This window comes from Bacteroides sp. GD17 (assembly GCF_038448625.1).
Lineage (GTDB): Bacteria > Bacteroidota > Bacteroidia > Bacteroidales > Bacteroidaceae > Bacteroides.
In genome coordinates this window covers 115,343-173,013 of the sequence record NZ_JBCEZS010000007.1, presented here as the reverse complement: position 1 = coordinate 173,013, position 57,671 = coordinate 115,343, and the positions used below count along the sequence as shown (strand labels likewise).

Sequence of the window (57,671 nt, the reverse complement as noted above, 5' to 3'; positions counted from 1 at the left end):
TTTGATGCAGCTTTCGGAGGTGCCCGTCGTGATGAGGAGAAATCGCGTGCTAAGGAACGTATTTTTTCTTTCCGTGACAAGTTCCACCAATGGGACCCCAAGAACCAGCGTCCGGAGTTATGGGATATTTATAATGCCCGCGTTCATAAGGGAGAGAGCATTCGCGTGTTCCCGTTGAGCAATTGGACGGAATTGGATATCTGGCAATACATCCGCTTGGAGAATATTCCTATCGTGCCTTTGTACTTCGCCAAGGAGCGTCCTTGTGTAGAGATTGACGGAAATCTGATTATGGCTGATGACGATCGTTTGCCGGAACAATACCGCGATCAGATAAAGATGCGCATGGTGCGTTTTCGTACATTGGGCTGCTGGCCCTTGACCGGTGCTGTGGAGAGTAATGCCGATACCATCGAAAAGATTGTGGAAGAGATGATGACTACCACCAAGAGCGAACGTACTACCCGTGTCATCGACTTTGACCAAGATGCCAGTATGGAGCAGAAAAAGCGTGAAGGTTATTTCTAAAGCAACTAATCATAAAGAACGAAAGAAATGGATAATAAGTTAGATATAAAGGCTTTTCTGGATAAGGATGAACAAAAGGACTTATTGAGGCTGTTGACTGCCGGTTCGGTAGATGATGGGAAGTCAACTTTGATAGGGCGTTTGTTGTTCGACAGCAAGAAGCTGTATGAAGACCAGTTGGATGCATTGGAGCGCGACAGCAAACGTATGGGTAATGCGGGCGACCATATAGACTATGCGTTGTTGCTGGATGGATTGAAAGCCGAGCGTGAACAAGGCATTACTATTGACGTGGCCTACCGTTACTTCTCGACGAACAACCGTAAATTTATTATAGCCGATACTCCGGGACACGAGCAATACACCCGCAATATGATTACCGGAGGTTCCACTGCGAACCTCGCAATCATCCTGGTAGATGCCCGTATGGGTGTTATTACGCAGACGCGCCGGCATACTTTCCTGGTTTCACTGCTTGGAATCAAGCATGTGGTGCTTGCAGTGAATAAGATGGACTTGGTGGACTTCTCGGAAGAACGTTTCAACGAGATAGTCGGTGAATATAAGAAGTTTGTGGCACCCTTGAATATTCCTGATATAAACTGCATTCCTCTGTCTGCTCTGGATGGCGATAATGTAGTGGAGAAGTCGGAACGTACCCCTTGGTATAAGGGCATTTCATTGCTCGATTTTCTGGAGACTGTACATATCGATAATGACCATAATCTCAGAGACTTCCGTTTCCCGGTACAGTATGTGCTGCGTCCTAACCTTAATTTCCGCGGTTTTTGTGGTAAAGTAGCTTCCGGTGTTGTGCGTAAAGGGGATGAAGTGATGGCATTGCCCTCCGGCAAGAAATCTCATATCAAGAGTATTGTGACTTACGACGGAGAATTGGATTATGCTTTTCCGCCCCAGTCCGTAACGCTGACTTTGGAAGATGAAATTGATGTGTCGAGAGGGGAGATGCTGGTACACCCGGACAACTTGCCCATTATGGATCGTAATTTCGAAACCATGTTAGTATGGATGGATGAAGAACCGATGGACGTCAACAAGTCATTCTTCATCAAACAGACCACCAACCTGAGCCGTACGCGTATTGATAGCATCAAATATAAGGTGGATGTCAACACGATGGAACACCTTTCCGTGGAGAACGGGAAACTGACGAAGGAGACCCTGCCGATGCAGCTCAACCAGATAGCCCGTGTAGTACTGACTACTGCTAAAGAACTGTTCTTCGACCCGTATCAGAAGAATAAAGCCTGTGGCTCGTTCATTCTGATTGACCCGATAACTAACAATACCAGTGCGGTCGGTATGATTATAGATCGGGTAGAAGACAAGGATATGCATATTTCTGCGGATCTTCCCGTATTGGATTTACCGAAATTAGGCATTGCTCCCGAGCATTACGAAGCCGTGGAGAAAGCTGTGAAAGACTTGGAACGTCAAGGTATTGAAGTCATAATTAATAAATAGCAGTTGATTATTGATGATTACTTATACCGCTTATCGCGCAGCCTAATTGTCAATTGTCAATTATCAATTATCAATTAAAAATGGGTTTACTTGAATTCAATAAACTTCCGATAAACACCTTGGTAGGTGCTGATTGGAAAACTTTTAAAAGCATAACTGGAGGCCGTGAGATAGATGCTGCCTATAAAGGTAAATACCGGCTGACAAAAGCTGTTTGCCGCTTGCTCTCCACATTGGCTCCCTTGCAGGACAGACGCTACGAAAAGCTACTGGCAGATAAACCGCTGGAGCATGATCCGGTATTTATCCTGGGGCATTGGCGCAGCGGAACGACGTTTGTACACAATGTCTTTTCCTGTGACAGGCATTTCGGCTACAACACTACTTATCAAACTGTGTTTCCACACCTGATGATGTGGGGACAGCCGTTCTTCAAGAAGAATATGAGTTGGCTGATGCCGGATAAACGGCCTACGGATAATATGGAATTGGCTGTAGACCTTCCACAGGAGGAAGAGTTTGCCTTGGCAAATATGATGCCTTATACGTATTACAACTTCTGGTTTCTTCCGAAGTACCAGCAGGAGTATGCTGATAAGTATCTGCTATTTGATGACATAACGGAAGCTGAATTGAAAACATTTGAAGAAACATTTGTCAAGCTGATAAAGATTTCTCTTTGGAATACAAACGGCACTCAGTTCCTTAGCAAGAACCCGCCTCATACGGGACGTGTGAAGGAGCTTGTCAAGATGTTCCCGAATGCGAAGTTTATCTACCTGATGCGTAATCCTTATACGGTATTCGAGAGCACCCGCAGCTTCTTTACCAATACTATCCAGCCTCTGAAATTGCAGGATATCAGCAACGAAGAACTGGAAAAGAATATCCTCTCCATCTATACAAAGTTGTATCATAAGTATGAGGCGGATAAGGCAAGCATTCCCGCAGGAAATCTGATAGAGGTGAAGTTTGAAGATTTTGAGGCGGATGCAATGGCGATGACCGAACATATCTACAATGCCTTGTCAATCCCCGGCTTTGAGAAAGCTCATGCTGATATCGAGAAGTATGTAGGCGGAAAGAAAGGTTATAAAAAGAATAAATATAAGTACGATGACCGCACGGTACAACTGGTTCAGGATAACTGGAACTTTGCATTGGAGCAGTGGAAGTACGAAATTTAGTTGAACAAAAGAAATAAGGTTGATGATTCAAAAGAAAGTTTGTATGTTGGGAATGCTGTCTGCCATGCTCTGTTGCGGAGCAGTATCGGCGCAGCAGCACGAAGTAGAGATGATTCCTTTCGGAAATATGGATCAATGGATTGACCGTCAGATTAAGGAATCCGGTATTATCGGTGGTGCAATGAAGAATGTCTATGCCATCGGCCCTACTTCAACAATCCGGGAAAATAAGGAATATAAGAACATGGGAGGCTCTCCATGGGCAACATCCAATGTGATGGCGCGGGTAGCGGGTATTACTAAAACCAATACCTCCGTCTTCCCCGAGAAGAGGGGAGACGGATTCTGTGCCCGTATGGATACTCGTATGGAGAGCGTAAAGGTATTTGGAATTGTAGATATTACTGTGCTGGCCGCCGGTTCCATGTTCCTAGGTGAGGTGCACGAACCTATTAAAGGGACTAAGAATCCGCAGAAAATGCTGAATTCCGGAATTCCTTTTACCAAGAAACCCATCGCTGTGCAGTTTGATTATAAAGTGAAGATGTCCGACCGCGAGAAGCGTATTCGGGCAACAGGATTCAGCCGTATTACGGATGTGGAAGGGAAGGACTTTCCCGAAGTGAATTTATTCTTGCAGAAGCGCTGGGAAGATGAGAAAGGGAATATCTATGCCAAACGTGTGGGCACAATGGTGGTTCGCTACTATGCTACTACCGACTGGCACAATAATGCGACTTACTCCATCATGTATGGTGACATAACCGGAGATCCTGCATACAAGGCCCACATGATGCGTCTTCAGGTTGAAGAGCGTTATGCGGTAAATAGTAAAGGGGAGAGTGTTCCGGTGAGAGAAGTGGCTTGGGGAACCGAAGATGATGTTCCTACTCATCTGTTATTGCAATTCACCTCCAGCCATGGGGGAGCTTATATTGGTTCTCCCGGCAATTCGCTGTGGATTGATAATGTGAAGCTGATATATTGATTTTCACCTTTTTCCTATAAAAAATGCCTCGTGCTCAAATGATACACGAGGCATTTTCCTTATATTTCCCTAATACCTATTATTCCAGGATTACTACGCGGTTCAAGAAGTTCTTACCGAACATATTTGCAGTACCACCGAATCCAACGAGTTCGAGTTGGTCTTTATCAACGCCCTGAGCGATCAAAGCATCATAAACAGCCTGAGCACGTTTTTCAGACAACTTCTGGTTCCAGGAAGCACTACCGGTAGCTTTGTCAGCATAACCTGCAACTTTGTACTTCTTATCCGAATTAGCCTTCAGGATTTTAGCAGCCAGTTCGATGTTAACCTTGCCGTAATCGTCAATCTTGGCACTGCCGAGTTTGAAGAAGATGGCACGAGGACCGGCAACTTCAACTTCCTTAGTCACTTCCTTTACTTCAGGTTTCACGTTAGCCAATGCATTCTTGCAGTTAGCCAAGTCAGCCTGAGCTTGTGCCAGTTCGCTTCTGTATTTGTTGATTTCAGCATTGATAGCATCTTCATCAACTTTGGGACCGCAAGTTACAAACTTCTTACCACCGAAAGTGTAAGCTACACCCGCGGTTAGAGATATTGCACCGTCTGTGTGCGCAGAACTGTAGTTCCCGAAGATAGACGGAGACACTTCGCCTCTGGCTTCAATGTTGATGTCCAGATAACGGTTTACATTGAACTGTCCCATTAAACCGACAGAACCGTTAATCAAAGCATTCAATTTGCTTTGGTCACCGTAAGTCTTGGCAAAAGTCAAACCGGGACCGGCGAATACCGACAGTGTGAACACACGGCTGGGGTTATAACCGCCAATTGCATTGGAGAGATTGAACAAACCGTCGGCACGCAGTGTGAAGTAGTTTTTGTTCTTTACTTCATTGTACTGATTGGCAGGCATTCCATAATTGGAATACAATGTAGACCACATTCCGGCTACTTGTCCGCGAACACCCCAAACCGGGTTAAACAGTTTACCCACTGATATATGTATCAGCGGTGTGATGGCATGGCCCAAACCATAATCACTGTTGTCAGGGTTTACACAAACTTGGCCTCCTACACCAGCGCTGATAAAGATATTGTCTTTAAACTTCTCGCTGTAGTATTTCTCCTTTGTCTGTGCAGTTGCCGTCAAGGCGAAGCCTGCCAACATAATAGATAATATACTGAATTTATATTTCATTGTTTTATGTTTTTAATGATAAACTCTTGCTTCTTGCGTCTGTCTTTTATTTCAATCGGAACTGAAAACAAATTCCTCCGCTGAAATATTTCAACCGTTGCAATTCCACCTGCATGTGCAGATGTTTGAAAAGCAGGTAAGTGGCACCCAGTGCAACATCTTTTGAATCATATTCGGCTATAACCCTCAAATCGGGAGCAAAAGCCGGATTGTAACTGATGCCGGCGGCTATTCCATTTAGTTTGTACTCCTTTCTTTGGTTATATAGGTAGGAGAGGTGTATGCCGATCTCCTCTTTCCCTATAGCGATATGCTTGCTGGCGGCAATATAGAAACGGTTGTAATATCCGTTTCCTTCGGTCGAGCTGATTTTCCCGCCTCCGGAAGAGGTGAATGGATCGGATGCTCCCAAAACAACTGCCGGCATATATTTCCAGAACTGTCCTTCTTTCAAAGCCCGCAAGCGGAATGAAAAGTAACGGTCCTGATTGGTGAATCCGCTATAACCGTAAGGTTTCAGCCCTAAGGCTTCCGCCTTGAAAAGGGTACACGTATATGCCACTTCCAGCCATGGCATAATGGTTACATTCAAAAAATAATTGTACGTATGATAGTACCACGTAGGAGGAGTTATCTCCTTATTTAAAAAGTTACCGCCCAGCATTACCGTTTTGTCCCGTTGCATTTCTGCCGATGGGGCATGAAGCAAGCCGGTGGTTCCATACGTTAATTGAGCCGGAAGCAGAGAAGGTATGCAGGCAAAAAATAGTGCGATGCATAGTTGCTTCATTCTTGTTGTATACATTCTGATGCCTCCGGTTCAATGAGCACTTAGAAAAGATCCTCTTATTCGAAGTCGATGATACCACCACCGGCATTCAGATCCTGACCGTTGCCATGACCATGTGTATGACCGATTTCCAAGTCAGCTTCGATGGTTGTAGCAATAATCTTCTTCACTGTTACCGTGACATCGATTGTCTTCTTGTCTTTGGTGATTACCTGAACGGTGTAAGTCTTCATCTGTTGCTTTCTGGTCAGATTGAATCCTTTGACTTGCTTGTAAGGTGCAACAGTCAGTTGTACAGATACACTTTGGTTAGTATAGCTGCTGTTAGGCAGAATGTTAGCATTGTCAGCCTTGATCATCTTAGTAAGCAGCAGAGCTACATAGTTGGCTGTCTCCTTGTTCATGCTTGGTAAAGCAGCGGCAGCAGCTTCAGCCGGAGTCTTGCCTTCATAAGCAGTACCACCCAAATAATTGCCTTTTACAGTTACGCTGGCAGATGCAGAGCCGGTGAAGCAAGGTTTGTTAATGTATTCGGCTGCCAAGTCTGCACTGGCTCCGATTTTAACCTCAGAAACATAACCGAATCTGAACTTGGAGAAGTGATTAATCTTGCCCACAAATGCTTTGGAGCTCATGTCATACTCGGCATAGTTATTGGCATCTGCTTTCCAGGTATTGGTATTCTCGTTCAGATAAAGAACGCCGAGTACATAGTCCGGTTCTACGGTTACAGTAGTCGGAGCCTCGAACTTGATTTCGAGTGGTTTGGAGAATACTGCACCACTGGGCTGACCTTCATAAGTACGAACGGCAGCTGTAGTCTTTTCTGTCATGATATCGCGTTTCAAAGAAACGTTTTCAGCTTTTCCACCTACATAGTAAATCTGTGTTCCGGCAGGAATAGTTATCTGGTCTGCTACAGCTTTTGTCTCACCGGTTGTTTCACCAGTTTCTTCGTCGATAACAGCTTCAGTAGATACCAATTCTACCACAGCATCAGATTTAACTTCTACTGTCGGTATGTTTTCAAGCTCTTTCAAGTCGATACCTAATTCTTCTGCTACAGTTTCAAGACTTGAACTGATGTTGGCGTCTTTCAATGCATCTTCTACCGGAGTCGGCTTGGCGTCTTCCACAGGAACTTCCAATGTTTCGTCACCACCTACTTCTTGGTCAGGATCGGGAGGAGTAGTGGTATCTATCTTCATGGTGAAAGTACCCGTGTATTGCCATACGGCACCGCTTTCTTTCAGAGGAACCCACATGCTGATTGTCTGTTCTATATATCCGTTCTTGCTTACAGTGATATAGGCCATTGTTGTCGGCAATACGTACTTGGCAGGAATTTCTACACTGTAGATACCTTTGGCATCGCTGGTAGTCGTACCGCTAAAGCCTGTATTGGTAGTTACTTTGATGGTAGCATTGTTGATAGCAGCGTCTTTTTCATCTTTAAGCATACCTCCAATATAGTATTTAGCTTCTTGTTGTTGCTCTGCTTCAGTCTTCTGCATCAGTACAGTAGCAACCGTAACGGCAACTTGCTCGCCTTCACCTTCTTGTGCTGCAACCGGAGCAACATAGATGTTTGCATAGGCTTTGTTGTAACCTTCGGCAGTCAGTACAGCTGCATAATTACCCGGCTGTACATTCTCAACAGTAAAAGCGTTGCCGCTGACAGTTACATTGTCAAGACCTGCAATAACTACAGACTTCAAGGCTACAGCTGCACCCGATGTGTCGCTTGCGCTACCTTTGATGCTGTATTTTACAGTTTTGTATGTCGGGTCGTCATAACCCGGATACATGGCTGCATTTACAGTATAAACGGCAGTCTTGCCATTCTCGATGGTTTCTACATATACAGAACTTGTTACGGTTTTGTAATCTGCCTTAGAGATCGTAATGACGTTCATCCCGGCATCTACAGTCATCTCATACGTACCGTCTGCTCCGGTAGTTGTGTTATTGACTGTTGCTCCTGACAGAGGCTTTCCGGTAACAGCATCCGAAACGACGCCTGCAATCTTGTATACCGGCTTTTCGGTGCTTGGACCTTCTACATTGATCTCTTCTTTTTCATAGCAACTGGCAAACATGCCGCAGATTGCTATTAACATTAACGCTAACTTAGCGCTAAACCCAAATAAACTTTTCTTTTTCATCTCAATAAAATTAAAAATTTAACAATTCTGATTTAATAAAATATGGATTAAAACTATTTGATTGCATGATGTTGTCTCCCGGAGATGCACGATAAGTCTTGTAGCTGTATTGCTCATTTCCGGCATTGTATGCCATTCCCATGTTCCTGGATGGGGTGACGCGGGGTATATATCCTTTTCTTTTATATCTGTAAGGTGGAAGTGCTATTTGGAAGCGAAATCCTCCGTTAGCTTTGGCATCAGGACTTTTCATTGCGAAAAAACCGATGGAGGCATAGCGGAAGTGGCGGATGACATCGATTCGCACTCCCTTTTCTCCCAATAAGTATTGTTCACACTTCATGCTTGTTTCTATATTATATTGTGGCCAGTAGAAGCTGCCTCCCAACGACCATGTTAGTTTCATTTTTGTACCGTAATGGCAGGTAAACCCATCCCAATATGCTACTCCCGTATATCCTATCCGTGCTTCTATGCCGAAACGGTTGTCGCGGATAAGGCGATGCGTGAGCTTCAGATCCATGCCATAGCGTTCATTGCTAAAGTGTCCTATGGTAAATGTCCCCCATATATTATAAGGTAGGCGTATCATTTGCGAAATGCCTATAAAACCCGGATGTACCTTGTTATATAGGAATGGATATCCATCGTTGTAAACAGGCAATACCAATTGTGTTGTCAATCTCATGCCTTTCCATAGAGAAACCTCAATGGCCGGAGCCAGATTGAACAGTACTTGGTATATCTGTGTTATTACCAGATTCTTAAGAGATAATTCCGGATATACCACCACATCTACTTTAAACAAAGAACTATTCTTTCTCTTTACTTTTTTCACCTCTTTCCATGTCTCACCTAAATCGTAACTTACATTCCAATCTTGATGGCTTGGTTTTGATATTGTATCTACTTTATTATCAACGTGATAGTAAAGAGAAATTTGGGGTATATTATTATCGAGTACAATTATCCGGCATGGCTTTTTCTCCGGAAATGACATCGTAAAAAACAGGAAATCAGAATAAATATGTAACGCCTTGAATATCAATTGAATTTATTGAATGTTGCTACTTTTATTGAAAATGATTATCCTTCTCTATCCTTCACTTTTGATAGGTGATTGTTACTGGTTTGTTGCTATATTTAGTCTATATATCGTCTTAATCATATAACGCTAATTGCTGATATTCAGAGGAATAAATCTAAAAAGACTAAATTGTAGAGAATAAAAATGAAATACCAAATCTTTTATGAGTGACTTTTGTTACTGTTTTGTGACTAATAGCAGATAAATGTGTGTTTTTTTGATAGATAAGATTATGAGAAAGCAATTGAAAATAAAAGAGCCTATAAAAGTTAGGACAAAGAAACTGGCCAATGGTTGCCAGTCTATATACCTGGATATATATTTGGATGGAAAACGGAAATATGAGTTCTTAAAATTGTATATCATCCCCGAACGTGACAGGATAGACAAGAACAAGAACCTTGAAACATTGAAGTTAGCAAATGCAATAAAGTCTCAGAAGATCGTAGAATTACAAAATCAGACTTATGGATTTAACCGCACTAAAGTATCTAAGGTGAAATTAACTGATTATATGAGAGACATAGCAGAGCAAAGTGCTGATAACCTGGCACGGAAAAGTACGATACATGCTGTTATATGCCATTTGGATAACTATACCCCCGATGGAATATTGCTTAGAAAAGTAGATAAGGCATATTTATTAGGGTTCATAGATTATTTGAAGAAAGCAAAACAAAAACATAGTAAGAAAGAAAAAGCATTGCATGTTAATACCCAACTCCATTATTTTAAGACGTTACGCTATTGCTTGAATTGTGCTGTTTCTGAAGAATATATAACCAGTAATCCGATTGATAAAATGAAAAGTGAAGATAAACCCAAACGCCTCCGGACAGAGAGGGATTATCTCAGCATGAAAGAACTGACAGATTTAGTGCACACTCCTTTTTATAATACTCTGCTGAGGAAAGCCTTTTTGTTTAGCTGTTTTTGCGGGTTGCGGCATTGCGATATTGTAGCCTTACGATGGAAAGACATACGTTATGAGGAGAATGGAAATGCATTGCTGCACATCATACAACAAAAGACGAAAGAGGCTATATCGCTTCCATTGAGCACTGAGGCATTAAAGTACTTACCGCATAGGGGAAATGCTCAGAACTCGGATAGGGTGTTTGCAGGCTTAATTTCATTGGGGCGAAGTAATGAAATACTATATAGATGGGCAGAACAAGCAGGAATATCCAAGCATGTCACTTTTCATACCGCACGTCATACACATGCTACAATGATGTTGACATTAGGAGTCGATTTGTATACCGTTTCCAAGTTGCTGGGGCATACCAATATACAAACAACACAGGTTTACGCTAAACTTGTAGATGAGAGCAAGAAAAAGGCTGTTGCACTTATTCCTAATATTACATAACCTTCAGTTAAAGCCGGAATACAATATGTCATTCTGTATTTTTAATCATTAATTCTTCTTACCTTCTTCTTATCTTCTCCTTACCTACTCCTTACTTACTCCTTAGTTACTCCTTACTATAAGCAAGGAGTAGGTAAAGAGAAGATACATAAAGGGGGATAGTCAGATACGAACAGGAACTATTGAAGATGCATTCCCGATGCAGGGAATAAACGAATTTACTGATAGGATATTTGTTCTTTGGTAGTATCTGTTGTCTGTTATAATGTATATATGTGGAATTAATGCATATTTATTCTTAATTTTATAAAAGGCTTTTCTAATTGTTCTTTTTGGAGATGCTGAACGAGTTAGCGAGAATTGATAAAAAGCTACTATATGACACAAAAAACAACATTATAGTCTACAAAAGCGCATAATACTCCTTAATAGTTCAGGATAGTTAAGACATTACATATAAACATTCTGGGTGTTTATCAGGTGTTTTTGAAGAAAAAACTACATTATTTCATTTTTTCATATAATAATCTTTGGTATTATTAAAAAAGTGTCTATTTTTGCACCATATTTTGTGTTGCGTGAACACAAAAAATGATTGAAAAAGATGAGGTATAAAAACTCTAACATAAGAAAGTGCCTAAATACTAAAACAATAGCGCAATGCGCGGCGTTCTTTTTATACTGTTTGCTTCCTTTAAAGGGATTTTGCCAAACGGGGGAAAGTACCGTAAATACTTTAGTAGAGATGGGATTTGAAAATGTTGGATGGACAGAAGACGGCAATGAACGTGTATATGTTCTGCAGAATTCTGCATATCGTTTACAAGGGGTCGGCATAAGCAAGGCGGTGGATGTCATCCAAAAGATGGGTTTACCGGAGAAAAAGTCATGCCGGATAATTGTTTTAAACAATAATGTACCTCAGATCTCACTTTATTATCATCCTTTAAAGGGTGATAGCGTGCTTCAGGCAGAACGCAACGACTGGAATGTCAGTTATGAGTTGGGTGATGCATGGAAAGAGGCGCGAAAGATAAAGTTGAAAAATAGTTCTTTGTTTAAGGTTGATGTATTGGTGTATCCTCAATTGGCATTCAAGAATCTGATAATTACGCAGATTTATCAGGTCTTGTTTGATTTGAGTCCTGCTATAGAAGTTTCGTTTTGGAAAGGGATGAAGGTAACTGCACAGCTGAAGGTGCCTGTTTATAATGATGGGTATGGGAAGTATGAAGGTAAGGTTCATCCTGGTAACTTGACGATATCGCAGCGTTTACGATTGCCGTATAATATATTCGGTAAGGTGACCGCTGGTTATTTTAATGCAGACCAATATGGTTTTGATGCGGAGTTTTTCCGTCCTTTTAATGATGAGCGTTTTTCGCTGCTGGCCCGAATTGGATATACGGGAACGGGATATTGGGATGGCTTTAAATTGCATTATGATCCCTCGACATGGGTTGTTACCTGGTCTTTAGGAGGCAGTTTTTATTGGCCGCAATTTAATACCCAGTTTACGTTGAAAGCCGAGCAGTATTTGATGGAGGAAAAAGGAGTCAGATTTGAAATGATTCGTCATTTTCGTTATTGCTCAATAGGCTTTTATGCAATGAAGGCAGAAAACGCAAAGTCTAATGGTGGCTTTCGGTTTCAAGTGGCTTTGCCACCCTATAAATATAAAAGGAAGGGATATATACCGCGTGTGAATACTTCTGCTAATATGGGTATTGTTTATAATGCAGGTAACGAACGACTTTATTATAAGCAGTATAAGGCAGAGGCTAGCGATAATATAATGGAACAAAATAGTTTTAACCCATATTTTATTAAGTCAGAATTGTTAAATTTTTAATTAAATTATTGAGATGAAGAAGATTAAATTCTTAAACGGCATGAGTGCAGTATTTGCATTAGCCGTAGTAGCTTTGGCTACAACTTTCACTTCTTGTGAGAAGGAAGAGTTCAATGTAAAAGTTGAACCAATTAATGCACAGGCCACTATTAGTCCGATTGTACTTGCTGTAGAAAATGGCGTTACTAAAGATGTAACAGGTGATGCTGCTATTACCTATGATCCGGCTTCTACATTTACAGGTAGCCCTAGTTTTGCTGGTGCAACAGTTACTATTGGAGTTACTTATAAGGATATGAGCACATCAGTAAAAGTAATTGTTCCGGCATTGCAAGCTGGTCAGTTCGCTTCACTGACTCCGACTATTATTCTTCAGAAAGAGGCTCCTGAAACGAAGATTGAAATGAATGAAACTGCAACAACTCAGGAGGTTTCTAAGGATGGTAACAAAGAAGTACCTAACCCTACTGATTATTGGGTTACTACAACTGTGAAGTATACGAAAAAATCTGGTAATTTAGTTTTGGAAGATTCAAAGGTTATTAATACTACAGATTTTTCAGAACGTATGCTTGCTGAATCTTTCTTTAGTACGCTTAAGAATACTTATGAGGAAACTCCTGCCGTTGAAGAGGGCGTTAAAGTATATGCTCATTCTCAAACAGAAGCTAAAGTAGTTTATACTGTTGTAACGACTGAATATAAGATCGTTAAGACTGCAGATGCTAATACGAAGGCTGGAGAAGAAGTTCTTGCTTCTATTAAGACTCAAAATTATACGAAGACAGATTTGCAAATCAAAGATAACCAACCTATTCCGGGTCACAATCATGCTCCTCAAGGTCATGGTCACGGTCATGGTCATGGTGATGATGGTAACGCAGGTGGCGGTATTGTAATCGCTGACTAATTGATTTCTTGCTGTAGTTATTTATCTTAAAACTAAAGAGAAAAGATGAAAAGTAAATTAATAATAGCCTCTTTATTGTTAGCAGGCGCTTGTGCTACGGTTAGTGCACAAGAAAAGACTAAATATTATACCGATAAGGCATCGGATAATATCTTTGTAGGAGTAGGCGTTGGGGGTATGGCCGTAATTAACGACGGTCTCAATACTCCGACAATGAACTTTAATATCTCCGTAGGTAAGTATATCACTCCGGTTTGGGGTGTGCGTGGTCAATTTGGTGGAATTTCTCAAAGCCTTGATGATCAGGATTCTGGTTATCATCGTTATTGCAAGAAATTCGGCGAAATTAACTTGGATGCTATGGTAAATCTGATTAATTTGTTCGCTGGCTATAATCCTAACCGTGCATTCGACCTCTATGTATTTGGTGGTCCTACAATGAACGTAAGTAAGGCAGTAGATACTGATCTTAGTATTAATGCTGGTACAGGCAAGGAAACCTATTCTTATACAGAAGATGGTATGAAAGCCCGCTTCGGTGCAACTGTAGGTTTGGGCTTGGCTTATAACATCAGTTCAAAATGGGCTGTTAACCTGGAAGGTCGTTTGGGCGTAACTCCTTCTATCTTCGGTGATGCAAGCGACTGCCGCAAGGCTGAAGCTACTGCTCGCGTAAACGTAGGTTTGGCTTATACTTTCGGTGGCAAGAAGTTTGTTGCTGCTTCTAATATTGACGAAGATGCTATCAACGCAGAAATCAACAGATACAGAAGCGAACTGGCACAGGCTCAGGCTGACCTGGCTAACTGCAAGAATGCATTGGCTAACGTGAAACCTGAAGTAAGAGAAGTTACTAAGGAAGTTGAAGTTGCCGGTCCTCGTGCTATCTTCTTCAAGATTGGTAGCGCTCGTCTTGACGACTACGGTAAGGTTAACATCGAATTGGCTGCTAAGATCCTGAAGGCTAATCCGGATAAGAAGTACAAAGTTGCAGGTTATGCTGATAAGGCTACCGGTAGCGCTTCTTGGAACCAGAAGTTGTCTGAAAAACGTGCTCAGGCTGTTTACGATGCTTTGATCGCTCAGGGTGTTGACAAAGATCAGCTCGAACTCGTTGGATTCGGTGGTACTGCAAACATGTTCGGTAAGAACTTCTTGAACCGCGTAGTTATTCTTGAATAATATAACTTCAGTGGAAAATAGACTCTAATAATGAAGGCGTCTGGAATTCAGACGCCTTCTTTTTAGTATATCTGCTGTTATAGAATATATCTGATTTTTATCATTAGTGACTGAACCTATATTTGATGATGAAGTTTAAACTACTCTTTATCGTTCTTCTTTGTTGCTTGTCTCTTTCGATTTCTGCCCAATTGACGTATGGTACAACTGGTTTGCTGCATGCCCCTTCGGCTGAAATGCAACCTGATAAAACCTTTATGGTCGGTGGAAATTTCATGAATAAAGAATTGACGCCGCCTACCTGGTATTATCATACTTATAATTATTTTCTGAATATTACTATATTCCCGTGGATGGAAGTTGCCTATACTTGTACGCTTTTTAAAGCGGAAGCATTGGGATTGAAACCTTATGGATATAGTGGATTTACCAATCAGGATCGTTACTTCTCATTGAGATTGCGAGCCTTGAAGGAAGGACAATTCTGGGAGTATATGCCTGCGGTAGTGGTAGGAACATCCGATCCGTTTACCTCTTCCGGAGGTGGAGTAATCAGTTCTACCGAAGGGAACGGATACTATAGCCGTTTCTATATTGCTGCCAGCAAGCATGTGCCTATTGTAGGTAAAGAAGAAATAGGTGTTCACCTCTCTTATCTCTACAATGATCGTAAAGAGTATAAGTTGAATGGCTTTGCATTGGGTGTCACTTATAATCCGTCTTTTCATCCCCAGCTACGGTTGATAGCTGAATATGACTCGAAAGACTTTGCTTTAGGTGCAACTTACTTGCTGTTTAACCATTTTCACATTCAAGTGCAAATGCAGAAAATGCAGTATTTCAGCGGTGGATTAACCTATCAACTTCGTCTGAAGTAAGAAAATTTATATAGAAAAAGGGTGTCAGCGTTGTGTTGACACCCTTTTTGTGTTATAATATATTTAAGATTGGGGGAGGAATTCAAATTTTAATCGTAATTTTGTAGCCCATTATGAGTAGAATAATAGCCATTGACTACGGTCGGAAACGTACGGGAATAGCCGTGAGCGATACATTGCAGATGATTGCCAACGGTCTGACCACTGTGCCTACACATCAGCTACTGCCGTTTATCCTTGATTATGTGGCAAAGGAACCGGTAGAGCGGATTCTGGTAGGCCTTCCCAAGCAGATGAACAATGAGGCCTCGGAAAATATGAAGAATATCGAGCCTTTTGTCCGTTCGTTGAAGAAGAAATTGCCGGATATGCCGGTGGAGTATGTTGATGAACGCTTTACTTCCGTTCTGGCGCATCGAACGATGCTCGAAGCAGGGTTGAAGAAGAAAGACCGGCAGAACAAGGCGTTGGTGGACGAAATCAGTGCGACTATCATTCTGCAAACTTATTTGGAAAACAAACGTTTTTCGAACCTTTAATTTTAAACTTTTAATTTTTAATTATAAATATGATTTTACCCATTTATACATACGGGCAGCCCGTATTAAGAAAGGTAGCGGAGGACATTGCTCCGGATTATCCGAACTTGAAAGAACTGATTGAAAATATGTTTGAAACCATGGAAAACGCCGAAGGTGTGGGACTTGCCGCACCGCAAATCGGTCTTCCTATTCGCGTGGTTACTATCAACCTGGATGTGTTGTCGGATGACCTGCCTGAATATAAAGGTTTCCGCAAGGCATATATCAATGCCCATATTTTGGACGTGGCAGGCGAAGAGGTTTCTATAGAAGAAGGTTGTTTGAGCCTTCCGGGAATTCATGAATCCGTGAAGCGTGGTGACAAGATACATGTGCAATACCTGGATGAGAACTTGGAAGCTCATGACGAAATCGTAGAAGGCTATCTGGCTCGTGTGATGCAGCATGAATTCGACCATCTGGATGGCAAGATGTTCATCGATCATTTGTCGCCGCTTCGCAAGCAGATGATAAAAGGAAAGTTGAATGCTTTACTGAAAGGCAAGGCGCATTGTACCTATAAGGTGAAAACAGTGAAGAAATAAGTAAACCATATAATAAGGTATAAAAGGCTCAAAAAATATAAAAAGTCTTCCGTTAATCCCGACAAGTAAACGAAAAACGTTACTTTTGTTTCGTTTACAAGTACTTATAAAACAAGATGGTAAAAAAAATACTGACGGCTATTTTGCTGTTGCCCACGTTGTTGTATGCGCAGATCAATACAGAACGGGTGATGACTATCGCTCGCAACGCATTGTATTTTGAGGACTACGTGCTATCTATCCAATATTTCAATCAGGTGATTAACGCGAAGCCTTATTTGTATGAACCTTATTTCTTTCGTGGATTGGCTAAAATCAATTTGGACGATTTCCAGGGGGCTGAAGCTGACTGTGATGCCGCTATCCAACGAAATCCCTTTGTAGTAGGTGCCTATCAAATTAGAGGTTTGGCACGTATCCGGCAAAATAAGTTTGACGGAGCGATTGAGGACTATCAGACTGCCCTTAAATACGACCCTGAAAATGTTGTGCTTTGGCATAACCTATCCCTCTGCCATATCCAGAAAGAAGATTATGAGGCTGCCAAGGATGATTTGGGCAAGCTCCTCACGATTGCTCCCAAATATACACGTGCCTATCTGATGCGTGGTGAAGTTTCCTTGAAGCAGAATGATACGATACAGGCTTTGCACGATTTTGATAAAGCCATCGATATGGATCGTTATGATCCGGATGGATGGGGTGCAAGAGCCATCGTACGTCTTCAGCAAGGAAAGTATAAGGAAGCGGAAGCCGATTTGGACCAGTCCATTCATCTGAGTGCAAAGAATGCCGGTAATTACATCAATCGTGCATTGGCGCGTTTCCATCAGAATAATCTGAGAGGTGCCATGAGTGACTATGACCTGGCATTGGATATCGATCCGAATAATTTCCTCGGACACTACAACCGTGGTTTGTTGCGTGCACAGGTGGGTGATGACAACCGGGCGATAGAAGACTTTGACTTTGTGTTGAAGATTGAACCGGACAATATGATGGCTACCTTCAATCGTGGCTTGTTACGTGCGCAGACTGGTGATTATCGGGGGGCTATCAGCGACTATTCCAAGGTAATAGATGAATATCCCAACTTTATGGCAGGTTATTATCAGCGTGCCGAAGCCCGTAAGAAGATTGGTGACCACAAGGGTGCCGAGCAGGATGAATTCAAGATCATGAAGATGCAGATTGACAAGCGTAACGGCGTTTCATCCGGCAATGGCAATGAAAATTCCAATAGTGATAATAAGGATGTAGCCGACAATTCGTCTGAGAACTCTGGTGAAAATGGCGGTGGAAAGACCCGTAAGAAATCTGATAAGAACATGGAGAATTATCGGAAGATTGTGATTGCAGATGACTCGGAAGCTGACCAACGCTACAAGAGTGACTATCGTGGTCGTGTACAAGACCGGAACGTGACTATCAAGCTTGAACCGATGTATGCTTTGACTTATTATGAGAAGATGAGTGATGTAAAACGCATCGTACATTATCATAAATATATCGATGAACTGAATCACTCGAAACTTTTCCCGAAACCGCTACGCATCACCAATATGGAAGCTCCGCTGACGGAAGAGCAGGTGCGTTTCCACTTTGCTTTGATTGATGCCCATACATCGGATATTGTGGCAGATGACAAGAATGCAGAGAAACGCTTTATGCGTGGATTGGACTTCTATCTGGTTCAGGATTTTGCCAGTTCTATCGATGACTTCACGCAGAGTATCTTGCTGGATGATACCTTCTTCCCGGCATACTTTATGCGCGCCTTGGTGCGTTGCAAGCAGCTGGAATATAAGAAAGCCGAGGCTACATTGAATGAGGGAGCTGTCTCCGGAACATCGGATACCAAGAAGCCGGAAGTGACGGCGGTAGACTATGAAATCGTAAGGAATGATTTGGATCATGTCATCCAACTGGCTCCTGACTTTGTTTATGGATATTATAACCGGGGCAACTTATTGTCTATGCTGAAAGATTATCGTGCGGCTTTGGCTGATTATGATAAGGCAATAGAACTGAATCCAGATTTGGCTGAAGCGTACTTTAACCGTGGATTGACGCATATCTTCCTGGGAAATAACAAGCAAGGTATTTCTGATTTGAGTAAGGCGGGAGAGTTGGGTATTGTATCGGCCTACAATATTATAAAGAGATTTACAGACACCCGGGAATAACATTTTTTTGCTAAAAAATAGAATATCAAAAAGAATTAGTTATTTTTGCGTTCTGAAATTTGAAATATACATACTATTATGATAAAGATAACATTTCCAGACGGCTCTGTTCGTGAATACAACGAAGGGGTAACGGGACTGCAAATTGCAGAAAGCATCAGTTCACGCTTGGCACAAGACGTATTGGCTTGTGGTGTGAACGGAGAGATTTATGATTTGGGGCGTCCTATCATGCAAGACGCCGAAGTTGTTCTCTACAAATGGGAGGATGAACAAGGTAAGCATGCCTTCTGGCATACAAGTGCCCACTTGCTCGCTGAGGCTTTGCAGGAACTTTATCCGGGCATTCAGTTCGGTATAGGTCCTGCCATCGAAAATGGCTTCTACTATGATGTAGATCCGGGAGAGGCAACAATAAAGGAAGCTGACCTGCCGGTCATTGAGAAGAAAATGGCTGAGTTGGTTGCCAAGAAGGAAGCTGTTGTCCGAAAAGATATTGCAAAAGCGGATGCTTTGAAGATGTTCGGCGACCGTGGGGAAACTTACAAGTGTGAGTTGATTTCTGAATTGGAAGATGGCCACATCACTACTTATACGCAAGGTGCATTCACCGATTTGTGTCGTGGCCCTCACTTGATGACTACTGCACCTATCAAGGCTATCAAACTGACTTCTGTAGCCGGTGCTTATTGGCGCGGGCAAGAAGATCGCAAGATGATGACCCGTATCTACGGTATCACCTTCCCGAAGAAGAAAATGCTGGATGAGTACCTTGTTTTATTGGAAGAAGCCAAGAAACGCGACCACCGTAAGATTGGTAAGGAAATGGACTTGTTCATGTTCTCTGATACGGTAGGCAAAGGTTTGCCGATGTGGTTGCCTAAGGGTGCGGCATTGCGTCTGCGCCTGCAGGAGTTTTTGCGTCGCATCCAGGCACGTTACGATTATCAGGAGGTCATTACTCCGCCAATCGGCAATAAATTGCTGTATATCACTTCCGGTCACTATGCTAAATATGGTAAGGATTCGTTCCAGCCCATCCATACGCCGGAAGAAGGAGAGGAGTACTTCTTGAAACCGATGAACTGCCCTCACCACTGTATGATCTACAAGAACTCACCCCGTTCTTATAAAGACCTGCCTTTGCGTTTGGCAGAGTTCGGTACGGTTTGCCGTTATGAGCAGAGCGGTGAATTGCACGGATTGACTCGTGTACGTAGTTTCACACAGGATGATGCACATATCTTCTGTCGTCCCGACCAGGTGAAGGATGAATTCCTTCGTGTAATGGATATTATCTCCATTGTATTCCAATCCATGAATTTTGCGAACTTCGAAGCACAGATTTCTCTACGCGACAAGGTAAACCGTGAGAAGTACATCGGTAGCGATGAAAACTGGGAGAAGGCAGAACAGGCTATTATCGAAGCTTGTGAGGAAAAGGGATTGAAAGCAAAGATCGAATATGGTGAAGCTGCTTTCTACGGTCCTAAGCTGGACTTTATGGTGAAAGATGCTATCGGCCGTCGCTGGCAGTTGGGTACTATCCAGGTGGACTACAACCTGCCGGAACGTTTCCAATTGGAATATACAGGTGCTGACAACCAGAAGCATCGTCCGGTAATGATTCACCGTGCGCCGTTTGGTTCAATGGAGCGTTTTGTTGCTGTACTTATTGAGCATACAGCCGGTAAGTTCCCGTTGTGGCTGACACCCGATCAGGTTGCTATTCTGCCTATCAGCGAGAAATTCAATGATTATGCCCAGGAAGTAAAACAGTATTTGAAGAAATATGATATCCGTGCCATTGTGGACGAGCGTAACGAGAAGATTGGACGTAAGATTCGCGATAACGAGATGAAGCGCATTCCTTATATGCTGGTTGTAGGCGAGAAAGAAGCCGAAAACAGGGAAGTGGCTGTTCGTAAGCAGGGAGAAGGCGATCAAGGAACCATGAAATTTGAAGATTTCGCTAAAAAAATGAACGAAGAAGTTCAGAATATGATAAATAAATGGTAACTTTGCGCCCAATTGTAGAAGCATAGCATATATTAGATGTTCTAAAGACAGCTTTTACTTAACATAAATAATTAATTTGGGAGTAATAAATAAGAAACAAACTGGAAGTAAACGTTATTTAATGAAGAATGACAGCTTAAAAGGGCAACACCGGATCAATGAGCAGATCCGTGCCAAAGAAGTCCGCATAGTGGGCGACGAAGTGGAAGCCAAAGTGTATCCGATAGCTCAGGCATTAAGACTTGCCGAAGAGCACGAAGCGGATCTCGTGGAGATTTCTCCAAATGCAGAACCCCCTGTTTGTCGTATTATCGATTACTCTAAATTTCTTTATCAGTTAAAGAAGCGTCAGAAGGAGCAGAAGGCAAAACAGGTAAAAGTTAACGTAAAGGAAATACGTTTCGGTCCTCAGACAGATGACCATGACTATAACTTTAAGTTGAAACATGCCAAAGGCTTTTTGGAAGATGGCGACAAGGTGAAAGCCTATGTGTTCTTTAAAGGACGTTCCATCTTGTTCAAAGAACAGGGAGAGGTTTTACTGCTTCGTTTTGCCAATGATTTGGAAGACTATGCAAAGGTAGATCAGTTGCCGGTTTTGGAAGGAAAGAGGATGATTATCCAGCTCTCTCCGAAAAAGACCGCTGCACCGAAGAAGGTTGCTACGCCGAAGCCTGCAGATAATGCATCGAAGGCTGCTGCAGCTGAAGAGCAAGAAGAAGAATAAAGAAATGAGTAACGCCATAGGTATAGTGCGTTGCCATATAATTTAAATAATTTAAAAATAAGTAAGATGCCAAAGATGAAGACTAACTCCGGTTCTAAAAAGAGATTTACTCTTACCGGAACAGGTAAAATCAAAAGAAAGCACGCTTTTCACAGTCACATTCTGACTAAGAAGACTAAAAAGCAAAAGAGAAATCTGTGTTACTCTACAACCGTTGATATAACGAATGTAAGCCAGGTTAAGGAACTCTTAGCAATGAAGTAAACAAAAAGCGTACTAAAATTAAAGTTATTAACCGAATGCATTAGCCTTAAGTCCGCTGCGTGAAGTAACGGCGCTAACATTCAAAAACAAGTAAAACTATGCCAAGATCAGTAAATCATGTTGCTTCTAAAGCAAGAAGAAAGAAAATTTTGAAATTGACCAGAGGTTACTTTGGTGCAAGAAAGAACGTTTGGACCGTTGCCAAGAATACTTGGGAAAAAGGTTTGACCTATGCGTTCCGTGACCGTAAGAATAAGAAGAGAAACTTCCGTGCACTGTGGATTCAGCGTATCAATGCTGCCGCTCGTTTGGAAGGTATGTCTTACTCTAAGTTGATGGGAGCTTTGCACAAAGCAGGTATCGAGATCAACCGCAAGGTGTTGGCTGATTTAGCGATGAACCATCCGGAAGCTTTCAAAGCAATCGTTGCTAAAGCAAAAGCTGCATAAAAAGCAGTTCGCTGATAAATTACAGGGTGCTGATTACTTGTTTGGTAGTCAGCACCTTTTGTTTTTAAGGAATAGGAACGGAGGTTAAAACCGGAAAGAATTAGAAACAATTTACTACTTTTTCTTGTTTCTTTCACAGAAACTCATTACCTTTGTTATAGAAAAAATAGCCGCATTGATTGGATCGGGAAACTCATCAATTTTTATGAAATACCGAGACAAGCTTCGCTTCTCAATGGCGGGCCACGCCCTTCGGGGTAACTCTTGAGTCGGTGGATTACAAAGAGGACGAGCGCTCAAATCATGTCATACGGAGTTTCATCACATCATCGGTGCGGCTTTCTATAAAAAAGGAACGGTAATCAATCAAAATTACCGTTCCTTTTTCTGTTTTATTGAAATATCTGTACTTTTACTACAGGTAAGTCCGTCGCCTCGCGCAGTTAAGTGTGTGTGCTTACGCAGGTAACTGCGTGAGGCGATACGGATAAGTTTACTTATTGTCTCGTAAGTCTTTTACTCTGACGGCTTTTCCTTCGCTCTGAGGTAACGAGCCTTTCTTTACCAACTGTAACTTAGGAGTTACCAGAATCTCGTCTTTCAGCTGGCGTGTTATCGCCTTACGAATCTTCTCCAGTTCAATGTAGTTATCTGTAGAGAGATCGCTAAGTTCTACCTCTACAATCATTTCATCCTGGTTGTTGACAGTCTCGAGGGTAATGAGGTAATTGCTGCCCAGTTGCGGGAATTGCACCAATACCTTTTCCACTTGCATGGGGAAGATATTTACTCCCTTGATGATAAACATGTCATCACTGCGTCCCTTGATTCGGTCTATGCGGAGGTGAGTACGTCCACAAGGACACTGCCCTGGTAGAATGCGGGTGAGGTCGCGTGTACGGTAGCGTATTAGCGGCATCATCTCGCGATCGAGTGTGGTCAATACAAGTTCGCCGATTTCACCTTCGGGAACGGGTTCACCGGTTTCAGGATCAATGATTTCAACGAGATAGCAGTCTTCCCAAAAGTGCATGCCGTTTTGCTCTGTACATTCAAATGCTACGCCGGGACCATTCATCTCGGTCATACCAAAGCTGTTGTAAGCCTTGACGCCAAGCATACGTTCAATCTTCTTGCGTTGTTCGTCGGTATGGGGCTCAGCGCCAATGAGAAGGGTTTTCAGACTGGTACTGGTTGGATCGATGCCTTCTTCCTGGAATACTTCGGCTAAGCGGATGGCATAGCTGGGTATGGCATGAAGGGCGGTTGTCTTGAAATCCGTAATGAACTTAATCTGGCGCTTACTGTTGCCGGCTGCTGCCGGAACAGTCAATGCTCCGAGACGTTCGGCACCGTATTGAAAACCTAATCCTCCGGTAAACATACCATAGCCGGAACTGTTCTGAAATACATCCGTCTTGCGCAGGCCTACTGTATAGAGACAGCGGGCTACCAGATTTGCCCAGGAATCGAGATCGTGTTGGGAATGCACAATGACGGTTGGTGCTCCCGTTGTGCCACTGGAAGAGTGGATACGTACACCATCTTCACGCATATTGCCTGCTACCAGTCCGAAAGGGTAATTGGCACGCATGTCGGCTTTGGTGGTAAACGGTATTTTGCGTATATCTTCTACAGACCGTATCTCGTCGGCTGTGATTCCGTGTTCTTGGAATACCTTTTTGTAATAAGGTGAATTAGTTGCTATGCCGACCGTCTTTTTTAGCCGTTGAAGCTGCAACTCGCGCAGCTTCTCCCGGGGCATGGTTTCGATTTCTTCTTCCCAGTATTTGTCGTTCATGGTATTAAAAAGATTAATTATTACATCAATTTTTCTGCGATATCTTTGCCGGCAGCAAGTGCTTTGAGGTTCATTTCTACAATATCATCTCCTTTGCGCTGGAAGATTTCGCGAATGCTATCTTGTATCTTCACATAGTCGATGCCGAGGAAAGGGATAGTTGCACCCAGCAGTACGATATTGGCTACACGGGTGGAACCTACTTCCTTGGCCACTTCGTTGACATTCAGCATGATTTTGTGCGGCAGCTTGTTGATTTCGGCTTTTATGTCCTCTTCAGCCGGATAATTCGGAATATTGATGAAGGGAGCTTCGTTAGTCACCAGCCAGCCTTCGGGGCTCAGATAGGGGAGGTAACGGAGGGCTTCCATTGGCTCTAATGAAATGATGAGATCGCATTTGCCTGTAGGGATAAGGTCGGACGAAATGGGTTGGTCACTGATGCGCAGGTTGGATTGTACGTCACCACCTCGTTGGCTCATACCGTGCACTTCTGCCTGTTTCATGTATAATCCGTCCTTGAGGGCTGCTTTACCGATTACGGTGGCGATAGAGAGGATACCTTGTCCTCCCACACCGGAGAGTATGATGTCTTTTTTCATGGTTTTACTTGTTTCGTTTTTTACGTGCTAATGTTTGGATACATTCTCTGCGGGGGATGATGACGGATACACCGCGATATTCGATTTCTTCGCGTATCACCTGCTTCATCTCTTCATAATTCTTCTTTAAAGGAATTACGACACGGATATGTTCCGGAGCTACTCCGATACCTGCGCAGATAGCTTCCAAACGTCCGGTTCCGGCAGAATCTTGTCCTCCGGTCATGGCGGTGGTTTCATTATCTGAAATGACGATGGTTACGTTGGCATTTTCGTTGACGCAGTCCAGTAGTCCGGTCATGCCCGAATGGGTAAATGTAGAGTCGCCGATTACAGACACTGCCGGGTGTACACCTGCATCCGAAGCTCCTTTGGCCATTGTGATGGATGCTCCCATATCTACACAAGAGTTGATGGCATTGAACGGGGCATTGGCTCCCAATGTGTAGCAACCGATGTCGCTGAATACTTTATAAGCAGGATATTCTTCTTTCAATACTTGCGTAAGTACCGTGTACATATCACGATGGCCGCAACCTTCGCACAATGCAGGCGGGCGCATCTCTACGAGAGAAGGTACGCTGAATTCGGCCTTGTTTTCTTTGCCTACGGCGCGGGCAACGCTGTCCGGGTTCAACTCACCGTCTTGCGAGAGTGTACCGTCCAGGCGACCTTTTACTTTTATTCCGATGCCAAGATATCCTTTCAGTTGTTTTTCAACGAAGGGTTGTCCGTCTTCCAGTACCAGAATTTCGTCGCATGCTTCTATCAGTTGCATCAATTGCTTCTTGGGAAGTGGATATTGGCCGATTTTCAATACCGGATATTCACAACCGTCAGGATAGTTCTCCATCAAATAGTTGTAGCCAATGCCACAAGCTACGATACCCAACTTCTTATTCGGTCCGTCAATATATTTGTTGTATGGAGAGTTTTCGGAGGCTTTGATGAATTCATCTTGGCGTTGCAGCAAAACTTTGTAGCGCTTGCGTGCATTTCCAGGCAATAAGATGAACTGACGCGGATCGTCACTGAATGAAACGCCGTTTTGTGGTTGCTGTTCTTTGCTTTCTACGCCAGAACGGGAGTGGGCCAGGCGTGTAACCATGCGCATCAACAAGGGTTCACCTGTCTGCTCGGAGAAGGCAAAACCATTATATACCATATCGTAGGCTTCCTGCTGGTTGCTCGGTTCGTACATCGGAATCAATGAAAAATCGCCGTAGAAACGACTGTCCTGCTCGTTCTGTGAGGAGTGCATACTTGGATCGTCGGCTGCAATGACAATCAGACCGCCTTTTACACCGGTAATGGCAGAGTTGATAAAACAGTCGGCAGCCACATTCATGCCCACATGCTTCATGCACACTAACGCACGTTTACCTGCAAACGACATGCCTAAGGCTGCTTCCATAGCAGTTTTTTCGTTGGAGCACCAGCGATTGTGGATGTTTCGTTCGGCAGTAATCGGTGCCATCTGAATATATTCTGTTATTTCCGTAGAAGGAGTACCGGGATAGGCATACACGCCTGAAAGGCCGGCATCTAATGCAGCTTGTGCAATGGCTTCATCGCCAAGTAAGAGTTGCTTGCTCATATTTGATTGTTTAATGTTAGTCATGGTTTTAATATTTGACGCAAATATAGGATTTTGCTTTTATTTTATCATCAGATTACTTGAAAATCTTTCTTTCGTTTAATGCATTCCAGTATTTTCTTGCATTTCTCATGTGTTCGGCATAGTTGGATGCAAAGTTGTGGGTGCCCGAGAAGTCTTCTTTGGCGCACATGTAAATATAATTATGCTTTGTATAATTCAGCACAGCATCCAGTCCGATGGGAGAGGGGATACGTATCGGGCCGGGAGGCAGACCGGCATTGAGATAGGTGTTATAAGGTGAATTGATACCAAGATGCGCGTTGGTGATTCTCCGTAAGCCGAAATCTTGCAGGGCAAACTTGATCGTTGGGTCGGCTTGCAAAGGCATACCGCTGTGAAGGCGGTTGATGTAGAGTCCCGCTACCATTGGCTTCTCGGGGTTGTTGTTGGTTTCTTCCTCGACGATGGAAGCCAGGGTACATACTTCAGCGGGCGTCAGACCGATTGCAGTGGCTTTGTCCAATCGTTCTTGATTCCAAAACCTCTGGTGTTCCTTCTGCATTCGCTCGAAAAGATCTTTTACACTCATATCCCAGTAAACCTGGTAAGTCTCGGGGATAAAAAGGCAAGGCATGGTTGCCTGGTTGTATCCCAATTTTTGCTGAAAGGCGGAGTCGTTCATCACTTGGGCTATTTCAGCGGAATCAATCATCAGCTGTTTCCCTATGCTGCGTGCCAGCCTGTCCAGCGTTCGCACACTGCCGATTGTCAGATTTATCGGTTCCTGATATCCCCGGTAGAATCGGCTGAAGACATGGTAAACGCTTTCTCCCGGACGTATGGCATAGCGTCCGGTATGTATGTTTTGGGGGTATTTCCGGTATTTGGCCATCCAGCGGAATCCGGTAAAACTTTTGGGATGTCCCTGAACTTTCACCTTATTATATATAGAATCCACCGTATCGTCACGGTCGATGTAGATATACGCTGTTTTTTGTGGATGGAACTGGGGCGCAAACAGATAATAATATACCGCTCCTGCACAAGCTGCACCAATAAGAATCAATGCCGCCAATGCTCCGAGAAGCATTCTTTTCTTTTTCTTTTCCATTTCGTCTTTGCTGTATTTAGTCGGGCAAAGTTAGCAAGAATTTGGATAATCCGTATCATCATTGCAATGTTCTCTGAAATCATTGCTGCAATAAGTTCTGAAATCATTGCTGCAATGTTTTCTGAAATCATTCATTAGGGGGCTTTTGGTCTGTTTGGGGAAGAAAAAAGGCTGATATTCAGTAAATGAATATCAGCCTTTAAAGTGAGCCGCTAGCCAGACTTGAACTGGCGACCTACGCGTTACGAATGCGTTGCTCTACCAACTGAGCTATAGCGGCAGTAAGCTTTTGTTTACGGGGTGCAAAGGTACATCTTTATTTGAAAATGCAAAAAGAATCGCCAGATTTTTTAGAAATATTTCGGTCGGGTACTTGCTCCCATGATTCGACTTGATATTTTTTCCTTGAAATAACTTGGATAATAAAGTGAAAAGAACCATCTTTGTAGTTCAACATTGCAGAATATTAAGTCTGATACTGGTTATGAATTTTAAAATATATTATAAATATCTTTCTTCTCGTATTGCATCCAAATGGACTGTCTTGTTAGTGGATGTGATTATTGTGATAATTTCCATGCTTATTGCGTGTATCCTGCAGTTTGGACTGTCATCCATATCGTATAAAGCATCTTTATATATTTGGATGATTACTCTTGCCGTAGCATGCAATGTCTTTTTCTTTCATTTGCTTCATACTTATGTGGGAGTGATCCGCTTTTCTTCCTTTGTCGATATTTATCGTGTCTTCTTGAGCCTAACGTTGAGTTATGGAGTGTTGGCATTGGCTAATTTTAGCTGGTCTCTTTTTGGCTTGGGAGAAACTTTGCCTAACGGCATTCTGTTTGTGGCGTATATTCTCACATTTTCCTCCATGGCGTGCCTGCGCATAGCAGTGAAGATGCTTTATGAAGCTATAGCCTTCGATGCCCGTCATTGTGTGAATGTTTTTATTTACGGATTTCATGGGACGGGTGTAAATGTTGCGAAATCCTTGCGGGTCACTCGCAGCAATCATTATCGTCTGCGCGGTTTTATTTCTGACGAACCTGATATGGTGGGCAAACATACTATGGGGTGCCGGGTGTATGCTAATGATGATCGGTTGTTTGAGTGCATGAAGAAGAAGAATGTGCAAGCGGTCATTATTTCTCCAAGTAAAGTTGCGGATTTGGAAAAGTCGGGCATGTTGGAAAAGCTGCTTTCTCATGATATCCATGTGATAACACTTCCTCCATTGAGTGATTGTATGGACGACGGGTTGTTAAAGGATATTCAGATAGAAGATTGGCTTCGGAGAGATCCGGTGAAGCTTGACATGCGGAAGATTACTGCTCATGTGGAAGGACGTAGGGTTATGATAACGGGGGCTGCCGGAGCTGTAGGGCGGGGAATTGTCCGTCAACTGGCTGCTTTGAACCCTTATCAGTTGATCTTGGTCGATCAGGCTGAGTCTCCTTTGTATGATGTGCAGTTGGAACTTTCTGATCATTGGAAGAATTTAGATGTTCGCGTGCTGGTTGCCGATGTTGCCAACAGCACTCGTATGGAGGCTATTTTTAAAGAAACCCAACCTCAACTTGTATTCCATGCGGCTGCTTATAAGCATGCACAATTAATGGAAGATTATGCATCGGAAGCTATTCAGGCTAATCTGTTAGGAACTGTAAACGTAACTAATCTGGCTGTAAAATATAAGGTATGCCGTATGGTGCTGATATCCACGGATAAAGCCGTATGTCTTGATAATGCTATGGGGTACAGTAAACGTCTGGCGGAAATATATGTACAGTCTTATGGGCAGTACCTGCGTGATAGGGGTGAAGAAAGTACAAGCTTGCTTGTCGTTCGTTTTGGAGATGTATATCCGGAGAAAGCCCGTAGTTTGATGACTTTACCCGAAGCTTGTATGCTTGTTTTAGAAGCAGGGGTAATGGGGGATACTGGAGAAGTATATATATTTGAAGGAGAAAGCGGTACTCCTTTGGAACCGACGTTTCATGAAAAGATAATGCGTGAAGTTTCGTCTGTATATGATTATGAACGGATACAAAATATGACTTCGCGGTTGATTGCACATAGTTATACTGAAAAAACGGCGACTTTGATCGATGAAATGAAAAAAAAGATACCAGATTTGATGAATTTTTCTGCTGTAACCGGGCTTGTCGAAGAGAAAACTTTTTAATGCTTTTTCTGAAACTTAGCAGTGGAATAAATGTATATTATAAAAATAATATATTACCTTTGCGCCCGATTTATATTTATTACAAGAACTCTAAAGATTAATCGGAATATCTTATGCGTAGATTAATAACATTATTCTTCTTGATATTTACTTTGTCAGGAGTGGCTTTGGCTCAACAAATGTCAGATGATCAAGTCATTCAGTATGTAAAGAGCGCTCAGCAGATGGGCAAAAACCAAAAACAGATTACAGCTGAATTGATGCGTCGCGGAGTAACCAAGGAGCAGGTTGAGAGAATACAAAAAAAGTATGAAGGCTCCAAATCGGGGAATCAGCAGGATAATACTCAAAATGGGGCACGCTCCCGTCAGCGTGGTCCGCAGATGGACGGTAGCAGAGGTATACGTGCCACTACCGAATTAAGCGGTAGTGAGCAGGCTGTTATGCCTTTTGATTCCTTGCAAATAAATAATCAGCCCTTACCTAAAGAGGTGATAAATCCGACTCAACAAATCTTTGGTCATAACATTTTTACCAATGAGAATCTGACTTTTGAACCTAATGTCAATGTTGCAACTCCCGAGAATTATCGTTTAGGTCCTGGAGATGAAGTTATCATCGATGTTTGGGGAGCTTCCGAAACAACGATCCGGCAGAAAATCTCACCGGAAGGGAGTATTCTTGTTAATAACTTAGGACCGGTTTACTTGAACGGTAAAACTGTGAAAGAAGCAAATAACTATCTGAAAACAGAGTTTTCCAGAATCTATTCGGGTGTAACCGGAGATGCTCCTTCTACCCAGGTGAAATTAACGCTGGGAGAAATTCGTTCCATTCAGGTAAATGTTATGGGTGAGGTTTTGGTTCCCGGAACATATACCCTTTCATCTTTTGCTTCTGTATTTCATGCTCTATACAGTGCAGGCGGCATAAACAAAATTGGTAGTTTGCGTAGTATCAAGGTAGTACGTAATGGAAATGTGGTTGCCGATTTGGATGTTTATGATTTATTGATGAAAGGCAAAATGCAAGTAGATGTGCGTCTGCAAGATGGTGATGTCATCCTTGTAGATCCATATCAGTCATTGGTGCAGATACTTGGTAAAGTTAAACGCCCGATGTTCTACGAAATGAAATCTACAGAAACGGTAGGTACATTGCTGAAGTATGCAGGTGGCTTTACGGGTGATGCTTATAAAAAAGCGATCCGCCTCGTCCGTAAAACCGGACGTGAACACCAGATCTATAATGTGGATGAAATGGATTATTCCGTATTTCGTGTAGACGATGGTGATATGATAACAGTGGATTCTGTTTTGCAGCGTTTCGAGAATCGTGTAGAAATTCGTGGAGCTGTATACCGTGCCGGTCTGTATCAGTTGAACGGAACTGTGAATACAGTTAAACAGTTGATAAAGCAGGCTGAGGGTGTACGTGGAGATGCATTCTTGAATCGTGCAATCATTGACCGTGAGAATGAGGATTTGACACATGAAATCATTCAAGTGGATGTGAAAGGTTTGATGAATGGAACTGTGGCTGATATTCCTTTGCAGAAAAATGATATTTTATATATCCCAAGTATTCATGATTTAAAGGAAGAAGCAACGCTTACCATTCATGGGCAGGTCGCTAAGCCTGGTACATATCTCTACTCTGATAATATGACGGTAGAAGACCTTGTGCTGCAGGCAGGTGGCTTGTTGGAAGCTGCAGCTACAGTCAAGGTTGAGGTTGCGCGTCGTGTAAAAGAGCCTAAGAGTGCAACGTTCAGTACAACAATAGGCCAGAACTTTTCTTTTGATTTGAAGGATGGTTTGTTGGTAGGTGAAGGAAGTGGAGATTTTCATCTTGAACCATTTGATGAGGTTTATATACGTCGGAGCCCGTCTTATCATAAGCAACAGAATGTTATAGTAGGTGGTGAAGTGCTCTTTAGTGGCAGCTATGCTTTGTCGAAAAAGAATGAACGTTTGAGTGATTTGATTGCTAAAGCTGGTGGAATAACTCCTGATGCATATGCGAGAGGTGCCCGTTTGATACGTAAAATGACGGAAGAAGAACTTCGTCGCAAAGAGGATGCTTTGCGTATGGCACAAATGGGAGCCGGAGACTCTATCTCTATCAAACAGTTGGATTTGTCTGATACTTACTCGGTGGGTATCAGTTTGGAAAAGGCATTGCAGAATCCGGGTTCGGACTATGATATGGTGTTGCGCGAGGGTGATGTATTATTTGTGCCGGAATATGTGAGTACTGTGAAAATTAATGGTGCCGTTATGTACCCGAATACAGTCTTGTACAAGAAAGGTGAAAGTTTACGTTATTACATTAACCAAGCTGGTGGATTTTCCAATAATGCAAAGAAACGTAAGGCTTATGTGGTTTATATGAATGGTACGGTATCTCGTTTGAGGTCTGGAAATTCAAGTGCTATTGAGCCTGGTTGCGAGATAATTGTTCCAAGCAAGGAGCAGAAACGGAAAATGAGCACTGCTGAAATTTTGGGTATGGGTAGTACGACAGCTTCTATTGCTGCAATGATTGCGACGATGGTAAATCTCTTTAAGTAATTGGAATTATGAGTGAAGACAAAATACAGAATACAATTCCTCAGCAACCTGAGGAGCAAGAGATAGACTTGATTGAGCTTGCCCAAAAGGTTTGGGCTAGTCGTAAATTGGTTTTTAAGGCATGCGGTATTGCTGCTCTTGTCGGCTTGGTTGTTGCATTCAGTATTCCCAGAGAGTACTCGACAAGTGTGACGCTGGCTCCTGAAAGTGGTGGTAAGTCCGGTGGAGGCAGTATGGGTGCTTTAGCTGCTATGGCAGGTATCAATTTGGGAAGTTCTTCCGGTGAAGATGCATTGTCGCCGGATCTTTATCCTGATATCGTAAGTTCCACTCCTTTTCTTATCGAACTGTTCGATGTGAAAGTGAAGGATCAGAAAGAAAAAATAGATACTACTTTGTATGCCTATCTGAAAGATAATCAGCGGGCTCCGTGGTGGAGTGCAGTAGTATCTGCTCCTTTTAAAGCTTTAGGGTGGACGGTGTCCTTGTTTAAGGAAAAGCCGGAAGAAGGAGATTCAAAGCTTGATCCTTTCCAGCTTACTCGGGAAGAAGCTGCTATTGCAGATGCCTTGAGTAAACGTATTTCCATATCAGTGGATAAGAAGACAGGTGTCACTACATTATCCGTTACAATGCAGGATCCTTTAATTTCTGCTTCGTTGACTGATACTGTGATGCATTGCCTGCAGAATTATATAACAGACTATAGAACAAACAAAGCCCGTCATGACTTAGCCTTTACCGAGAAACTTTATGGAGAGGCAAAGACTAATTATGAAGCAGCTCAGAAAAAATATGCTAATTTTGTAGATGCTAACCAGAATATCATTTTGTTAAGCTACCGTGCAGAACAAGAACGCCTGCAAAATGAGATGAATTTAGCATATCAGGTATATACGCAAGTATCTCAGCAATTGCAGATGGCAAGGGCTAAGGTGCAGGAGATTACTCCGGTATATACCGTTGTTCAACCTGCCACAGTGCCTTTGAAACCGGCAAAGCCTAATAAGATGATGATACTGATCGGTTTTATGTTCTTAGCAGGTGTTGGTAGTGTAGGCTGGATATTATTTGTAAAAGATTTATTAAAGGGATGGAAAAAGCAAACGATATGATAACGGATAATAATACGATATGCTGGCATGCGTTGCATACAGCACCTAAGTCGGAACATAAGTTGATGCAGTGTTTGGATGCTGCCGGATATACCACATACTGCCCGATGCAGGCAGTCTTTGTGAAGTGGAACGGACAAACCAGAGAAGTGATTATTCCTCTTTTCTCCGGATGCTTATTTGTAGCAGGGGATGTTGAAGGAATGGCGTCATTGGTTTCTTCGCATAAAGCTGCTTTATTGGTAGATAGTGAAGGTAATAGTTTAGCTATAGAAGCTGATAAAGCCGAACTTCCTTCAAAGTTTCTAAAATTGCTAAAGTAATGATGAAGCTGATAACAGAAGAATTGTTGGACACTGTCACTTCCCAGGCGAAAGAGAATCCTCGTTTGCGCATGAACTATAATTTCCATGCTACGATGGATGCTCCTATACACCGTCTGCTGAATGCTTTGGAACCGGGTACTTACCTCCCTCCGCATCGTCATACGGATAAGATTGAGTCTTATGTGGTTTTGCGTGGAAGCTTGCTGGCATTTTTTTATGACGAAGCTGGGAATGTGACGGAGAAGGTTAAGCTTTGCCCTGCTGAAGGGAAGTTTGGCTTGGAGATTCCTGCCGGTACGTGGCATAGTGTCATTCCTTTGGAATCTGGTACTGTTATTTATGAAGTTAAAAATGGCCCTTATGCGCCACTTTCTCCTGAAGATGTAGCCTCGTGGGCACCGGCATCTTCTGATGTGGAAGGAGCGAAAGCATTTATGAAGCGGATGTCGGAGCTTTAGCTCTCGAACATCCGGCTTCGTGCAAGCATGCAGGCACCCACAATGCCTGCTTTGTCTTTTAGTTTGGAGGTCATGATAACCGAATCTTTGTTTACCAGATTCAATGAATACTTTCTCACTGCGGTTTTTATGGGTTGGATAATGTAATCCTCGGTTAACGATAGGGTTCCTCCTATAATTACCATCTCTGGATTGAAAATGTTAATTAATCCGGCTATTTGCTTCCCTAATTTTTGCCCTATTTCTTCTACGATCTCTATACAGAGCAAATCTTCCTTATTCACCGCTGCAATGATTTCGTCCAGAGTAAGAGGAGCCTCTTTTATATTAATACGGTTTGATAGGATGGAGCTTTCTCCGTTTTTGATGCGCTCTAACAGAATGCGATGCAGTGCCGAACCGGATGCTTCCGTTTCCAGGCATCCTTTTTTTCCGCAGTGACACAGTATCTCATTATCAAATACATTCACATGTCCGAACTCTCCGGAGAATCCGGATTTACCGGTATATACTTTACCATCAATTATAATTCCGATTCCAAGTCCCCAGCTTACATTGACGAAGATGACATTCTTTTCCCCTTTAACGCAACCTTGTAGATATTCTCCATAAGTCATGGCACGGGTATCATTGTCTATGCAAACCGGGTATCCTATTTTTTCGGTCAGCACTTCTGCCAATGGCTGCTCTGAGAAGTTGAATTGGCTGAAGCTATATCCTGACTCGGGGTTGACACGCCCGGATATATTGATGCTTATATTTAATATTTTTTCCGTATCAAGCTTCGTTTTCTTTATGAAGGAACTGATTAATCTGCATAGTTCTTCCATTGCTTCCGGGGTGTTTTCAAATTTATATGGAATATTCATTTTTAGTTCCATCATATCGCCCTTGAAATTGATTATGCCGATGTTGATGGCGAATTTCTTGATATCCACTCCGATGAAGTATCCTGATTCCGGGTTTAATCCATATAAATTGGGATGTCTTCCACCGCTGGTTTCCAGCTTGCCGTAATCATTGATATAACCATCCTCATACATTTCGCTAATGAATTTGGTAACGGTAGGTATACTTAAATCCAGTTCTTTGGATAAATCGGTAATAGTGGAACTTCCATTATATATATAATGTGTAATGATTCTCTTTTTTATAAGAGCATTTTTGCTTCCTGATTCTATTTCTTTTAAAAGTTGTTGTTTCATATCTCTTATCTTTATAGAACGATTACAAAGATAATAATATTCTGTTTTATATCCTATATAATAAAATAATTTATTAATTTACTCTATTATAATAAATATATTACTATATTTGCCCGCGTATTTAGATGTATAACCTATAAAATAGAAAAACATGATTGTATCGAATTTGCAGAACAGTAGTAGAGTGGAAGGGCTTCATCCTTTGTTTAAAACTCTTTTTGATTATATAAAAAAGCATGATTTACTTCATGCAGTATTGGGGCGTATAGATATAGAAGGCGATGATTTATTTATTTTGAATATAAATCCGGAATGTATTGCGGAGGACGAGCAACCGCTCGAAGTTCACCATAAGTATATCGATGTGCATATTCTTTTGGAGGGTTCGGAGAGGATTGGCTGGAAGGCTATTGAAGATGTGCGACATGAGATTAAGCCTTATGATGAAGAAGGGGATTGTGCCTTGTATAAGGAACAGCCTACTATGTGGGTTGATTTGTGTCCCGGCCAATTTATGATTGTGTATCCGGAAGATCCTCATGCTCCGGTAATTGGGAGTGGGAAGATTCGTAAGCTGATTGCTAAGGTAAAAATCTGACTTGTCTATTTTCAATAGTTATATATAATAAGGTAATAGATTGTTGTGCGGGAAGAATGAATCACTTATTCTTCCCGCATTTTTTGTTTATGTGACCTATGTATGGCTGTTTTTATAGTTCTATTTTAAATTAAATGCCATATTTAATAAAATAATTTATTAAATATTTTGTATATAATAAAACTGTTTCTATATTTGCAGAGAAATAAATGTATTATAGCTTTAAATAACCGTTATGAAAAACAGAAATGTATATCCTTGGATTGTAGTAGGTCTGTTGTGGGTGGTTGCTCTCCTCAACTATATGGATCGCCAAATGCTTTCTACTATGCAGGAAGCTATGAAGGCAGATATTGTAGAATTGAACAAAGCTGAAGCTTTTGGGGCTTTGATGGCTATCTTTTTATGGATTTATGGTTTTATGAGTCCTGTAGCCGGTATGATTGCCGATCGTCTTAATCGTAAATGGCTCGTTGTAGGTAGTCTTTTTGTATGGTCGGCTGTTACTTTTCTGATGGGCTATGCTGATACTTTCCATGAACTATATTGGCTACGTGCCGTAATGGGAATAAGTGAAGCGCTCTATATACCTTCTGCTTTATCTCTTATTGCAGATTGGCATCAGGGAAAATCGCGTTCGTTGGCTATCGGTGTACATATGACCGGGTTATATGTAGGGCAGGCTATTGGCGGTTTTGGTGCTACGGTTGCGGCTATATTCTCCTGGCATTCCACCTTCCATTGGTTTGGCATCATCGGCATTATTTATTCTTTGGTTCTGATGTTTGCTTTGCGCGAAAACCCGATTCATGCTGTTGAAGAAAAAACTCTGACGGAGGCGGGAGGAAAAAAGTCTTCCTTGCTTGGTGGGCTTAGTATTCTCTTATCCACATGGGCGTTTTGGATTATTCTCTTCTACTTCGCCGCTCCCAGCCTTCCCGGGTGGGCAACGAAGAACTGGTTGCCGACATTGTTTGCTGAAAGTTTGGGTATTCCGATGTCCGAAGCCGGCCCCATATCCACTATTACAATTGCAGTTTCTTCATTTATCGGCGTCATAGTTGGTGGCCTTTTGTCCGACCGCTGGGTGCAGCGGAACATTCGAGGACGTGTCTACACCGGTGCCATCGGATTGGGTTTAACTGTTCCGGCACTGTTGTTACTCGGATTCGGTCATAGTTTTATGGCTGTTGTCGGAGCCGGGCTACTCTTCGGAATTGGTTTTGGAATTTTTGATGCTAATAATATGCCTATTCTTTGCCAGTTCGTATCAGCTAAGCATCGTGGAACGGCTTATGGTATAATGAATATGACGGGCGTCTTTGCTGGTGCTGCGGTAACCGAATTATTGGGCCGATGGACTGACGGGGGAGACTTGGGAGAAGGTTTTGCCATGTTGAGTGTGGTTGTTCTTATAGCTTTGGTACTTCAATTGTACTTCCTCCGCCCGAAGACAGATAATATGGAATAAATACGTATAACATATAATAAAAAGAATTATGGAAAAGATTATTGGACTGATTGATGCGCCGTTTACTCCGTTCTACGAAAATGGAGAAGTGAATTATGAGCCTATTGATGCCTATGCCCGGATGCTTCAAAAGAATGGGTTGCAGGGAGTATTTATTAATGGTTCTTCCGGCGAGGGTTATATGCTGACCGATGAAGAACGAATGAAATTGGCTGAACGATGGGTAGCTGTAGCACCTGAGGGTTTTAAGGTCATTGTTCATGTAGGCAGTTGTTGTGTAAAGTCGAGCCGTATGCTGGCAGAGCATGCTCAAAAGATTGGTGCATGGGGTATTGGTGCCATGGCGCCGCCTTTCCCGAAGATCGGACGTATCGAAGAATTGGTGAAGTACATTGAAGAGATAGCAGTCGGTGCACCTGATCTTCCTTTCTATTATTATCATATTCCGGCATTTAATGGAGCCTTCCTTCCTATGGTAAAATTGCTGGAAGCTGTTGATGGTCGTGTTCCCAATTTTGCAGGCATCAAATATACTTTCGAGAGTCTGTATGAATATAATCAGTGCCGTCTTTATAAGAATGGTAAGTATGATATGCTGCACGGACAAGATGAAACGATTCTACCTTGCCTTGCTATGGGCGGTGCACAAGGGGGTATCGGTGGCACTACCAATTACAATGGTCGTGAGTTGGTCGGTATCATTGAAGCTTGGAAAGCGGGTGATCTTGAAACGGCACGCGAGCGGCAGAATTTCTCTCAGGAAGTCATTAATGTCATTTGTCATTACCGTGGCAACATTGTAGGCGGCAAACGTATCATGAAACTGATAGGTCTTGATTTGGGTAAGAACCGCACTCCATTTCAGAATATGACTGATGAAGAAGAAAAAAGTATGGGTGCAGAACTCGAAGCGATTGACTTCTTCAACCGTTGCAATAAATTTTAATATTGATATACTATGAATGCAGCAGACTATTTAAGTACATGGGCCGCATCCTATAGGCAGGACTTCACGGAGAATATCATGCCTTTCTGGATGAAGCACGGACTCGACCGCTGTCATGGAGGTGTATATACTTGCCTTGATCGTGACGGACGATTGATGGATACCACCAAATCTGTTTGGTTCCAAGGCCGTTTCGGATTTATAGCCGCTTTGGCTTATAACAATATAGCAAAGAATCCGGACTGGCTGGCAGCCTCTAAGAGTTGTATCGACTTTATTGAAGCATATTGTGCCGATGAAGACGGGCACATGTATTTCGAGGTAACCGAAGACGGACAACCTTTGCGTAAACGCCGTTATGTCTTCTCCGAATGTTTTGCAGCTATTGCAATGTCCGAATATGCTATTGCTTCAGGTGATAAGAGCTATGCAGAAAAAGCATTGGCACTTTTCAAGAGGATACAGAAATTCCTTTCCACCCCCGGCTTCTTGGAACCGAAGTATCTGCCCGCGCTGCAAGCCCGTGGACACTCCATTACGATGATTCTCATCAATACCGCTTCCCGCATTCGGGCAGCCATTTCCGATCCGATACTCGACACACAAATCAATGATTCCCTCGATGCTATCCGTCGTTACTTCCTGCATCCTGAATTCAAGGCGTTGCTCGAAATGGTAGGACCGAATGGAGAATTCATTGATACCTGCAACGGACGTCTCATCAATCCGGGACATTGCATCGAAACCTCTTGGTTTATCCTCGAAGAAGCAAAACAACGCAATTGGGACAAGGAGTTGGTAGAAACCGCTCTCCAAATTCTTGACTGGTCATGGTCATGGGGCTGGGATAAAGAATACGGCGGTATTATTAATTTTCGCGATTGCCGTGACCTTCCGGTGCAAGACTACTCTCAAGATATGAAGTTCTGGTGGCCGCAGACAGAGGCTATTATTGCTACGCTTTATGCTTATCAGGCTACCCATGATGAAAAATATCTTGCCATGCACAAGCAGATAAGTGACTGGACTTATGCCCGCTTTCCCGATAAAGAATGCGGAGAATGGTACGGCTATCTGCACCGTGACGGTACGGTGGCACAGCCGGCCAAAGGCAATATCTTTAAAGGACCTTTCCACATTCCCCGCATGATGATAAAAAGTTGTATGTTGTGTGAGGAACTCCTTTGATTAACTGAAATTTACCTATTTATAATTCAAAATCTAATTTTATGAAGAAGTATCTATTAATGCTGTTTTGTCTGTGCGCATCCATGATTGCGCTGGCACAGCAAAAGTCGATTACCGGTGTGGTGGTCGATACCCACAATGAATCTGTAATTGGAGCTTCCATCCAAGAAAAAGGGACATCCAATGGTACTATTACGAACATTGATGGGGAATACTCCTTGAAAGTATCTCCCGGAGCAACCTTGGTCTTTAGTTATATCGGCTATAAAACGCAAGAAATCCTTGTCGGCGACAAAGCAACTATAAATGTAACGTTGGAAGAAGATGCAGAGCAACTTGATGAAGTGGTGGTGGTTGGCTACGGTGTACAAAAGAAATCCAGTATGACGGCATCGGTAGCTTCCGTATCAACAAAAGAAATTAATAAGTTGGTGACCTCTAATGTTACTTCCGCCTTACAAGGGCGTACTCCGGGTGTAGAAGTGTTGCAGAACGGCGGTGAGGCAGGCGGCGATGTTAGTATTCTGATACGTGGTGCCGGAACGTTCGGTTCTACCGAACCCCTTTACATTGTAGACGGTGCGGTAAGTAACAATGGAATCAACTCTTTAAATCCTAATGATATTTCGTCTATCGAGATATTGAAAGATGGTTCGGCCGCTGCTATTTATGGTTCTCGTGCCGCCAATGGCGTGGTACTGGTCACTACCAAGAGCGGGAAAAGCGGGAAAACTGTAGTTGATATTAATGGCTCTTTTTCTTATCAGACACCTACCAAGATGCTCGACTTTATGAATGCCGAGCAATGGAGAGGCTTTGCCAATATGGTAGCCGATAACAGTCCGGCATTCGATCGTGCTCCTCAGAATGTGAATCCTACGAATCCCAATATGAGTACGGATTGGCAAGACCTGTATTATCAGAATGCCGCCATGTGGAACCTGAGTGCTGCCATTTCCGGTGGAGGCGAGAACTCTACCTTCAGCACAAGTATCGGATATACAAATCAGGACGGCATTATCATCCAGTCCAATTACGAAAAATATAATGCACGTGTCAATGGTACTTATAAGAAAGGACGTTTTACAATCTCGGAAAATCTCTCTTTGGCGCATACCAGCAAGCAGTCGCCTCCTGCAGGTCGTAGCATTATGTTGCCTACTCTCCCAGTGAAAGATGATTTGGGACGTTATATCTCTACGCCTCTTGCCGATGGTTATTCAACTACCAATATGGATCTTACCAACCCCCTTGCCTCCATTTATGCAAAAGATAGTTATACAAAGAAGACCGATATTACCGGTAGCTTGAGTATTGGGTTAGACATCTGGAAAGGAATTAAATATAAATTAAATCTGGCAGGTAGTTACCTGAACACTCATGGATATACGCATACTCCTGCTTATGCTTCCTATTGGGATGCGGATGGCACTCCCGACTCTCACTTCAGCCAGCCTTATACTTCTTTGTCCGAATCAAGAGGTGAGAATTTTAATTATACGATTGATAACTTATTGACATATAATGGTTCATTCTCAGGCCATACCTTTGATGTATTGCTGGGTACCAGCTGGATGCGTGAATATTACCGTACTATGTCTATCGATTCCGGTGTAAGCGATCTAGGAGCTCCTGCTGTTACTACTTACAATGGTACGGGAACTATCGGCTCTAATGAGTTGAATTCTGCCTTACTTTCCTTCTTTGCACGTTTGAACTATGATTACAAGAACCGATATTTATTGTCTCTCAGTATTCGTAGTGATGAATCTTCCAAGTTTGCCAAGGGTAATAGAGTAGGCTACTTTCCTTCAGTTTCAGTAGGTTGGAATGTGCATGAAGAGAAATTCTTCCAAGTACCTTGGATGTCGAAATTGAAAGTCCGTGGCAGTTACGGTGAATTGGGAGCAAATTTCATTGATCCTTATTCTTTCCTTTCATTGGCTTACGGGCCGGTTCCAACTATTTTCAATGACAAGCGTCAGTATGGCTATGTCACTCGTCTGGCTCAAACTAATCTGACTTGGGAAACAGCTGTATCTTCTAACGTTGCTGTAGAGATGGGTTTCTTGGACAATGCTCTGAATTTTACGGCAGAATACTTCATGAGACGAAACAATGATTTGCTTGCCCCGTTAGAGTCGCTTCCTTCTTCCGGTCAGACGATTATTGTCAATGATGGAGATTTGCCCTATTATAATACGGCGTCTGTAGAAAACAAAGGTTGGGAATTTACTTTAGGCTATCGCAAGGCATGGGATAAGTGGAGTGTAGATGTACAAGGCAATATTTCTTTCCTGACAAATAAAGTGCGCAAATTAGGCGAAGGAGTACAACCTATTCGTGGCAACTTGATGAGTTCTAAATTCTCCGACCGTCCTACCATTACTCAAGAAGGCTTGCCTATCGGTTCCTTCTACGGATATAAGGTTGTAGGGATAGGTGAGGATGGCGATTTCTTGTTCCAAGGTGCCGACGGTACAGCTAAGAAGCCATCTGAGATAAATGAAAAAGACAAGCAAGTGCTCGGTAATCCGACTCCTGATTTCACATATGGTTTGAATGTGAATATCAGCTATAAGAACTGGGACCTGACAGCTTTCTTCCAAGGAACGCAAGGCAATGATGTATTTGCTGCAGCCAAGTATCAATTCTACTTCAATTACGACAATAATAATCTGGTGGATGCCTTGAATTCATGGACACCTTCCAATAAGGACACTTCTCTGCCAATAGCAAAGACTGATAATTACAATGGCGGCAACAGCTTGCCGAGTAGTTTCTACATCGAAGACGGTTCTTATTTCCGTTGCAAGAATTTGCAGATAGGTTATTCGTTTGACAAGAAGCTTCTGAAGAAGACCGGTTTTATAGAGTCGGCGCGTCTGTTTGCAGGTGTTCAGAATTTGTTTACTATTACAGGCTATTCCCTGTACGACCCCGAAGTTAGTAGCAACACTCTTTTCGACAGAGGTATCGACGGGCTCTATCAGGATGCTCCGAGAGTAAATGCGAGAACTTATAATTTCGGTTTCAATTTAACTTTCTAAAATGTTACGACGATGAAAAAATATAGTAAAATAGTAATGTCGGCATTGGCAATAGTAGGTTTGTCATTAAGCTCTTGCAATGATATCTTTGACGAACTTGCCATTAATCCGAATCAGCAGGACGTTAGTTCCTTCTATAATACACCCGAGAATATTAATAAAGGGGTGATGGGAATCTATTCCTATGTGACAACTCCCCGTTCTATGGGCGTTTCTGCTACTCGTCTCATGGCTAATCGAGGTGACGAGAGTAGTGATCGCACTGACTACGGAGTGCCGGGACAATACTGCGCTTCGTTGACTTCTTCCTGGTATACCATCGTTCAACCCTACCAGTTGTTCTATACGGCAGCTTCTCAGGCTTGCCAGATGATTGAGGTGATTCCTGACGTAGAGTTCTCGAACGTGGAATTGAAGAATGCTTATTTGGGTGAGGCTTATTTCCTGAGAGCTTTCTCCCATTGGTTCTTATTCTTGAACTTCCGTAACATTCCCTTGATGGAGAACTTCCCGAAGTCTTCCAAGGATTACAAACCGCAGTCGGCTCCGGAGGCTACATGGGATTTCATCATCTCCGATCTGAAGAAAGCCAAAGAACTGTTGCCTAAGAAAGGTTTCTGGAAAGGCGATAACTTGGGACGTGTCACCAGTGCTTCGGCAACAGCTCTGCTGGGTAAGGCTTATCTCTATCGCAGTGGAATAGAAAAGTTTTATGGAAGTTCGTCAACGACCTATTATAATGAAGCAGCCGAGTGTTTTGACGAAATTATCAGAGGCGAACACGGAGACTATAAATTGATGGCGGATTATAATGATAACTTTAAGGTAGCTACCGAAAACAACGATGAGTCCATTCTTGAATTCCAATTTGTGGGTGATGCCGTCAATACAGGTTTCAATCCGGGTCTGACGGATAGTGGTGTATGGAGAGATCCGCGTGGAAATCAGCCTCCCTCATTAGTCTCTAATAATGCCCATGTCATTCACCAATGGGTGTACGACACCTTTGCAGCTTCTAAAGATGCCAATGGAAAGACCGATTCACGTATGTTCGGCACTTTGATATTCGATGATACAGCTCCCGAAATCAATGCAAAGGAGGGTGACAAAGTACTCGTCTTCGACGGGAAACCATTCAATGATTATTATTATGCCGAAAAGGATGAAGTTGTAACTAAAGGTTTTGCCATCGTCAGTGCCCAAGCTGGCAAATATAAGTCTGCCTGCCGCAAGAACATCGACTGGACACTTCCTTCCAAGAATCCGGGTAACAATATGTGGATCGGCAACCTGCGTGCCAATGGCTTGAACTACACCTATATCCGCTATGCCGATGTATTGCTGATGTATGCTGAATCTGTTATATCGGGTGGTAAGCAAGGTAAGCTGACGCCGCTGCAAGCCGTGAACGAAGTGCGTGCCCGTCCCAGTGTGAATATGCCCGCTTTGTCTTCTGTAGATATGAATGTTATTGAGCATGAGCGTATCTTGGAACTTACCCAGGAAGGACATCGCTTCTACGATCTTCTCCGTTGGGGAAAAGTAGCAGAACGCTTTGCTGAACTGGATGCTTCCGATCCTAATTTCAAACAGTATAACATTTCCGCCTATTTAGGATTCCAGAAAGGCCGTGACGAATGGATGCCTATTCCGGTTGACGAAGTGGAAGGAAATCCGTATATTACGGAGAATAATCCCGGTTGGAACTAATATAATTTAGGGAAGAGAGCGTCTTGCTCTCTTCCGTTTATTCAATTTATTTAATACGATAACAATTATGCGAAAGATTTTAGTAAGCTTGTTTATATTGGGGATAACTCCATTGATGTTTGCGCAAACCTTGCACAATGGCATCACGCTTCCTGAACAATGGCCGCCCCGTCGTCCTGAACCTACTGTGCGCATGGAGATGCCGGTACCCTATTTGCAGAACAAACCGGCAGTTATTCCTATAAATACAGGTCGTCAGTTGTTTGTTGACCGCTTCCTGATTGAAGAAACAAACTTGGAGAGTGTTTATCATACTCCTAACTTCTATGCCGGAAATCCGGTATTGGAGCCGGATAAGGAATGGGAAAAAACAATTCAAGGTGCCTTGTATGCTGCTCCGTTCAGTGATGGTATCTGGTACGATGACAAAGACGGAAAATATAAAATGTGGTATCTTGCCGGAGCCGGCACTATCCATAAGGAAGATAAACAGACTTTCTATACCTGCTACGCTGAGTCGGAAGACGGAAAAGTGTGGAAGAAAGTCAACCAGGATATTGTTCCGGGCACTAATATTGTAGATACTTGCAATCGTGATGCATCTACCGTCTGGCTGGATCGTGAAGAAAAAGACCCTGCCAAGCGCTGGAAGTTCTTCAACATAGAGCGTCGTCCCGGAGACCGTCGTTGGCAAGTTGTTTTGAAGTACTCGGCAGACGGCATCCATTGGAGTAGAGGTGTAGCTCAGTCGGGCGATCAAGGAGACCGTACTACTGCTTTCTACAATCCTTTCACCAAGAAGTGGGTACTGAGTATGCGTGCCGGTACTCCGGTTTCGAGCCGCTCTCGCTATTACATTGAGAATAGCGATCCGGAAATGTTGGTCAGTCTGGCGCATCGCACGCGTAAGGACGCTGATGATAAAAATATCGTCTTTTGGTTTGCTCCTGATGACAAAGAACTCCGTCATGAGAAATATCCGGAAGTGGAACCGGGTATCTATAACTTCGATGCCATTCCTTACGAGAGTATCATGCTGGGGCTCTACTCTGCATGGGCAGGACCGGAGAATCGTGTTTGCGAACGCGACGGCATCCAGAAGCGCAATGTTGTTTCCTTAGGCTACAGCCGTGATGGATTTCATTTCTCTCGCCCCACGCACCAACCTTTTATGAATGTCAACGAATCGGAAGGCGCGTGGAATTGGGGAAATATGCAATCCATTAATGGTACGCCTCTGATTGTCGGTGACTCTCTTTATTTCTATTCCAGCGGCCGTCGGTTAAGTAAGATAATGTGGGACAGCCACACTTCTACCGGACTTGCCACGTTGCGTCGCGACGGGTTTGTATCCATGCATGCCGGTAAAACGGAAGGATATCTGACGACAGAGAAGTTGTCTTTTGATGGAAAGTATATGTTTGTGAATGCGGATGTACGCACTAAGAAGAGTGCATTGTCTGTAGAAGTTTTAGATGCAGACGGTAATCCGGTTCCGGGATTTACGAAGAAAGAATGCATTGCATTGAAACGGGCAAACAGTACCAAGCAGATGATAACCTGGAAAGATAAGAAAGACTTGTCAGAACTGACGGGTAAGAATGTCCGTTTCAAATTTTATCTGACTGATGGTGACTTGTATGCGTTTTGGGTTTCTCCTTGGGAAAGCGGAGAAAGTCGCGGCTATACTTCGGGAGGAGGACCGGGACTTAATCCTATAGGTATAGACAGACGATAAACACATATCCCGGTTGACCTGAAAGGGTTAATCGGGATTTTTCTTGATTGCTATAGATATCTATTTTATAATTATGGAAACAATTAATAAAGAATTTGATTTGTCCGTATCATCCTACGGCAAAGTGAGAAACCTGGAATACGATTTGGTGGTGCTTCCGTGGGGAGCTACGGAACCCCATAATCTGCATCTGCCTTACCTTACAGACTGCATACTGTCTCATGATGTGGCGGTAGATGCCGCAGTGCGTGCTTGGGAGCGTCACGGTGTGCGTTGCATGGTAATGCCTGCAGTAGCTATGGGGTCGCAAAATCCCGGACAGCGGGAGTTGAGCTTCTGCGTACATACCCGCTATGAAACCCAGAAAGCAATATTAACCGATATGGTGGCTTCTCTCTATGCTCAAGGCATGCGTCGAATGGTTATCGTTAACGGTCATGGAGGCAACTGTTTTAAAAATATGATTCGTGATTTGTCGGTAGATTATCCTGACTTTCTGATTGCCGTTAGCGAATGGTTTGCCGTGCTTCCTGCCAAAGAATACTTCGATGCTCCGGGAGACCATGCCGACGAACTGGAAACGTCGGTCATGATGCATTATCATCCCGAGTTGGTCAATCTCGATGAGGCAGGAGAGGGGAGTTACAAGCCGTTTGCCGCGAAGTCTTTATGCGAAAAGGTTGCTTGGATTCCACGTAATTGGCAGAAGGTGACTGAAGATACCGGCATCGGGAACCCGAAACTTGCCACAGCCGAAAAGGGATGTCGCTTTGCTACTGCCGTAGCCGACAAGTATGCCGATTTGTTTGCTGAATTAGTGCAGGGAGCTATCTACTCATAATTCGCAGCGAGCAAGTGCATGTCTTTGTCGGCTTCGTCCCATGCGTTGCATGTGCAAATGCCTAATGTTTCTTCTGTTGATCCTTAATGTTTCTTTTATTACCTCCCTATGTTTGCCAATTGTTCACGACTGTGAGTAATTTGCTTCACAGCCGTAAACCAATTGCCTCACGGCTGTGAATAACTTGCTTCACGGCCGTGAACAGCTGATAAACATAAGGACTAAATGGAACATACCCCTTTACTTTATGAATAAAGCCCCTTCTTCTTTCATACAGAATACAGGGCTTTCAACGAATAAGCACAGGGTAATCGAGTGATTTCGATAAGCTCGTAATAACACAAAAATGGTGGAAGCAAATTTTGCTTCCACCATTTTTGTGTTGCTTCCACTGCACCTCTAATGCCGATGAATAAGGAGTTATAGAGAGTATGTGGCAGTATGGAAGCAAATTGATAGAAAACTTCTCTTAGAGGAATTTTAGTCAAATAAACTCTTGAACTTCTTAAATATCTTCTCTTTTATCGACGTATTCGGCTTGAAGTTATCCGAACCCTCCATCTCTTCCAAAGCCTTCTTCTCATCTTTGCTCAAAGTTTCCGGCACGTATACGCTGATATTCACCAGCAAGTCTCCCGTGCCATACCCGTTTACACTTGGCAAACCTTTGCCACGCAGACGAAGCACTTTGCCAGGCTGTGTGCCCGACTCAATTTTTACTTTTACTTTGCCGTCGATGGTTGGGATTTCTACTGCACCACCTAAGGCAGCTGTCGGGAAGCTGAGAAGCAAGTTGTAGATCAGGTCGTTTTCGTCGCGAATCAGTTCTTTATCCTGCTCTTCCTCTACAAGGATTAAAAGATCACCCGGCACGCCGTTGTGCTTGCCGGCATTACCTTTTCCGCCCATGGAGAGCTGCATGCCTTCTGCAACACCTTTCGGTATTTGTACAGTTACTACTTCTTCTCCGTAGACGATGCCTTCTCCGGCGCACTCCTTACACTTATTCTTGATGATTTTCCCTTCACCGTTACATGTCGGACAAGTGGCACGCGTCTGCATGGTGCCAAGAATAGTCTGCTGGTTGCGGATCACTGTACCGCTGCCTTTACATGTCGGACAAGTCTCTGCACCACCGTCTCCTTCTGCACCCGTGCCGTGGCAGTGGGTACATGGAACGTATTTCTTCAGTTTGAATTTCTTTTCTACGCCGGTAGATATCTCTTTCAGGTTCAGTTTCACCTTGACACGCAGGTCCGAACCGCGATAACGGCGCTGCTGCGAAGAATTACCTCCTCCGCCGAAGCCGCCAAAACCACTGAATCCTCCGCCGAAGCCACCACTGTGCCCGCCAAAGATATCACCGAACATGGAGAAGATATCATCCATAGACATACCTCCGCCGAAACCACCGAACGGACCTCCGTTGCCGGCAGCTCCACCCAGTCCGGCATGACCGAATTGGTCGTAGCGGGCGCGCTTATCCTGATTGCTTAGTACGTCGTATGCCTCTGCCGCTTCTTTGAATTTCTCTTCGGCTACTTTATCACCCGGATTCTTGTCCGGGTGATATTGGATGGCCTTTTTGCGGTAGGCTTTCTTTATTTCTTCCAGCGTTGCTGTCTTTTCAACTTCTAATACTTCGTAGTAATCTCTTTTTTCCATACAGTTTTATGTTATTCTCCGACTACCACTTTGGCATGACGGATCACTTTGTCGTTTAGCGTGTAACCGGTTTGTACGCAGTCCAGAATTTTGCCTTTCAGTGCTTCGTCAGGTGCCGGAATTACGGCGATGGCTTCGTGGTAGTCTGTGTCAAGCGGTTGCTCTTTGGTTTCTATAACTTTTACTCCGTTCTGTCCCAATACAGACATGAACTTGTTGTAGATAAGTTCTACGCCCTCTTTTACGGCGGCTACATCAGTCGCTGTTTCCATATTTTTAAGGGCACGTTCAAAGTCATCCACAATGGGGAGGATGCTGCTGATGCTCTTTTCGCCACCATTCAGGATAAGTTCTGCTTTCTCCTTCATGGTACGTTTGCGATAATTGTCAAACTCGGCAGACAGACGCAGATATTTGTCTTTCTGCTCTTCAAGCTGTTCATTGGCTTTCTCCAACTCTTGTGCCAGCTTTTCCTCTTCTGTCAAAGGAGCCTCACTTTCCTGAGAAGCTTCTTTTCCTGCTTCTGCAACTTCTTCGTCACATTCGTTAGGAGTGGTCTGATCTTTCAGTTCCTCTTCCTGGTTGTTTTCTTTTTCTTTCGGATTCATATTGTTATGCTTATTGTTCTTGTAAAATGATTTTGCTTTCATTGCGGTTAAGGGTTTAAGTTTATATGAAGTTCCTCAGCAAAAACTTTGCCAAATTGGCTGCTTTTGCTAAAAACGCTGCAAAGGTAATACTTTTATGTCAGATTGACAGCGCTTCTCTGTGCCTATTCGTAGAAAAATACCTATCTTTGCAGCGAAATTTAGTATATATAGATAGGTATAAATCAAAAATCATAAATATACAGATGATTACAGTCTCTAATGTTTCAGTACAGTTTGGTAAAAGAGTGTTGTTTAATGATGTAAACTTGAAGTTTACAAGTGGTAACTGTTACGGTATTATCGGTGCCAATGGTGCTGGAAAATCTACTTTCCTGAAAGCTATCTCCGGTGAACTGGATCCTACTACGGGCTCCATCATGTTGGGACCGGGCGAGCGCCTTTCCGTTTTGAGTCAGGACCACTTTAAGTGGGATGCTTATACGGTAATGGATACCGTAATGATGGGACATACTGTGCTGTGGGACATCATGAAACAGCGCGAAGTGCTGTATGCCAAAGAAGACTTCACCGATGAAGATGGTCTGAAAGTATCCGAATTGGAAGAGAAATTTGCCGAGCTCGACGGTTGGAATGCCGAGAGTGATGCTGCTGCTTTACTGAGTGGTTTGGGCATCAAGGAAGATAAGCACTATATGTTGATGGGTGAGCTGAACAATAAAGAAAAAGTGCGCGTCATGTTGGCACAGGCTCTTTATGGCAACCCTGATAACTTGTTGCTGGATGAGCCTACCAATGACTTGGATATGGATACCGTGATGTGGCTGGAAGATTATCTTTCTAATTTTGAGCATACGGTATTGGTCGTGAGCCATGACCGTCACTTCCTCGATTCTGTTTGTACGCATACGGTGGATATTGATTATGGAAAGATCAATCAGTTTGCCGGTAACTATAGTTTCTGGTATGAATCCAGCCAGTTGGCACTCCGCCAGCAGCAGAACCAGAAAGCTAAGGCTGAGGAGAAGAAGAAAGAACTGGAAGAGTTTATTCGTCGTTTCAGTGCCAATGTGGCAAAGAGCAAGCAGACTACCAGTCGCAAGAAGATGCTGGAAAAGCTGAATGTAGAAGAAATCAAGCCTTCTTCACGTAAATATCCGGGCATCATCTTTACGCCCGAACGCGAACCGGGAAATCAGATATTGGAAGTTTCCGGTCTGACCAAGACATTGGAAGATGGTACTGTCTTGTTCCGCGATGTCAACTTCAATGTAGAGAAGGGGGATAAAATTGTATTCCTTTCCCACGATCCGCGTGCCATGACTGCTCTGTTCGAAATCATCAATGAGAATATGAAGCCGGATGCCGGAACATTCAACTGGGGAGTTACGATTACCACTGCTTATCTGCCGTTGGATAATACTGCTTTCTTCAATACGGATTTGAACTTGGTGGATTGGCTGAGCCAGTTCGGTGAGGGTAATGAGGTTTATATGAAGAGCTTCCTTGGTCGTATGCTTTTCTCCGGTGAGGAAGTGCTGAAAAAGGCAAGTGTGTTGTCGGGAGGTGAGAAAATGCGTTGTATGATTGCCCGCATGCAGCTTCGCAATGCCAACTGCCTGATTCTTGATACACCGACCAATCACCTTGATTTGGAGTCTATCCAGGCTTTCAACAATAACCTGAAGACATATAAAGGTAATATATTGTTCTCATCCCATGACCACGAGTTCATTCAAACTGTTGCCAACCGCATCATTGAATTGACTCCGAATGGTATCATCGACAAAATGATGGAATATGACGAATACATTACTTCGGATCATATCAAAGAGTTGAGAACCCGTTTGTACGGAAAATAAATGGGAATTTAGGGGCGTAGCGCCCCGGCAAGATTTCCTTTCGGCATGTTTGTGCATCCTAAGGCTGAAAGCCTTTCATCTACCAGCCCAGGGCAACGCCCTGGGTTTAAGAACGCCCCTCTCACCTTACGCCCTGAAAGGGCATAAGATTGTATAACGGGCTTTTGCCCTTTCAGGGCGCAGAGATAGGAGCGCATTATTACCCAGGGCGTTGCCCTGGGCTAATAGATGAAAGCCCTTCAGGCTTTACTGCACTAATAGATAAAAGGCTTTCAGGTTTTGCTGTGCAAGTAATCCGAATGGAAATCTTGCTCCAGCGCTACGCCCCTAAATTATCATTTATAAATCAATTTCCCTTCCCCATCTCCAAACAGATTATCTCCTAATGTCGTAATCTTATTTCCCGTAGCTACTACATAGCGTAGATTTTCACATCCCATAAACGCTCCATATTCAATGGCTGTTACACCGGGAGGTAGTTCCAGTGTTCCGCATAGGCGTCCGCAGCCGCTGAAAGCACGTTGCCCGATACTTCTTAAACCGTAGGGAAGGATCACATTCAGCAGATACTTCTTTTGGGTGAAAGTATAGTCGGGGATGGTGGTGGCATTGCTTTTCGAGAGGTCGATAGATACCAGATTGGGCATATAGTCGCGTATCAGTGTGAAGTCTGCTTCATCCGTTTTGCCTTCTATGGTCAGGAAATTCACGTCTTTGGGCTGTAATCCGGCTCTCAGCAGTTCGCTGGCAAGACTTCCCATTTTACCTATCTGTACGGTCACTGTCAGTGGTTCTCCTTCAATGAAGGCGAATGTTTCCCATTTCTTCTTGGTGCGGTAGGCATCACTGCTGCCTGGCGGGACGAATATGGCAGTAATACTGTCGGCCAATGCTTCGGGCAATAGGTTGGGGGCACTCTTTTTCCGTATCTGGCATATATGCAGATTCTTGCAACCCTTGAAGGCGGCATCTTCAATATTCTTGGTTTTGTCGGAAAGGATAACTCTGGTTAGGGTTTCTTTTCCGATGAAAGTGCTGTCATTTACTTGCTTGCAGAAGGCGTACGCGGGGATACAGTTTGCCGGATAGATATAAAAACGGTTCGGATAGGTACCGTTCTTGCCGGCATACGTGCTGATGGAAACATTTGATATGTCCAATAATTGAAGTTTCTTGAATTCATCTCTCAGATGGCGGAAATCGATGGCGTTCAACTTGCCTTGCAGGGTCAGTTGAGTGATTTCATTGGCCTCTGCTTCGGTCAGCAGTTCTACCAAAGTACCTGGTTTGGCTACGTAGCATATCTTCGATTTCTGTGCTGAGGCGTTCAGCATTAGCCCCAAGCCGGCAGCCATTAAAAGTATTTTTCTTAGTTTCATGCTTCTGATTTCAGATTAGTTGACTTTTCAAATATAAGAAGAAAACGGCAGGAATAAATGAAGTTTTTCCTTTTTATTATTATTTTTGTCACATATTAATCTATATGAAAATAAGATGGGAATAGAAGAAAAGCTAAATGAAGGTGTTGTTGTGTCTAAATCAAAGCGTTTATGGCTGACGGCACTTGATGTCATATTGTTCATCGTGCTCTGGGGAGCTTTTGCGTTCTTTATTACCATGCCTTTCTCACTTTTGTTTAAGGGGCTGAGCGAGGTGAGTAGTACTAATGTCCCGTTGCTTATATTGCAGGAAACACTGTTGCTGGTTGCTGCATTTCTTGCAGCATGGATTTTATTGAGCCGCCGCGGACGACCTCTTACGAGTTTGGGGTTGTCTCTGCACGAAGGGCGGTGGAAAGACTTGTTTAGCGGAGCTTTGTTTGCTGTCCTTCTCTATGCCGTTGGTTTCGGACTCTCCCTGTTGTTGGGAGCCGTGGAGGTGGCGGGTGCTTCCTTTCAGCCGTCTTCTTTGTTGATGGCCCTTACATATTTCTTCTTGGTGGGCGTTACGGAAGAGCTGGTACTGCGTGGTTTCGTTTTAGGACGTATGCTGGATGGTGGAGTGAATAAATTCTGGGCATTGTTTCTGTCTTCGGCCATTTTTTCTCTGTTGCATATCTTCAACCCGAATTTTGCATTTGTTCCGTTCCTCAATATTCTGCTGGCAGGATTATTGCTGGGTGCTTCTTATATATATACGCGTAACCTTTGTTTTCCTATTGCCCTGCATTGGTTCTGGAACTGGCTGCAAGGACCTATATTGGGTTATGAGGTCAGTGGCAACCGATTTACTGATAGTCTGATTGCGCTTCGCCTGCCCGAAGCAAACCTGATAAACGGAGGAGCCTTCGGGTTTGAAGGCTCCATCCTTTGTACCGTTCTTATGATAGTGGGTACAGCGCTTATCATTGGTTATTATACAATTCGTCAAAAGACTTGCGGGAATTAAAAATAATACCTATCTTTGTGTAGAACATAACAAAACATATATTATGCCGGAAATATTTAGATTTTTTGGTTTCTCATTTTTCTATTATAGTAAGGAGCATGAGCCTCCGCACGTGCACGTAGAAGGTGCGAATGGTATAGCTAAGTTTGAATGGAATGGTGAGAACTTTATTTTAAAAGAGAAACAAGGAATTAAAACCAATGATATAAAACGTATATCCGGTGTTATAGAGGAAAATAAAGATTTAATAATAAAGCATTGGAATAACTATTTTAAAAGATGAGATAAGTGTATGAAGATTAGAGAAATTTGGTTTAATGGAGACTATATCTATGGGAAGGACGAACATGGAAATGAATATCGCCAGTCTCTTCTTTGGTATCCTAAGCTAAAGGATGCTTCGGATGAAGAACGCTCTTCCTATACATTTGGTTTTGATGGAATACACTGGAGAAAACTAGATGAAGACATTAGTTTTGAAAGTTTTGTGTATGAGGATGCAGAGCCAACTCCGCTTCAGAAATTCTTCCTTGCTCATAAAGAATTAAATGTAGCGGAGTTTGCTAAGCTGATAGGTATTAATGCTACTCTGTTGCGAAATTATATCAATGGTTTTAAAAAGCCATCTAAAGAGCGGGAAGCATTGATATTAGAGCAGATTCATCGTTTAGGAGTCGAGTTTGCTCAAGTCGCATTTTAAAGTCGTTTTTTTATTCTTGCGATACTCCTATCATTGTCAGCTGAATTCTTTTGCGGGCAGTATCTATGTTGAGTACTTTCACGCGTACGTGCTGATGAATGGAAACTACCTCGTTAGGGTCTGATATAAATCTTTCGGCAAGCTGGGAGAGGTGTATCAGGCCATTTTCTTTAATACCTATATCGACGAATGCGCCGAAGTTTGTGATGTTTCCTACGATACCGGGCAGTTCCATACCTTCGCGCAAGTCGTTGATGGTACGTACGTTCTTGTCGAATTCGAAGATTTTGATCGGTCCGCGCGGGTCACGTCCGGGTTTGTCCAGTTCTTGCAAGATGTCTTTTAGTGTAGGCATACCTACGGTGGGAGAGAGGTAACGTTCCGGATTTATTTTCAGACGCAGTTCTTTGCTGGCTATCAGTTCGGCTACACTGCATCCCAGGTCTTTTGCCATTTGCTCTACGATGCAGTAGCTTTCAGGATGCACGGCGGTATTGTCCAACGGATTTTTAGCTTGAGGAATGCGCAGGAAGCCGGCACATTGTTCGAAGGCTTTGGCACCCATGCGCGGAACCTTCATCAACTCCTTGCGAGAGGAGAATGCACCGTTCTCGGCACGATAGTTTACGATGTTTTGTGCCAGTTGAGGGCCTAATCCCGAAATGTAAGTCAGCAAATGGCTGCTTGCAGTGTTCAGGTTGACGCCAACCAGGTTTACACAATTCTCTACGGTTTGGTCCAGCGACTTTTTCAGTTTGGTTTGATCTACGTCGTGCTGGTATTGCCCCACGCCAATGGACTTCGGGTCAATCTTCACCAGCTCGGCCAGCGGGTCCATCAGGCGTCGCCCTATAGATACTGCACCACGTACGGTGACGTCATATTCCGGAAACTCATCACGGGCAATTTTAGAAGCCGAGTAAATGGATGCACCTTGCTCGCTGACGACGAATACTTGTATTTCACGCGTGAATACCTGTCGTTTCAAGAAATCCTCCGTTTCCCGGCTGGCTGTTCCATTGCCGATGGCAACGGCATCAATCTTGTATGCCTCTATCATTTTCTGTAGTTTGGAGAAGGCTTCTTTCGGTTTGTTCACCGGTGGATGAGGATAGATGTTTTCATTGTGCAGTAAGTTTCCTTGTGCATCCAGACATACCACTTTGCAGCCTGTGCGGAATCCGGGGTCTATACCCATTACACGTTTTTGTCCCAAAGGTGACGCAAGTAACAGCTGACGGAGGTTTTCTGCAAACACTTTGATTGCCTCTTCATCGGCGCGCTCTTTGCTTTGTGCGGCAAATTCCGTTTCAATGGAAGGTTTCAGCAAGCGCTTGTAGGCATCTTGCACGGCTTCTGTCACTTGCTGTCCGCAAGCGTTGTTGCTGCGTACAAACTGGCGTTCCAGCCGTTCCACGCATTCCTCGTCGTTAGGACTGATGCTGACTTTCAACAATCCTTCAGCCTCTGCCCGACGAATGGCAAGCAAACGGTGGGAACTGCATCGTTTCAGTGGCTCCGAGCAGTCAAAGTAATCGCGGTATTTGGCGGCCTCTTCTTCCTTACCTTTCACTACTTTGGCAGTCAATACACCCTGGCGGGCAAAGTAGTTACGCACACTGTTTCTTGCTTGTTCGTCTTCACTTACATGTTCGGCAATGATGTCGCGGGCACCTTTCAGAGCATCTTCCACATCCTTCACATCGCCTTTTACATAGCTGGCTGCACGATCTTCGGGATGAGGTTCCCGTTGCAGCATCAGCAGGGTGGCAAGTGGTTCCAGACCCTTCTGCCGGGCTGCTTCCGCACGGGTCTTGCGCTTGGGTTTGTAGGGGAGGTAGATATCTTCCAGCACGGTGTTGTCCCAGGTCGATTCAATGCGCTTTTGGAGCTCGGGTGTCAGTTTCCCTTGTTCCGTGATGGTGCTGAGGATGGTTTCTTTCCGTTTGGCTGTCTCATTCAGCTTCTCATATTGCGTCTGGATAGCTTCAATCTGTACTTCGTCCAGGCCGCCCGTCATTTCTTTGCGGTAGCGGCTGATGAAAGGGATGGTTGCCCCGTCATTCAGCAAGCCGAGCGTCTGGCTGATTTGTTTTTCTGATATGCCGAGTGTGTCGGATATCATGCGGTGAAAGTTTTGTATCATTTGCGTCTTTTAATTTTGCGCCAAAAGTACGAAAAACAATTGTAGCATAAAAATAAACTTCATATTCTTGGAGAAATCGTTTCTTTTCACGAAGTTTGTCAAATATAACCAACTTAAAAATATTGAAAATATGGGAACTGCAAAGAGTAATCCCTTTTGGGGAATAGTTATGGAGATGCTTAATCAGAAATTTAAAGAAGCATTCGGGAAAGACGTCAAGGAAGTGTTGGAGTTTGTTATGGCAAATTTGAACAGTGACTTTGAAAAGCAATGTCTGGTTTGTTACTTTCTGGGTAAAGGAGCACCGTTACAAGTGAGCGATGATGTCTTTAAAAGAGCAGCTGCGGTAGCTGTCGAAGCTCGTGCGGCAAGTGAAAAGAGATATGGTGGACCAACTCCCGTTACTATCGACGGCAAGAAATATTATTCTCAGGTTATCTCTTTCTATGATTCCGATGAATTCAATTATGCTTTCGGTTGTGCAACGGTTTTCTTTGATGAGAACGGCGTACCGGTAGGTCTGAAAGACCGTTATGATTTCGATATGGCCGGACATCGGGACAAGATGGCTGAGAAACTGACGGAACTCATGGCTAAAATAGAGCATTCCAAGTTGGGTGGCAAACCGTATGATATCTATTACGGAATCCATGATTAGGATTCAATTAATATCGTGTCAACAGGATGTTAATTTCCTGCCGACACGATATTTGTTTCTTGTATGACACGATATTAATACTTTGGCCGACACGAAGTTAATTTGTTCCCTTCACGTTTCTTCTCTCCTTGGCGAGGGCTGCGATCAGGTACTTTCCCTTGGTGTTTACTACGCTCCATCGTGTATCGTGGATGATTCTCCATACGGGGTGCCCCAACCTGCCGTAGTCTGACAGTCGCAGGATGGTTTTCTGCTCGTCCAGATTGCTGATGTGCAGTTGCTCCATGTCCAGCAGCAGGCATTCCAGGTTATGGGTCTGTTTGTTGTAGGCATATCCCGGAATTTCTATGGCAGAATTTCCCGTCACATTTCCTCCGTTCTCCCCCGGGGGAGTAAGAGGGGGAAGTGCTTTACTTTCGTTTGCTCTACTTTCATTTGCTTTGCTTTCTTTGCTTTCTTTGCTTTGTTGTGGATTGCATGCATTTTCGGAGGAATTGTCTGCATGTTGTGCGCAATTTCCCTGTTCTTGCGTACAATTAGCATTTTCATTGCCATTGTTGCTTTCGTTGCTTTTCCCGTTTTCGTTGCCTGTATCGCTTTTATTATCTTTCTCATCTTTCTCGCTTCCCTCTGCTTTAACCAGCAGGTAGGGCAGGGAGGGTAAGTCCCTTTTTCTCCGCTTGGTGGCTTCAAGCCATACTTTCTGTATTTCAATGGAAGTCAGTAC

At 43.3% G+C, this 57,671-nt stretch carries 47 protein-coding genes, 1 tRNA gene and 2 pseudogenes (2 of these 50 running past the window's edge); 35 read left to right on the top strand and 15 right to left on the bottom strand.

Annotated features, from left to right (window positions below):
- The 4 genes from cysD to AAE250_RS13200 all read left to right on the top strand — a co-directional run.
- Positions 1-528: the 3' portion of a sulfate adenylyltransferase subunit CysD gene (cysD, locus tag AAE250_RS13215; protein WP_294600733.1), read on the top strand. It extends 384 nt beyond the left edge of the window; the window shows 528 of its 912 coding nt (coding positions 385-912); the start codon falls outside the window, past its left edge; the stop codon is at positions 526-528.
- A 27-nt stretch (positions 529-555) separates the two neighbouring features.
- Positions 556-2,013, top strand: a complete 1,458-nt coding sequence (cysN, locus tag AAE250_RS13210) for a sulfate adenylyltransferase subunit CysN (RefSeq protein WP_294600732.1) — start codon at positions 556-558, stop codon at positions 2,011-2,013.
- 80 nt (positions 2,014-2,093) lie between these two features.
- Positions 2,094-3,200 (top strand): sulfotransferase family protein, encoded by a 1,107-nt coding sequence (locus AAE250_RS13205; protein WP_294600731.1) that lies wholly within the window; start codon positions 2,094-2,096, stop codon positions 3,198-3,200.
- Positions 3,201-3,222: 22 nt separating this feature from the next.
- Entirely contained in the window at positions 3,223-4,188 is a 966-nt protein-coding gene (locus tag AAE250_RS13200) for a PCMD domain-containing protein (RefSeq protein ID WP_294600730.1), read from the top strand.
- Between the two features lie 79 nt (positions 4,189-4,267).
- Here AAE250_RS13200 and AAE250_RS13195 read toward each other — a convergent pair whose 3' ends face one another.
- From AAE250_RS13195 to AAE250_RS13180, 4 genes are read right to left on the bottom strand one after another with little or no spacing between them, the layout of a single operon-like run.
- Positions 4,268-5,389 carry an OmpA family protein gene (locus AAE250_RS13195; protein ID WP_294600729.1) on the bottom strand — a complete coding sequence of 374 codons (1,122 nt, stop codon included), beginning with the start codon at positions 5,387-5,389 and terminating at the stop codon, positions 4,268-4,270.
- 46 nt (positions 5,390-5,435) lie between these two features.
- Positions 5,436-6,179, bottom strand: a complete 744-nt coding sequence (locus AAE250_RS13190; RefSeq protein ID WP_446715756.1) for a YjbH domain-containing protein — start codon at positions 6,177-6,179, stop codon at positions 5,436-5,438.
- 56 nt (positions 6,180-6,235) lie between these two features.
- On the bottom strand, positions 6,236-8,299 hold the full coding sequence (locus AAE250_RS13185) for a DUF3869 domain-containing protein (RefSeq protein ID WP_294600727.1): 2,064 nt from the start codon (positions 8,297-8,299) through the stop codon (positions 6,236-6,238).
- Between the two features lie 55 nt (positions 8,300-8,354).
- The gene (locus tag AAE250_RS13180; protein ID WP_294600726.1) at positions 8,355-9,344 is read right to left on the bottom strand and encodes a hypothetical protein; all 990 of its coding nucleotides are present in this window, start codon (positions 9,342-9,344) and stop codon (positions 8,355-8,357) included.
- Between the two features lie 319 nt (positions 9,345-9,663).
- Between AAE250_RS13180 and AAE250_RS13175 the strand changes: the two genes are divergently transcribed.
- The 12 genes from AAE250_RS13175 to rplT all read left to right on the top strand — a co-directional run bounded on the left by AAE250_RS13175 (position 9,664) and on the right by rplT (position 22,396).
- Complete coding sequence (locus AAE250_RS13175) at positions 9,664-10,803, top strand: site-specific integrase (protein ID WP_294600725.1); 1,140 nt, start codon at positions 9,664-9,666, stop codon at positions 10,801-10,803.
- A gap of 604 nt (positions 10,804-11,407) precedes the next feature.
- Positions 11,408-12,655 carry a YjbH domain-containing protein gene (locus AAE250_RS13170; RefSeq protein WP_294600724.1) on the top strand — a complete coding sequence of 416 codons (1,248 nt, stop codon included), beginning with the start codon at positions 11,408-11,410 and terminating at the stop codon, positions 12,653-12,655.
- Between the two features lie 13 nt (positions 12,656-12,668).
- Positions 12,669-13,565, top strand: coding sequence for a DUF3869 domain-containing protein (locus AAE250_RS13165; protein WP_294600723.1), 897 nt, complete (start codon positions 12,669-12,671; stop codon positions 13,563-13,565).
- Positions 13,566-13,610: 45 nt separating this feature from the next.
- Positions 13,611-14,747 carry an OmpA family protein gene (locus AAE250_RS13160; RefSeq protein WP_294600722.1) on the top strand — a complete coding sequence of 379 codons (1,137 nt, stop codon included), beginning with the start codon at positions 13,611-13,613 and terminating at the stop codon, positions 14,745-14,747.
- A gap of 125 nt (positions 14,748-14,872) precedes the next feature.
- On the top strand, positions 14,873-15,625 hold the full coding sequence (locus AAE250_RS13155; protein WP_294600721.1) for a YjbH domain-containing protein: 753 nt from the start codon (positions 14,873-14,875) through the stop codon (positions 15,623-15,625).
- A 113-nt stretch (positions 15,626-15,738) separates the two neighbouring features.
- On the top strand, positions 15,739-16,164 hold the full coding sequence (ruvX, locus tag AAE250_RS13150) for a Holliday junction resolvase RuvX (RefSeq protein WP_294600720.1): 426 nt from the start codon (positions 15,739-15,741) through the stop codon (positions 16,162-16,164).
- 29 nt (positions 16,165-16,193) lie between these two features.
- A complete protein-coding gene (gene def / locus AAE250_RS13145; protein WP_294600718.1) occupies positions 16,194-16,751 on the top strand; it encodes a peptide deformylase in 558 nt (185 codons plus the stop codon).
- Positions 16,752-16,867: 116 nt separating this feature from the next.
- Positions 16,868-18,937: a tetratricopeptide repeat protein gene (locus AAE250_RS13140; RefSeq protein ID WP_294600717.1), complete on the top strand. Its 2,070-nt coding sequence runs from the start codon at positions 16,868-16,870 to the stop codon at positions 18,935-18,937.
- A 78-nt stretch (positions 18,938-19,015) separates the two neighbouring features.
- Positions 19,016-20,956, top strand: a complete 1,941-nt coding sequence (thrS, locus tag AAE250_RS13135) for a threonine--tRNA ligase (protein WP_294600715.1) — start codon at positions 19,016-19,018, stop codon at positions 20,954-20,956.
- A gap of 121 nt (positions 20,957-21,077) precedes the next feature.
- The gene (gene infC / locus AAE250_RS13130) at positions 21,078-21,683 is read left to right on the top strand and encodes a translation initiation factor IF-3 (RefSeq protein ID WP_294600714.1); all 606 of its coding nucleotides are present in this window, start codon (positions 21,078-21,080) and stop codon (positions 21,681-21,683) included.
- A 66-nt stretch (positions 21,684-21,749) separates the two neighbouring features.
- On the top strand, positions 21,750-21,947 hold the full coding sequence (gene rpmI / locus AAE250_RS13125) for a 50S ribosomal protein L35 (RefSeq protein WP_004289895.1): 198 nt from the start codon (positions 21,750-21,752) through the stop codon (positions 21,945-21,947).
- A 98-nt stretch (positions 21,948-22,045) separates the two neighbouring features.
- Positions 22,046-22,396: a 50S ribosomal protein L20 gene (gene rplT, locus AAE250_RS13120; RefSeq protein WP_004289896.1), complete on the top strand. Its 351-nt coding sequence runs from the start codon at positions 22,046-22,048 to the stop codon at positions 22,394-22,396.
- Between the two features lie 493 nt (positions 22,397-22,889).
- Here the strand turns inward: rplT and AAE250_RS13115 are convergent, their stop codons facing one another.
- The 5 genes from AAE250_RS13115 to AAE250_RS13095 form a co-directional block, all read right to left on the bottom strand.
- Complete coding sequence (locus tag AAE250_RS13115; protein WP_294600712.1) at positions 22,890-24,197, bottom strand: phenylacetate--CoA ligase; 1,308 nt, start codon at positions 24,195-24,197, stop codon at positions 22,890-22,892.
- 20 nt (positions 24,198-24,217) lie between these two features.
- Entirely contained in the window at positions 24,218-24,799 is a 582-nt protein-coding gene (locus AAE250_RS13110) for an indolepyruvate oxidoreductase subunit beta (RefSeq protein WP_294600710.1), read from the bottom strand.
- A gap of 4 nt (positions 24,800-24,803) precedes the next feature.
- Positions 24,804-26,396 (bottom strand): thiamine pyrophosphate-dependent enzyme, encoded by a 1,593-nt coding sequence (locus tag AAE250_RS13105; protein ID WP_294600709.1) that lies wholly within the window; start codon positions 26,394-26,396, stop codon positions 24,804-24,806.
- Between the two features lie 76 nt (positions 26,397-26,472).
- Entirely contained in the window at positions 26,473-27,510 is a 1,038-nt protein-coding gene (gene mltG, locus AAE250_RS13100) for an endolytic transglycosylase MltG (protein ID WP_294600707.1), read from the bottom strand.
- A gap of 207 nt (positions 27,511-27,717) precedes the next feature.
- Positions 27,718-27,790, bottom strand: a tRNA-Thr gene (locus AAE250_RS13095).
- A 204-nt stretch (positions 27,791-27,994) separates the two neighbouring features.
- Between AAE250_RS13095 and AAE250_RS13090 the strand changes: the two genes are divergently transcribed.
- The 6 genes and pseudogenes from AAE250_RS13090 to AAE250_RS13070 all read left to right on the top strand — a co-directional run bounded on the left by AAE250_RS13090 (position 27,995) and on the right by AAE250_RS13070 (position 34,170).
- Complete coding sequence (locus AAE250_RS13090) at positions 27,995-29,698, top strand: polysaccharide biosynthesis protein (RefSeq protein WP_294600796.1); 1,704 nt, start codon at positions 27,995-27,997, stop codon at positions 29,696-29,698.
- Positions 29,699-29,811: 113 nt separating this feature from the next.
- A pseudogene (locus tag AAE250_RS23640) lies at positions 29,812-30,082 on the top strand (capsule biosynthesis protein); the annotation flags it as partial.
- Positions 30,083-30,195: 113 nt separating this feature from the next.
- Positions 30,196-32,271, top strand: a pseudogene (locus AAE250_RS13085) (SLBB domain-containing protein); the annotation flags it as partial.
- Between the two features lie 8 nt (positions 32,272-32,279).
- Positions 32,280-33,386, top strand: a complete 1,107-nt coding sequence (locus tag AAE250_RS13080; protein ID WP_294600703.1) for a GNVR domain-containing protein — start codon at positions 32,280-32,282, stop codon at positions 33,384-33,386.
- Complete coding sequence (locus AAE250_RS13075; protein ID WP_294600701.1) at positions 33,365-33,709, top strand: UpxY family transcription antiterminator; 345 nt, start codon at positions 33,365-33,367, stop codon at positions 33,707-33,709. Before AAE250_RS13080 ends, AAE250_RS13075 begins: the two co-directional genes overlap by 22 nt.
- Before the next feature lie 2 nt (positions 33,710-33,711).
- Positions 33,712-34,170, top strand: coding sequence for a WbuC family cupin fold metalloprotein (locus AAE250_RS13070; protein WP_294600795.1), 459 nt, complete (start codon positions 33,712-33,714; stop codon positions 34,168-34,170).
- On the opposite strand, the gene AAE250_RS13065 is transcribed toward AAE250_RS13070, so the two are convergent.
- Positions 34,167-35,375 (bottom strand): ROK family transcriptional regulator, encoded by a 1,209-nt coding sequence (locus tag AAE250_RS13065; protein WP_294600700.1) that lies wholly within the window; start codon positions 35,373-35,375, stop codon positions 34,167-34,169. The genes AAE250_RS13070 and AAE250_RS13065 overlap by 4 nt on opposite strands.
- Positions 35,376-35,526: 151 nt before the next feature.
- Here AAE250_RS13065 and AAE250_RS13060 point away from each other — a divergent pair, with 151 nt between their 5' ends.
- The 8 genes from AAE250_RS13060 to AAE250_RS13025 all read left to right on the top strand — a co-directional run bounded on the left by AAE250_RS13060 (position 35,527) and on the right by AAE250_RS13025 (position 46,917).
- Positions 35,527-35,973, top strand: coding sequence for a YhcH/YjgK/YiaL family protein (locus AAE250_RS13060; protein WP_294600698.1), 447 nt, complete (start codon positions 35,527-35,529; stop codon positions 35,971-35,973).
- A 235-nt stretch (positions 35,974-36,208) separates the two neighbouring features.
- Complete coding sequence (locus AAE250_RS13055; protein ID WP_294600696.1) at positions 36,209-37,444, top strand: MFS transporter; 1,236 nt, start codon at positions 36,209-36,211, stop codon at positions 37,442-37,444.
- A 28-nt stretch (positions 37,445-37,472) separates the two neighbouring features.
- Positions 37,473-38,390 (top strand): dihydrodipicolinate synthase family protein, encoded by a 918-nt coding sequence (locus AAE250_RS13050; protein ID WP_294600694.1) that lies wholly within the window; start codon positions 37,473-37,475, stop codon positions 38,388-38,390.
- A 12-nt stretch (positions 38,391-38,402) separates the two neighbouring features.
- Entirely contained in the window at positions 38,403-39,578 is a 1,176-nt protein-coding gene (locus AAE250_RS13045; protein WP_294600692.1) for an AGE family epimerase/isomerase, read from the top strand.
- A 41-nt stretch (positions 39,579-39,619) separates the two neighbouring features.
- Positions 39,620-42,628: a SusC/RagA family TonB-linked outer membrane protein gene (locus tag AAE250_RS13040; RefSeq protein WP_294600690.1), complete on the top strand. Its 3,009-nt coding sequence runs from the start codon at positions 39,620-39,622 to the stop codon at positions 42,626-42,628.
- Between the two features lie 12 nt (positions 42,629-42,640).
- A complete protein-coding gene (locus AAE250_RS13035) occupies positions 42,641-44,338 on the top strand; it encodes a RagB/SusD family nutrient uptake outer membrane protein (protein WP_294600688.1) in 1,698 nt (565 codons plus the stop codon).
- Between the two features lie 67 nt (positions 44,339-44,405).
- Complete coding sequence (locus tag AAE250_RS13030) at positions 44,406-46,076, top strand: hypothetical protein (protein WP_294600686.1); 1,671 nt, start codon at positions 44,406-44,408, stop codon at positions 46,074-46,076.
- Positions 46,077-46,158: 82 nt separating this feature from the next.
- Positions 46,159-46,917, top strand: coding sequence for a creatininase family protein (locus AAE250_RS13025; RefSeq protein WP_294600793.1), 759 nt, complete (start codon positions 46,159-46,161; stop codon positions 46,915-46,917).
- Positions 46,918-47,397: 480 nt separating this feature from the next.
- On the opposite strand, the gene dnaJ is transcribed toward AAE250_RS13025, so the two are convergent.
- Positions 47,398-48,582: a molecular chaperone DnaJ gene (gene dnaJ, locus AAE250_RS13020; RefSeq protein WP_294600684.1), complete on the bottom strand. Its 1,185-nt coding sequence runs from the start codon at positions 48,580-48,582 to the stop codon at positions 47,398-47,400.
- Between the two features lie 11 nt (positions 48,583-48,593).
- Entirely contained in the window at positions 48,594-49,232 is a 639-nt protein-coding gene (locus AAE250_RS13015; RefSeq protein ID WP_294600681.1) for a nucleotide exchange factor GrpE, read from the bottom strand.
- Positions 49,233-49,435: 203 nt separating this feature from the next.
- Between AAE250_RS13015 and AAE250_RS13010 the strand changes: the two genes are divergently transcribed.
- Positions 49,436-51,052, top strand: coding sequence for an ABC-F family ATP-binding cassette domain-containing protein (locus AAE250_RS13010; protein ID WP_294600679.1), 1,617 nt, complete (start codon positions 49,436-49,438; stop codon positions 51,050-51,052).
- A gap of 335 nt (positions 51,053-51,387) precedes the next feature.
- Here the strand turns inward: AAE250_RS13010 and AAE250_RS13005 are convergent, their stop codons facing one another.
- On the bottom strand, positions 51,388-52,431 hold the full coding sequence (locus AAE250_RS13005; RefSeq protein ID WP_342289049.1) for a leucine-rich repeat domain-containing protein: 1,044 nt from the start codon (positions 52,429-52,431) through the stop codon (positions 51,388-51,390).
- A 115-nt stretch (positions 52,432-52,546) separates the two neighbouring features.
- On the opposite strand from AAE250_RS13005, the gene AAE250_RS13000 reads away from it, so the two are divergent.
- The 3 genes from AAE250_RS13000 to AAE250_RS12990 are packed head-to-tail and all read left to right on the top strand — an operon-like array spanning position 52,547 to position 54,140.
- Positions 52,547-53,440 carry a CPBP family intramembrane glutamic endopeptidase gene (locus tag AAE250_RS13000; protein WP_342289048.1) on the top strand — a complete coding sequence of 298 codons (894 nt, stop codon included), beginning with the start codon at positions 52,547-52,549 and terminating at the stop codon, positions 53,438-53,440.
- 43 nt (positions 53,441-53,483) lie between these two features.
- On the top strand, positions 53,484-53,723 hold the full coding sequence (locus tag AAE250_RS12995) for a DUF4160 domain-containing protein (RefSeq protein WP_342289047.1): 240 nt from the start codon (positions 53,484-53,486) through the stop codon (positions 53,721-53,723).
- A 9-nt stretch (positions 53,724-53,732) separates the two neighbouring features.
- The gene (locus tag AAE250_RS12990) at positions 53,733-54,140 is read left to right on the top strand and encodes a DUF2442 domain-containing protein (RefSeq protein WP_342289046.1); all 408 of its coding nucleotides are present in this window, start codon (positions 53,733-53,735) and stop codon (positions 54,138-54,140) included.
- 10 nt (positions 54,141-54,150) lie between these two features.
- On the opposite strand, the gene AAE250_RS12985 is transcribed toward AAE250_RS12990, so the two are convergent.
- On the bottom strand, positions 54,151-56,286 hold the full coding sequence (locus AAE250_RS12985; protein ID WP_342289045.1) for a Tex family protein: 2,136 nt from the start codon (positions 56,284-56,286) through the stop codon (positions 54,151-54,153).
- Between the two features lie 130 nt (positions 56,287-56,416).
- Between AAE250_RS12985 and AAE250_RS12980 the strand changes: the two genes are divergently transcribed.
- Positions 56,417-56,944, top strand: a complete 528-nt coding sequence (locus AAE250_RS12980) for a hypothetical protein (protein WP_342289044.1) — start codon at positions 56,417-56,419, stop codon at positions 56,942-56,944.
- 97 nt (positions 56,945-57,041) lie between these two features.
- Here AAE250_RS12980 and AAE250_RS12975 read toward each other — a convergent pair whose 3' ends face one another.
- Positions 57,042-57,671, bottom strand: partial view of a DUF4373 domain-containing protein gene (locus tag AAE250_RS12975; protein WP_342289043.1) — the 3' portion only. Its footprint extends 294 nt past the window's final position; 630 of the gene's 924 nt are visible here — the last part of the coding sequence; its start codon lies off the right edge, out of view; its stop codon occupies positions 57,042-57,044.

Bases quoted from the DNA above. Each gene is read 5' to 3' on its own strand.
- cysN (WP_294600732.1), top strand. From the start codon at position 556: ATGGATAATAAGTTAGATATAAAGGCTTTTCTGGATAAGGATGAACAA.
- AAE250_RS13205 (WP_294600731.1), top strand. From the start codon at position 2,094: ATGGGTTTACTTGAATTCAATAAACTTCCGATAAACACCTTGGTAGGT.
- AAE250_RS13200 (WP_294600730.1), top strand. From the start codon at position 3,223: ATGATTCAAAAGAAAGTTTGTATGTTGGGAATGCTGTCTGCCATGCTC.
- AAE250_RS13195 (WP_294600729.1), bottom strand. From the start codon at position 5,389: ATGAAATATAAATTCAGTATATTATCTATTATGTTGGCAGGCTTCGCC.
- AAE250_RS13190 (WP_446715756.1), bottom strand. From the start codon at position 6,179: ATGAAGCAACTATGCATCGCACTATTTTTTGCCTGCATACCTTCTCTG.
- AAE250_RS13185 (WP_294600727.1), bottom strand. From the start codon at position 8,299: ATGTTAATAGCAATCTGCGGCATGTTTGCCAGTTGCTATGAAAAAGAA.
- AAE250_RS13180 (WP_294600726.1), bottom strand. From the start codon at position 9,344: ATGTCATTTCCGGAGAAAAAGCCATGCCGGATAATTGTACTCGATAAT.
- AAE250_RS13175 (WP_294600725.1), top strand. From the start codon at position 9,664: ATGAGAAAGCAATTGAAAATAAAAGAGCCTATAAAAGTTAGGACAAAG.
- AAE250_RS13170 (WP_294600724.1), top strand. From the start codon at position 11,408: ATGAGGTATAAAAACTCTAACATAAGAAAGTGCCTAAATACTAAAACA.
- AAE250_RS13165 (WP_294600723.1), top strand. From the start codon at position 12,669: ATGAAGAAGATTAAATTCTTAAACGGCATGAGTGCAGTATTTGCATTA.
- AAE250_RS13160 (WP_294600722.1), top strand. From the start codon at position 13,611: ATGAAAAGTAAATTAATAATAGCCTCTTTATTGTTAGCAGGCGCTTGT.
- AAE250_RS13155 (WP_294600721.1), top strand. From the start codon at position 14,873: ATGATGAAGTTTAAACTACTCTTTATCGTTCTTCTTTGTTGCTTGTCT.
- ruvX (WP_294600720.1), top strand. From the start codon at position 15,739: ATGAGTAGAATAATAGCCATTGACTACGGTCGGAAACGTACGGGAATA.
- def (WP_294600718.1), top strand. From the start codon at position 16,194: ATGATTTTACCCATTTATACATACGGGCAGCCCGTATTAAGAAAGGTA.
- AAE250_RS13140 (WP_294600717.1), top strand. From the start codon at position 16,868: ATGGTAAAAAAAATACTGACGGCTATTTTGCTGTTGCCCACGTTGTTG.
- thrS (WP_294600715.1), top strand. From the start codon at position 19,016: ATGATAAAGATAACATTTCCAGACGGCTCTGTTCGTGAATACAACGAA.
- infC (WP_294600714.1), top strand. From the start codon at position 21,078: ATGAAGAATGACAGCTTAAAAGGGCAACACCGGATCAATGAGCAGATC.
- rpmI (WP_004289895.1), top strand. From the start codon at position 21,750: ATGCCAAAGATGAAGACTAACTCCGGTTCTAAAAAGAGATTTACTCTT.
- rplT (WP_004289896.1), top strand. From the start codon at position 22,046: ATGCCAAGATCAGTAAATCATGTTGCTTCTAAAGCAAGAAGAAAGAAA.
- AAE250_RS13115 (WP_294600712.1), bottom strand. From the start codon at position 24,197: ATGAACGACAAATACTGGGAAGAAGAAATCGAAACCATGCCCCGGGAG.
- AAE250_RS13110 (WP_294600710.1), bottom strand. From the start codon at position 24,799: ATGAAAAAAGACATCATACTCTCCGGTGTGGGAGGACAAGGTATCCTC.
- AAE250_RS13105 (WP_294600709.1), bottom strand. From the start codon at position 26,396: ATGAGCAAGCAACTCTTACTTGGCGATGAAGCCATTGCACAAGCTGCA.
- mltG (WP_294600707.1), bottom strand. From the start codon at position 27,510: ATGGAAAAGAAAAAGAAAAGAATGCTTCTCGGAGCATTGGCGGCATTG.
- AAE250_RS13090 (WP_294600796.1), top strand. From the start codon at position 27,995: ATGAATTTTAAAATATATTATAAATATCTTTCTTCTCGTATTGCATCC.
- AAE250_RS13080 (WP_294600703.1), top strand. From the start codon at position 32,280: ATGAGTGAAGACAAAATACAGAATACAATTCCTCAGCAACCTGAGGAG.
- AAE250_RS13075 (WP_294600701.1), top strand. From the start codon at position 33,365: ATGGAAAAAGCAAACGATATGATAACGGATAATAATACGATATGCTGG.
- AAE250_RS13070 (WP_294600795.1), top strand. From the start codon at position 33,712: ATGAAGCTGATAACAGAAGAATTGTTGGACACTGTCACTTCCCAGGCG.
- AAE250_RS13065 (WP_294600700.1), bottom strand. From the start codon at position 35,375: ATGAAACAACAACTTTTAAAAGAAATAGAATCAGGAAGCAAAAATGCT.
- AAE250_RS13060 (WP_294600698.1), top strand. From the start codon at position 35,527: ATGATTGTATCGAATTTGCAGAACAGTAGTAGAGTGGAAGGGCTTCAT.
- AAE250_RS13055 (WP_294600696.1), top strand. From the start codon at position 36,209: ATGAAAAACAGAAATGTATATCCTTGGATTGTAGTAGGTCTGTTGTGG.
- AAE250_RS13050 (WP_294600694.1), top strand. From the start codon at position 37,473: ATGGAAAAGATTATTGGACTGATTGATGCGCCGTTTACTCCGTTCTAC.
- AAE250_RS13045 (WP_294600692.1), top strand. From the start codon at position 38,403: ATGAATGCAGCAGACTATTTAAGTACATGGGCCGCATCCTATAGGCAG.
- AAE250_RS13040 (WP_294600690.1), top strand. From the start codon at position 39,620: ATGAAGAAGTATCTATTAATGCTGTTTTGTCTGTGCGCATCCATGATT.
- AAE250_RS13035 (WP_294600688.1), top strand. From the start codon at position 42,641: ATGAAAAAATATAGTAAAATAGTAATGTCGGCATTGGCAATAGTAGGT.
- AAE250_RS13030 (WP_294600686.1), top strand. From the start codon at position 44,406: ATGCGAAAGATTTTAGTAAGCTTGTTTATATTGGGGATAACTCCATTG.
- dnaJ (WP_294600684.1), bottom strand. From the start codon at position 48,582: ATGGAAAAAAGAGATTACTACGAAGTATTAGAAGTTGAAAAGACAGCA.
- AAE250_RS13015 (WP_294600681.1), bottom strand. From the start codon at position 49,232: ATGAAAGCAAAATCATTTTACAAGAACAATAAGCATAACAATATGAAT.
- AAE250_RS13010 (WP_294600679.1), top strand. From the start codon at position 49,436: ATGATTACAGTCTCTAATGTTTCAGTACAGTTTGGTAAAAGAGTGTTG.
- AAE250_RS13005 (WP_342289049.1), bottom strand. From the start codon at position 52,431: ATGAAACTAAGAAAAATACTTTTAATGGCTGCCGGCTTGGGGCTAATG.
- AAE250_RS13000 (WP_342289048.1), top strand. From the start codon at position 52,547: ATGGGAATAGAAGAAAAGCTAAATGAAGGTGTTGTTGTGTCTAAATCA.
- AAE250_RS12995 (WP_342289047.1), top strand. From the start codon at position 53,484: ATGCCGGAAATATTTAGATTTTTTGGTTTCTCATTTTTCTATTATAGT.
- AAE250_RS12990 (WP_342289046.1), top strand. From the start codon at position 53,733: ATGAAGATTAGAGAAATTTGGTTTAATGGAGACTATATCTATGGGAAG.
- AAE250_RS12985 (WP_342289045.1), bottom strand. From the start codon at position 56,286: ATGATACAAAACTTTCACCGCATGATATCCGACACACTCGGCATATCA.
- AAE250_RS12980 (WP_342289044.1), top strand. From the start codon at position 56,417: ATGGGAACTGCAAAGAGTAATCCCTTTTGGGGAATAGTTATGGAGATG.